This window comes from Desulfovibrio sp. ZJ200, assembly GCF_011039095.1.
In the GTDB taxonomy this organism is placed as follows: Bacteria; Desulfobacterota; Desulfovibrionia; order Desulfovibrionales; family Desulfovibrionaceae; genus Desulfovibrio.
Window position 1 is genome coordinate 1 of record NZ_JAAKEH010000004.1, and the last position, 57168, is coordinate 57168.

Genomic DNA, 57168 nt, shown 5'->3' on the forward strand with positions numbered 1-57168 from the left:
GGAAGGTCATGGGCAAGGTGAGCCTGCGGGAAAAAGCATATCCTGTTGACAACACTTTTTCCCGGTATTCTGCCTCAGGATCTGTAATCCGAATTCAGCGTGACGTATTCATGCCCCAGATCCGAGGCCTGCAAAGCATACGCGCCCGGCCCGTCGCCCAGGCTGATGTCCACCGTCACATCCCTGGCCTTGAGCAGTTCGGCCAGCTTTTCCTCCTGATCGTCATTCACGGGCCGGCCCTTGCAAAAGCGCTCCACCCCGCAGAGCCGCAAGCCCACCTGGGCCGGGTCGAAGCGCGCGCCGCTGTAGCCCACGGCCGTGACGATACGCCCCCAGTTGGCGTCCCCGCCGTAGATGGCCGTCTTGACCAGCTGGGAATGCCCCACGCTGCGCGCCACGCGCGCGGCGTCCGCGTCGTCCGCCGCGCCGGTCACGCTGATATGGATCACCTTCTTCGCCCCTTCGCCATCCATGACCAGCATATGCGCAACCGTGCCCAGAATGGCGGTGAGCGCCTCTTCCAGGAGGGTCAGATCAGCCGTGTTGCGGGCGGCAACGCCGGACGCGCCATTGGCCAGGCCCAGAATGGTGTCGTTGGTCGAGGTGTCGCCGTCCACACTGACCCGATTGAAGGTTTTTTCCACGGCCCGGCCGAACATGGCCTGCCAGGGGTCACGCGCAACGCTCGCATCCGTGAGGGCCACGCAGAGCATGGTAGCCATGTTCGGGCAGATCATGCCCGCGCCCTTGGCCATGACCGTCAGCCGCACCGTGCCCCCGGAAAGCGCCAGCTCGCGCGCGGCAAACTTGGGAAAAGCGTCCGTGGTCATGAAGGCGCGGGTAAAACCCTCGGCGTCGCGGCTGCCCAGGCTTTGCGCCAGAGCAGGGACGGCCGCGCGCCAGAGATCCATTTTGAGCGGCGCGCCCACCACGCCCGTGGAGAGGGGCAATATCTCATGCGGGGCAAGCCCGATGGCCTCGGCCGCCATTGCCTGCGTGGCGCGGCAGTCGGCAAGGCCCTGTTCGCCGGTGCAGGCGTTGGCCTGGCCGGAATTGGCCAGCACCGCGCGGGCCGTGCCGTATCGGGCCAGAATTTCCTGGCAGACCAGCACGGGCGCGGCCTTGAAGACATTTTGGGTAAACATGCCGGCCAGCACGCAAGGCCGGTCGGATACAATCAGCCCCAAATCGTCGCGGCCCGGCTTCTTGAAACTGGCTGCCGCGGCTCCGGCCCTGAACCCTTTGGGAAGATCGTTGATCATTTTGCAACCTCACTCAGGCGATACTCTGATGCTCTACGCGCCTGTATCCTGCCCGGCCACGCGCAATGGTCCTAGAGCAGATTACCTTTGACTTTTTATGAAAGTCAAAGGTGGCATTCAGGCGAAAAACGCGGTTTTCGCCTGAATGTACGCCGCGTTGCGGCGACTGCCGCTTTCGCGTCAGCAGAGCATTTTCAAAGAGAAAATGCTCTAATGGATCAGGGCGTATGCAAATCGCGGGAATTTCGCACTATCTGCAAAATTCCCGCGAGTAGAGCGTTTTGCTCATGAAAGCAGCTAAACCCCGTTTGACGCGGCCTGCGGCAAAAAGGCCCGCAGTTACGACTTGGCTTTCTGGATTTCTTCCGCCAAAGCCGCGGGCACGCGTTCGTAATGGTCAAACTGCATGGTGAACGTGGCCCGGCCCTGGGTGCGCGAGCGCAGATCCGTGGCATAGCCGAACATGGCGGCCAGGGGCACCTGGGCACGCACGCTCTGCGCGCCGCCGGCGCGGGCTTCCATGCTCTGCACGCGGCCGCGGCGACCGTTGAGATCGCCCATCACGTCGCCCAGGTATTCCTCGGGCGTGACCACTTCCACATCCATAATCGGCTCCAGCAGCACGGGAGCGGCCTTGAGCATGGCGTCCTTGATGGCCATGGAACCGGCCACATAAAAAGCCTGTTCGGAGGAGTCCACTTCGTGATAGGAGCCGAAGACCAGATTGACCTTGAGATCCACGCAGGGGAAACCGGCCAGCACGCCGGACTTCATGGCGTCCTTGATGCCCTTGTCAATGGCCGGAATATATTCCTTGGGGATCACGCCGCCGGTGATCGAGTTGATGAATTCATAGCCCTTGCCGGGATTGGGCTCCACCTCAATGACGCAGTGGCCGTACTGGCCGCGCCCGCCGGACTGCTTGGCGTGCTTCATGTCCGATTTGGACGGCTTGGAAATGGTCTCGCGGTAGGCCACCTGAGGCTTGCCCACATTGGCGTTGACGTTGAACTCACGGGTCAGGCGATCCACGATGATTTCCAGATGCAGCTCGCCCATGCCGGCGATCAGGGTCTGATTGGTTTCTTCGTCGCCCTTGACCCGGAAAGAGGGATCTTCTTTGGCCAGCTTGTTCAGCGCCGCGGAGAGCGCGTCGCGATCCGCCTTGGTCTTGGGCTCGATGGCCACTTCAATGACCGGCTCCGGAATATTCAGGGATTCCAGGATCACCGGGCGCTTTTCATCGCAGAGCGTGTCGCCGGTGGAGGCGTTTTTCAGGCCCACCAGAGCCACGATGTCGCCCGCGCCCGCCCATTTGATATCCTCGCGCTTGTTGGCGTGCATCTTGAGAATGCGGCCGATGCGCTCCTTTCTGCCGGTATTGGCGTTGAACACGCCGCTGCCCGACTCCAGATAGCCGGAATAGATCCGGAAAAAGGACAAATGGCCGATGAAGGGATCGGAAAAGAGCTTGAAGACCAGACCGGCCAGAGGCTCCTTGTCGTCGCAATGGCATTCGACGAGCGCATCCTCCTTGTCGGGCACATGGCCGGTCATGGGCGGAATGTCCACAGGCGAGGGCAGATAGGCCACCACGGCGTCCAGCAGGGGCTGCACGCCCATGTTGCGGAAGGCCGAGCCGCAGAGCACCGGGACGATGTTGCGGGCAATGGTGGCCTTGCGGACGCAGGAGATGATTTCCTCTTCCGTGAGGCTTTCGCCGCCCAGGTATTTTTCGAGCAGGGCTTCATCCTCCTCGGCCACGGCTTCCAGCATCTCATGATGCTTTTCCTCAAAAAGCTGCCGCATGTCGGCGGGCACATCTTCCACCACAAATTCCGCGCCCTTGGTGGACTTGTCAAAACGGATGGCCTTGCCGAGCACCAGATCCACCACGCCCTCGAACTTGTCTTCCGCGCCGATGGGCAGTTGCAGGGGCACGGCCTTGGTGCCCAGGCGATCGTGGATCATTGTCACGCAACGGAAGAAGTCGGCTCCGATGCGATCCATTTTGTTCACAAAGCAGATGCGCGGCACATGATAGCGGTCGGCCTGCCGCCAGACCGTTTCGGATTGCGGCTCCACGCCGGCCACGGCGTCAAAGACGCAGACCGCGCCGTCCAGCACGCGCAGGGAGCGCTCCACCTCAATGGTGAAGTCCACATGGCCGGGGGTATCAATGATGTTGATGCGGCAATCTTTCCAGAAGCAGGTCGTGGCGGCGGAGGTGATGGTGATGCCGCGCTCCTGCTCCTGCTCCATCCAGTCCATGGTGGACTCGCCGTCATGGGTTTCGCCGATTTTGTGCGAAACGCCGGTATAAAAAAGAATGCGCTCGGTCGTCGTTGTTTTGCCGGCGTCAATATGGGCCATGATGCCGATATTGCGCTGTTTGTCTACGGGAATGGTGCGGGACACGGTATTCCTCCATACTGCGGAAGCGGTGGTATACAACCGACGCCGCTTCCTTGCGGACGCGGCGTCGGAAGATGTTGGCGGATGCGGCCGGCGGCCTCTTACCAGCGATAGTGGGCAAAGGCCTTGTTGGCGTCGGCCATGCGGTGCGTGTCTTCGCGCTTCTTCACCGCGCCGCCGCGACCGTTGTAGGCATCCAGCAGTTCGGCGGAAAGTTTGGACGTCATGCCCTTTTCGCCGCGCGAACGGGCATAATTGATCAGCCAGCGGATGGACAGGGAGACCTGGCGTTCCGGGCGCACTTCCATAGGCACCTGATAGGTGGCGCCGCCCACGCGGCGGGCCTTGACTTCCATATGCGGCTTGACGTTGTCCAGGGCCTTTTCAAAAGCGCGCATGGGATCTTCGCCGGTTTTTTCAGCCAGGGTTTCCAGAGAGCTGTAAAAAATTTTTTCGGCCGCGCCCTTTTTGCCGTCGTACATCAGCCGGTTCACGAATTTGGTGACCAGGCGGCTGGAATAAAGCGGATCGGGCAGCACTTCCCTCTTGGGAACAGGACCTTTACGGGGCATGGGGTTTCTCCTTTACAAAACGCATTGCGGCGTCACCAACCCCGCCCCGCGCCCGGATATGCCGCAACAGCCGCCACACGCGGCCCCTTGGCAGTCTATTCCGGTGCGGGACATGGCGCACGCCGGACAAAGGAAAACAATTCGCCGCAACTGCGGCCTGCGGTGTCGATGCCGCTCAAGCGGCAATCTTTCCCGCGTTGCAACGGCACGAAACTCGCGCGCGGCCATCGCTTTGCCGCGTTTCGCGAAGCTTCCGCCGCGCGTGGACGGCGGACGCGATTTCCGCCGCCGAATCTGCGTCTACTTGGGCCGCTTGGCGCCGTATTTGGAACGGCTCTTGCGACGATCAGCCACGCCGGAGGTATCCAGCGTGCCGCGCACAATGTGATAACGCACGCCGGGAAGGTCTTTGACGCGGCCGCCGCGGATGATCACCACGGAGTGCTCTTGCAGGTTATGGCCTTCGCCGGGAATGTAGGCCGTCACCTCGATGCCGTTGGTCAGGCGCACGCGGGCCACCTTGCGCAAGGCCGAGTTGGGCTTTTTGGGCGTGGTGGTATACACGCGGGTGCAAACGCCGCGGCGCTGCGGGCAGGCCTGCAGGGCCGGGGTTTTTTTGCGCTTTACCGACGCCTTCCGCTCAATGCGGATAAGCTGGTTGATCGTGGGCATTATATTCCTCCATAATGCGCAACAGTTGAACCGACAAAACTCCAAGAGGGTTGGACATAGCCCACCGGGGCATACTCTGTCAAGGGCGCGGGCGCTTTTCCCGCGCTCTTGCGCGCGATTCCGGCATGAGAGCATTTTCCCCTATGCCTGATCGTCCGGGGCAGACCGTCACGGATCACCGCCGGATTTTCGGCACTGCCGTCCCGGCGGCGTTGCCGGGTGAGCAGGGGGCTTAATGAGGGCTGACCCTAGAGCATTTTGCTTTTGAAATTATTCAATTTCAAAAGCGGCGCTGCCATCATTTCGCGTCCAGAGCGCGGTCTGGACGCTCATTCGGCGCGGGCGTCCGCTCCCGCGGCCGCCAGAGCAATTTCAAAGTGAAAATGCTCTAGGGGCACGGCGTGAGAAACGAGGCCCGCTCTTCCCGCACTATCCCCAGAATTTCCTCCATACAGGCCAGGGTCGGACGCCCCTTGTTGCTTGTCAGCAGACGCAAAAGCCTGTCCACAGCCTCACGGCGGGTGGCGGCAAAACGGCTGTCACCGAGCAGATTTTTGCGTCCCAGCAGGGCCAGGATTTTTCCCTGACGCGCCACAAGGCCCGCATGCACCTTGTACAAGGGCTCAAGCGTGTCGCTCTCGGCCGCGGCCAGGACCATGATCGAAGTCGTATACAGGCGCTCCAGAAACAGGCCGTACAAATGCGCGCCCAAAAGACGCAGATGGGCTTCGCTTTCCGACGCTGCCTTGAGCATGGCTGTGAGCTGCGCCTCGGTGCGCCGGACAATGATTTCACGCCCGGCCGCTCCTGTCGGAGCCTTGCGCAGCACGGCCCGCTCCGTTGCAGTCAGGCCGGGCAGGCGTATGCCGGGATTCAGTTTGCGCAGCAGCCTGTTCTCCCGCGCGGCCTCCTCGGGTTTGCCGAAAAACAACGCATAGGTCCGATCCGATGCCACCATGCCGCTGAGCACCGCCGTCTGATCCCAATCGCCGGGCTGGGGACAGATGTCTTTGGGCACGGTCAACCCGATCTGATACGCAAAGCCTGCTTCCTTGAGCAGCCCGATTTCATCCAGGCCCTGCCGCAGGGCCTGGAGATCCAGCAGCGGGCGCATGGACGCCACCACCGCGGCCGGGCTCTCGCTGCCGCCCGCGACCGCCAGAGGGGAGCGCGGCATAAAAATCAGGCACAGGCAGACCAGGCAAGTGACGAGAAAGGACATGTTTGCGCGCGGCATACTGCCTCCGCTTTTTCCGGCTCACTGCGGCGGGGAAAATGGCTCCCTTGCGGGGCAAAATGCTCTAATGAGAGCTGACCCTGGCCCGTGGCGCGTTGACTGCTCGTTTATTCTTCGGCAAGGGCCTCCGCAAAGCGGGCCCGCAGTGCCTGCAACTTGGCTTTGGCGTCCAGGAGCTGCGTGGCGCGTTCCCTTTCGCGGGCCACCACTTCGGCCGGGGCGCGGCTTACAAAGCTCTCGTTGCTCAATTTCTTGTTCACGCCTGTCACGTCCTTTTCCAACCTGGCCAGTTCCTTGTCCAGACGCGCCAGCTCGCCGTTCAGATCCACGGCGCCGCGCAGGGGCACAATGACCTGGCAGCCCTGCACCACGGCCGAGGCCGAAGCTTTGGGCGCATGCACGTCGGCCCCCAGCGTCAGAGATTCGAGGCGGGCCAGGGTCAGCATCAGGCCCCGGTTTGCTTCGAGCAGCGCGGCCTGGGCCTGATCCACGGGATGCAGGAGCAAGCCCACCTTCTGGCCGGGGTTGATGCCCAGCTCGGCCTTGATGGTGCGCACGGCCACAATCACGCCCTGGATCAGCTCCATGCGGCAGGCTTCGGCCTCGCGCACGCAGCCGGGCCGCAGGGGCGGGTAGGGCTCCAGCGCGATATCCGTGGCTTTTTCCCCGGCCGCCACGGGCAGGGCCTGCCAGATTTCGGCGGTCACAAAGGGCATGATCGGATGCAGCAAAACCAGAATCTCCCGCAGCACAAGCCAGAGCACATACTGGGCCGTCTCTTTGCGCGCCGCGCCCTCCGCGCTTTCATCGGCCTGCATGCCGGGCCCCATATCCGGCTTGATCAATTCCAGATACCAGTCGCAAAACTCATTCCAGAGGAATTTGTAGCCGAGCTGGGCCGCGTCGTTGAAGCGGTATTCGGCAAGCGCCCGATCCATGTCCAGCTTGATCATTTCCAGGCGGTGCAGAATCCACTGATGATGGAGGCCCTGCACGCTTTCCAGATTCACCGCCCGCGGAGCTTCTTTGGGCAGGTTCATCAGGGCGAAGCGCGCGGCGTTCCAGAGCTTGTTCACAAAATGGCGGTAGCCCTCGATGCGATCTTCGGAGAGGCGGATGTCCCGGCCCATGGCCGCAAAGGCCGTGAGCGTGAAGCGCAGGGCGTCGCAGCCGTATTTGTCGATCATGGACAGGGGATCAATGACGTTGCCCGTGGACTTGGACATCTTGCGGCCCGTGGCGTCGCGCACCAGGGCGTGCAGATAGACGTCCCGGAAAGGCGCCTGCTTCATGAAATGCAGGCCCATCATCATCATCCGGGCCACCCAGAAAAAGAGGATGTCAAAGCCCGTGACCAGCACCGCGGTGGGATACCAGCGGGCCAGCTCCCTGGTCCGTTCCGGCCAGCCCAGGATCGAGAACGGCCAGAGCGCGGAGGAGAACCAGGTATCCAGCACATCCTCGTCCTGGGCCAGATCGGCCGAGCCGCAGGCCGGGCAGGCAGCCGGAGCTTCCTCAGCCACGATCAGCCTGCCGCACGCCTTGCACGTCCAGGCCGGAATGCGGTGCCCCCACCAGATCTGGCGGCTGATGCACCAGTCGCGGATATTGTCCAGCCAATGATAATACGTCTTGAGCCAGGATTCCGGCAGAATCCGGGTCAGCTCGGGCACGGCCGCGCGCGCGGCCGGGGCCAGCCTGGTAGCGGCCACGAACCATTGGGTTGAAACATGCGGCTCCACCACCGTATGGCAGCGGTAACAGTGCCCCACGGCGTGCTCCAGATCATCCACGCCCGCCAGATCTCCGGCGGCCTCCAGGTCAGCCGTGATGCTCTCGCGGCACTCCTGCTTGGAAAGCCCGGCATAGGGCCCGGCGGCCGCGGTCATCACGCCGTTTTCGTCAATGACCTGCACAAATTCCAGATTGTGTTTCCTGCCCAGCATCCAGTCGTTGTGGTCATGGCAGGGCGTCACCTTCAGCGCGCCGGTGCCGAATTCCCGATCCACATACTTGTCCGCGATAATCGGCACTTCGCGGCCCAGCACGGGCACGCGCACGGTTTTTCCCACCAGATGCCGGTAGCGCTCATCCTCGGGATGCACGCACACGGCCGTGTCGCCGGGGATGGTTTCCGGCCTGGTGGTGGCCACCACAAGGGAGCCCGAGCCGTCCGCAAGATGGTAGCGCACACGCCAGAGCTTGCCGCGCGTCTGCTCGTGCTCCACCTCGTCGTCAGCCAAAGCCGTGTGGCAGCGCGAGCACCAGTTGATGATATAGTCGCCCTTGTAGATCAGGCCTTGATCATAGAGCTGCACAAAAACCTTGCGCACCGCGGCCGAGAGGCCTTCATCCATGGTGAAGCGCAGCCGCGTCCAGTCCACGGACGCGCCGAGAGCGCCGATCTGATCCAGGATGCGGTGCCCGTACTCCGCGCGCCAGGCCCAGACCTTTTCCACAAAGGCCTCGCGGCCCACGTCCTGGCGGGTCTTGCCTTCCCTGGCCAGAGCGCGCTCCACCACATTCTGGGTGGCAATGCCCGCGTGATCCGTGCCCGGCGCCCAAAGGACGTTCTTGCCCTTCTGCCGGGCATGGCGGCAGAGCACGTCGATCAGCGTGAGGTTCAGGGCGTGGCCCATGTGCAGGGCCCCGGTGACGTTGGGCGGCGGGATGACAATGGAATAGGGCTCGCCGGGCGCGTCCGGGTCGGGCGTGAAAGTCTTGTTTTCTTCCCAGTGCCTGCGCCACCGGGCTTCCACGTCATGGGGCTCGTAGCCTTTGGGGAGGGTGTCCGCCATCTTGCTTTCTCCGTGAAAGGCGGCGATACTGCGCCGCTATGCACGACGCGCGGCCGATCTGTATTTTATGGGATGCGTCCCACATCTGGGGGCTCATGGCCTGGCGCGCGTTGCGCGCCCTGGGCCTGGCCTGCCGCCTGGTCAAGGGCAAAGAAATAGCTGAAGGCGCGCTTTTAGGCAAGCAGGGCCGGGCAGAGCGATCGTGCTCCCCGGGCTGCGCCTCCACGCCCCTTCTGCTGGTTCCGGGGGGCAACGCCCGCCTCAAGGCTCTGGCGCTTGGCAAAGCGGGGCGCGAGGCCGTGCGCGCATATCTGGCCCGGGGCGGCAGTTATCTGGGCTTTTGCGGGGGCGCGGGCCTTGCGCTCAGCCAGCGCGATGCGCGGGACGGCCTGAATATCTGCCCCTGGTCGCGCGCCGCCTATCCCGAGCGACTGCATCATCTGATTTCCGGCCATGTGCGGGTGCGCGCGCACTGCCAGGGCGACGCCAGGCTGCTGCCCGCCTTTCTTCAGGATGCGAGCCGCGCTCACGGCCTTTCCCTGCCGGTCTGGTGGCCGGGCCGTTTTGCCCCGGAAGAGCGTGACGACGTCAGCGTGCTGGCCGCGTACGCCGCGCCCGACACGGATTTCTGGCTTGCGGATTTGCCCCTGCAAGGCATTCCGGCACAGGTCTTCGAGGCCTGGCAGGCCTTGTACGGAGTCAATCTGTCCGCGGATTTTCTTACGGATCAACCGCTGGTGATCAGTGGGACGTTCGGCAAAGGCCGCTATGTTCTGAGCTATTCCCATCTGGAAACACCCGAAAGCCGCGACGCCAACGCCTGGCTGGCCCATTTGCTGCGCGCCCTGACCGGGCTTGAGCCGGGCGCGGAGCTGATCCCGGCCTGGAATCTGCATGAGCCGGGCGCGGCCTGGACGGACGACAGCCGCGGCGCGCCCCTGCTGGAAGGGTTGCGCATGACCCGCGCCCTGCTGGATCTGGCTGTGGATCACAATCTTTTTTTCGAGCGCACGCCCTGGCTCTGGGGCTGGCGCGCGGGCTTGCCGGGCGCGGCCTGCAACAATCTGCACGCCGCGCTCTGCACGGCCGTCAGCCTTGCGCCCGGCAAGGCCGCGCTGGACTTCTGGGATACGGCCCGCCCGCGTTTTGCCAGGCTCATGCCCCTGTTTCAGGCCGGAGCCGAAGGCTATCTGCTGGCCTGCCGTTTGGCCGAAACCCTGGCCCCCAGCCTGCCCGGCGCGGTGGACAAACGCGGCCTCAGCAACCAGCGCGAAGCCCTGTTCGGCCACGCCATGCACGGCGGCGGCCTGGTTGAGGAATTGCTGACCATTGTGGAGGAGTTGATCTACCTCTCCCAGGACTGCCCGGCGCGCGGTTCACAGGCCTGAGCACAGAGACGCCCGGCAGCGGCCCGCGGCAAACGCTGCCCCGAAAAGCCGCATTTTCCGGCGGGCAAGACGCTGGAGCATTTTCACTTTGAAAATGCTCTGCTGACGCGAAAGCGGCAGCCGCCGCAACGCGGCGTACATTCAGGCGAAAACCGCGTTTTTCGCCTGAATGCCACCTTTGACTTTCATAAAAAGTCAAAGGTAATCTGCTCTAGGTTTTATGCAGCATGATATCCAAAATCACCTTATCCGTCTCGCGCATGCCCGTGGAGCCCAAACGCCCCAGATTGGCGATGCAGGTTTCAATGTCCTCATCCACAATGCCTTCATTGCCGGGCACGGCCGAACCGCTCATGGCCAGCATGGCGGCCTGAATGCCCGCGCCCACGGCTGAAGCCACCTTCAGCGCGCAGGAACTTTTGGCCCCGTCGCAGATCATGCCCGCCATATTGCCCACCATATTGCGCACGGTCATTTCCATTTCCCTGAGCCCGCCGCCCAGGAGCAGGGCAATGCCGCAGGCCGCGGCCGTGGCCGCCACCATTGCGCCGCAGTGAGCCGAGAGCCGCCCCAGGTGGTGCTTGATGTGAATGGAGACCAAATGGCTCATGATCAGGGCCCTGGCCAGCTCCTCGTCGCTCTTTTCCAGACGGATGGCGCAGGCCACCACCGGCATGGTGCAGGTGATGCCCTGATTGCCGCTGCCGGAATTGCTCATCACCGGCATCATCACCCCGGCCATGCGCGCGTCCGCGGCCGCGGCCGTGAGCTTGATCGCAAAGCTGGGCATGTCGTCGGAGAGCATTTGCTGCCGTATCCGGGCGTCCATGCTCTTGCCCACGGCCAGACCGTACTGGGTTTTGAGACCTTCCTCGGCCACCTGGCGGTTCATGCGCGCGGCTTCCAGGATAAAGGATATTTCCTCCAGGGGCGCCGTGGTGGCAAAGGCATGGATGCCCGCCAGCGTCAGGGGCCAGGCTGCCCCGTCCGCGGCCTGGCCGTCGGCCCCGGCGCCCCGGTTCTTTTCAAAGATCAGCTCCTGCCCGCGCCAGACCCGGGTGATGTTGGCATGACTGTCCCGCAGCTCGGCCGTGGCCGTGGCCGCGCCGCTGACGGCCGTCACGGTGCAGAAAAGCAGCAGATCATTATCCGGCAGTTTGAGTTCCACCTTGCCGGCCCTGACCATGCCTTTGGCCTGCGCCACCTGCTCCGGGGTCAGATCCCGCAGGCATTCCAGGCCGAGCCCGCTTTTGCCGCCCAATGCTCCCACAGCGGCCGCAATAGCCAGGCCCGTCTCGCCGGCGCCGGGCACCATGACGCCCATGCCGTTCTTGAGCAGATTGGCGCTGACCTCCACAGTCAGGCGCTCGGGCGGCCGCCCCAGGGTTTCAGCCGCCCTGGCTGCCGCGAGGGCCACGGCAATGGGCTCGGTGCAGCCCAGGGCGGGCACCACTTCCTGATGCAGCAAATCAAGAAAGGCTTGCCGTGAACAACTCATGCATTCTCCATGTCCTGCGGGCTCTGCAGGGGCCCGAGCTCGCCGTGGCGGTTGAAAAGCCCCTCCAGCATCAGGGTCAGGGCCCCGTCGCCTGTGACGTTGCAGGCCGTGCCGAAGCTGTCCTGAAGGGCGAAAATAGCGATTAAGAGAGCCACGCCGGTCTGGTCGAAACCCAGCACGCCGGTCACAATGCCCAGCGAGGCCACCACTGTGCCGCCGGGCACGCCGGGCGCGCCCACCGCGAAAATGCCGAGCAAGACGCAGAACAGCAGCATGGTGCCCAGCGAAGGCAGCGTGCCGTAAAGCATCAGGCTGATGGTCATGCAGAAAAAGGTCTCCGTGAGCACGGAACCGCACAAATGCACAGTGGCGCCCAACGGCACCATGAATTCCACCATCGTCTTGCTGAGCACGGGCGAGCGGCGCGCGCACTCCAGGGCCACGGGCAGGGTGGCCGCGCTGGACATGGTGCCCACTGCCGTCAGATAGGCCGGCGCATAGTAGCGGAAAATCCTGGAAGGATTGCGCCCGGAAACCGCGCCGCCGATGCCGTAGAGCAGCGCGAGCCAGATGAAGTGACCCACGATCACCAGCAGCACCATGCTCACGAAAATGGGCAGATGCCTGGTCAGCGAGCCCTCATAGGCCAGGCCCATGAAGGAAAGGCCCACGAAAAAGGGCAGAATGGGGATCAGCACCCTGGTCACCAGCCAGGTCACCACGCGCTCCAATTCCATGAAAATCCTGCTCAGGGTTTCGGACTTGGTCCAGGCGATGCCCAGGCCGAAGAAAAGCGCGGTGATCAACGCGCTCATGACGCTGAACAGCGGCGGAATATCCAGACGAAAGACCATTTCCGGCAGGCTGCGCAAATTTTCCGTCTGGGTGGCGATGGAAAGATGCGGTATGATCAGATAGCCCGAGAACATGGAAAAAAGCGCGGCGCCCACAGAGGAAAAGTAGGCCAGGCACACGGCCGTCACCAGAATTTTGCTGGCGTTGCGGCCCAGGCGCACGATGGCCGGGGTAATGAAGCCCACAATCACGAGAGGCACCAGAAAGAAGATGATCTGACCGAAAATATGCCGGGCGGAAACCACCACGTCCATGACCGACTCGTTGGCCACAAAACCCAGCAGCGCGCCGATGATCAGCCCGGCCAGCAATTTGAGAATAAGGGATGCGTTACCTGTCTTGGCCATTTGGGCACTCCCCGTTGTTGAATGATGAACGCGCCGCCCCAGAGCATTTTCTCTTTGAAAATGCTCTGCTGACGCGAAAGCGGCAGCCGCCGCAACACGGCGTACATTCAGGCGAAAACCGCGTTTTTCGCCTGAATGCCACCTTTGACTTTCAGAAAAAGTCAAAGGTAATCTGCTCTAGAGCATTTTGCTTTTGAAATTATTCAATTTCAAAAGCGGCGCTGCCATCATTTCGCGTCCAGAACGCGGTCTGGACGCTCATTCGGCGCGGGCGTCCGCTCCCGCGGCCGCCAGAGCGTTTAGCTAATTTTATTAGCAAAACGCTCTAGATCCGCGGGCGCATGGCTCCAGCCCAGAGACACTGCAGAGGCAGTATAGACCAGGCTATCCCCGTAGTGCAACAACTAATGCCGGATGCGGAAATCTTGGGAGGAAGAAAAAGAAAATGCGGCGCGCAACGCTTTTCAGCATGGCCGCGGGAGAGCCGCCGGAAGAAAAGGCCTGCTTTGTCATTCCAGAATATAACGCATGGGATTGACCGGCACGCCGTTCAGGCGCACCTCATAGTGCAGATGCGGCCCGGTGGTGCGACCGCTCATGCCGATATAGCCGATGACTTCGCCGCGTTTGACCCATTGGCCGTTCTGCACGGAAAAACGCTGCATGTGCCCGTACTTGGTAATGATGCCGCCGCCGTGGTTGATTTCCACACTGTTGCCGTAGGCCCCGTCACGCCCGGCCAGAATCACCGTGCCCTGGGCAGGCGCCATGATCGGCGTGCCCATGCGGTTGCTGATGTCCAGGCCCTTGTGGAACTGGCCGCCGCGGCCGAACGGCGAGGAACGACCCCCGAAGCTGGAAGACACAAAACCCACCACCGGCCAGATGGACGGCATGGAGGCCAGAGCGTCGCGGTTTTCGCGCAGGGCGCGCAAAAGATCCTGCTGGCGGACTTCCTCCAGACGCACGGACTCGGAAAGCAAAGCCAGAAAATTCTGCATCTTGCGGGCAGCCAGCTCCTGCCGGTGCAATGGCAGGTAGGAGCGCGAAAAATCGCTCAAACGCTCCATGCCGCCGCCCACGTCGGCAGGGTCCTTTTCCATGTTCATCATGACCCGCAGCTTGGAATCAAAACGCTGCACGCGCTGCAAGTCCTGGCTCACAGCCGCGATCCTGCCTGTGAGATTGGCCAGCTGGCGGCGCTGTTCCTCAAGCACGCGCTGCGCGTTGGCGAGATCGTCGGCCAGAGGGCGCGATTGCAGCCAGGCGCGCGCCAGCCACACATTGCAGGCGATCAGCGCCAGGATCAGCACGCAGGCCGCAAAGCCGAACCAGCCGCGCATCCGCAGATTGCGGCTGCCGCTGCGTCCTTCCTTGAAGATGACGATATGGTATTTGCCGAGCAGCATGAATTTTCTATTATATGATCAGGCGCTTCCCCTGTCAATGCGCCGTTGCGCCGCATACAGGGCTGACGTATACAGGGCAGACGCATAAGATGCATCCGCCCTGCAAGGCCCTCGCCTGCTGCTGACAAGAAGCGCGCGGGCGTGTATAGTGCCTGCGAGCTTCGCGGCCCAGGGTCAGCCCTCATTACTCCACCTGCTGCAAAGCCGCCTTTTTCCGTCCGGCGGCGTTGCAAGGCCAACATTGACCTTGCGGTATGTTCAATACAGCTTCGCCCAATGTTGGCCTTGCGCCTTGCCGGCCGAAAAAATTCGGCTTTTCGCGGACGGTGTTTTAATGAGGGCTGCCCCTGGCAACGAACCGCCCACAAGGAGGAAAAGCCCATGCCGAAAAACGCGCCCGGCCCTGTGCAGACAGCCCACGCCGCTCCCGCTGCCGACGGGCGGCAGGCTTTGCAGGCTCTGCTGCCTGCATTTTACGCCGCCGCAGGTGATTTTGAAGATCTGAACGCCGCGCCGGGCCTTGGGCCGGAAGAAATCGCGGGCCTGGAAAAAAAGCTGGAATTCACTTTTTCCAAGGAGCTCAGGGAATTGATCGGCCATTGCGCCGCCCTTTCCATGGCCGGTCTGTCCGTCAAGGCCGCCGAGTTCGGCCCCATCGTCATGCCCGGCTCCGAAGCCCTGGTCATCGGCGAATTCTATCTTTACAGCCCCGGCGACCGCCTGCTCATGCTGGCCGGCGATCCGGCCGTGTATTATCTGGAACAGCACAACGGCGCGATTACCAAAATGGCTGACGGCATCATTGATTTTTTTGAAAAGACCCTGGTGAAATACCTTCAATCCTAGAGCATTTTGCTTTTGAAATTATTCAATTTCAAAAGCGGCGCTGCCATCATTTCGCGTCCAGAACGCGGTCTGGACGCTCATTCGGCGCGGGCGTCCGCTCCCGCGGCCGCCAGAGCGTTTAGCTAATTTTATTAGCAAAACGCTCTAGAGCAGATTGTTTTGAAACGCTCTGGGGCCGGATCGGCCCAGGCGCGTTTGCCGAAACAGCGCGACGCTGCCCGGCGTCAATCCGCATTTTCCGCGCCAGGGCTGTTTTTGCGCAGTTGCCAGCGGGTCAGGCCGTTCAGGATGCTGCGCCGGGCGTCTTTGCTCACGCCGTAGAGCTGTTCCAGATTGCGGGCCATGCTGCTGCGCGCGGTGCGCCCGGCCGAAGGGCAGGCATTGGCCCATGTTGGCAGTTCCCACTGCCGGGCGGCCTTGATGATATACTTCTTTTCCACCAGCAGCAGCGGCCGGATCACTTGCAGGCCCCCGTTGAAAAAGGGCTCGCTCATGCTCATGCCCTCCACCCGGCCGTTGCGGCAGAGATTCAGAAAAAACGTCTCCACCAGATCCTCGGCATTGTGGCCCAAGGCCAGATGGCTCAGGCCGTACCGCGCGCAAAGCTCGAAAAGCCGCTTGCGGCGCAGCCAGGCGCAGCGAAAGCAGGCCGAACGGCGCAGGTTTTGCTCCGAATGGGCCTGTGGCCCGTAATCCGTCACTTCCAGATGCGCGGCAATGCCCTCCTGCGCCAGCCAGGGCAGGAGCGCGGCATGGTTTTGCGGCGCAAAGCCGGGGTTCAGATGCAGGGCCATGAGCTCAAAACGGAACGGCACAATGCCCTGGCGTATTTTGAGCGTCTTGAGCAGGACGAAACTGTCCACACCGCCGGAGACCGCCACGCCCACCCGGCAGCCGGGCCAGAGCATGCCGGTTTTCTGCATGGCTTTGCCCGCGCTTTTGACGCAGACTTCCTGGGCAAAAGAACGCTTTTCCCTGCTCACGGTCTTTGCTCCGCAGGGCAAGCGCGCTGCCTGGCCCGCGTGCGCTGGCAGGCATACCCCGCCCGCGCCGCGCGCGGCATACACAATGCGGCGCAGGGCGCATGCATGCCGTCCGGGTCATGGGCGGGGTTCACAAAGCTGAATGCGGGCATGGTTCCTCCGGCCCTTGACGGACAACGCAAGCGCACCGTGCTGTTGACAGACTCGGCGCATACCCATATCATATCTTGTTTCGGCAGGTAAAGCCTTACTCCATGACATATTCGCGCCCGGCCCCTTTACATCCGGCCGGGCGGCATTATTTCTCAATCGTTCCCGTGCTGGCCTTACGGCCGCGCAAAGAGGAGGCAGCATGGCCCGCATTACTGTGGAAGATTGTCAGGAACGCGTGGACAACCGTTTTTTGCTGGTTCAAATGGCCATCAAGCGCGTCCACCAATACCGCGAGGGCTATGAACCCCTGGTGGAGACCCGCAACAAGGAAGTGGTCACCGCTCTGCGCGAAATCGCAGCCGGCAAAATCTTGCCGGACGACATGAGCCTGTACAATCCCCTGCCCGAGGGGCAGGAAGCGCCCGATACCGAAGGGTAGAGCGGTTTGCTGTTGAAAACGGCAACCGCTCTGGCGGCCGCGGGAGCGGACGCCCGCGCCGAATGAGCCTGAAAACCACGCTTTTCAGGCGCTTGTCCCGCTTGCGGGGAAATGATGGCAGCGCCGCTTTTGAAATTGAATAATTTCAAAAGCAAAATGCTCTAGAACAGCTTCCGTCCCATACAGCGCCGCTGCCCGGGCGGTTGCGGAAGCTGACCGCCTGAGCCCGGCAGACATGCCAAGGGCCTTGTGTTCGTGAAAATGCGCTCTGCGTTCGCGCGGGCAGTGCGCTGCATCGTTGTTGTCGCTATCTGTACGCCCTTGCGGGCTACAGCCACCGCGCCCGTACTTCGCTGCGCCCGAACGGGCGCAACCCTGCTCGCCTCGCTCCAGCCCTTACGGCGGAGCCGTTAGAGCGTTTTGCTCATGAAATCAGCAAAACGCTCAAGGGATCGTTGCGGCCTTCAGCGCAACGCGGGTTTTTCTGCACAACGCGGACAGCACATACGGATGGGGGGCTTGCGGCGCGCGCGCCGAGGCTGACCGATTGTCACACGCAACAGACCCGGGAAAATTATGATGCAGCGCGATTATTACGAGGTATTGAATGTCAGCCGCAACGCCGATGAGGCCGAGATCAAACGGGCTTACCGGCAGATGGCCATGAAATACCATCCTGACCACAATCCCGGCGACGCCGAATCGGAACAGAAATTCAAGGAAGCCGCCGAGGCTTACGACGTGTTGCGCGATCCTGAAAAGCGCGCCCGCTACGATCGGTACGGGCACGCCGGCGTGCAGGGGGCTGGCGCCGGGGGCTTTAACAGCGCGGACGACATCTTTGCCCATTTCAGTGATATTTTCGGGGATCTCTTCGGCTTTTCCTCGGCTTCGCGCGGGCCCAGGCCCATGGCGGGCGCTGATTTGCGCTACAATCTGACCATCAGCTTTGCCCAGGCGGCCAAGGGAGATGAAATCACGCTCTCCCTGCCCAAGCATGTGGTCTGCTCGGAGTGCAAGGGCAGCGGCGCAGCTCCGGGCAGCAAGGCCGAAAGTTGCCGCCATTGCAACGGCACGGGCCAGGTGCGCCGCTCCCAGGGCTTTTTTCAGATTGCCATGCCCTGCCCTGTCTGTCAGGGCAGCGGCCAGATGATCACCAAGCCCTGCCCCAAATGCAAGGGCGAGGGCATTGTGGCAGAGACCCGTGAGCTGGTGGTGCGCGTTCCCGCCGGAGTGGACACCGGCACCCGCCTCAGAGTGCGCGGCGAAGGCGAGCCCGGCGCGCACGGCGGCCCTGCCGGGGATCTCTATGTGGTGTTGACCGTGGAGCAGGACAAACGCTGGCAGCGCCAGGGTCAGAATCTGCTCTACAGCCATGAGATCAGTTTCGTGCAGGCCGCTCTGGGCCACAGGATTGAGGCGCCGGGCCTTGAAGGCCCGCTGCCCCTGGAAATCCCCAAGGGCATCCAGAGCGGCACGCTGCTGCGCCTTTCCGGCGAGGGCCTGCCCTACCCCGGTCGCAAGCAGCGGGGCGATTTGCTCGTGGAAATCAAAGTGCTTACTCCTACCCGCCTTTCGGATCGGCAAGTGGAACTCTTGCGCGAATTTGAGCAGGCCGAAAATCAGACGCCCCTGGGAAAAGTCAAAAAAGCGGCCAAGAAAATCAGCAAAGCCATGGGGCTGGAGTAGAGCGTTTTGCTCATGAAATGAGCCAAACGCTCTGGCGACAGCTTGCAGCGCGCCCGGCCGTCAGTCGATGTCGGCATCCCGGAGCCGCCGGCTTTCCGCGTTCTCTTCCGCGGGCGCGTCTTCCGTTGCGGCGGCTGCGGCGTGCGCTGGCGCGGGCGCCACGGGCGTGAGCGAGTGCATGTTGATCTGCACGGGCCCTTCCACGCTCTGGGGCACTTGCAGGCCGATGCGCGCCTTATGGTTGATCACGATGGGCCCGGTCAGATTGAGCGCGGCTTTTTCCGGCTCGCCCGCCGGGATGGAGACGGTCACCAGAATCGCCGCGTCTTCCATGTTCTCAATGCGCAGCAACTTTTGCTCGGCATCGCCGATCATGACCGGGTAGCTCTGCAAAAAGCTATAGGGATCGGCCACCAGCAGACCAACCTGCGGCTTGTTCACGCTCTGCAGAATCAGCAACGGAGCCTCAGGCCGGATCTGGAGCAGGATGAAGTCCTGCTCCTCCTCAAAACCGGCCAGGCCGCGCGGGAAACGGACGACTTTTTCAGTGTCGATGCGGCGTCGACCGAGGCGGGTGTCGATCTCTATTTCTTTGTTTCGTGCCATAGTTCAGCAGCCACCATAAGATCTTCGTTACTGGTTTCCAGAGCGCGGCGGTTTTCCTCAATGACGCGCTTGTAGACCTCTTCGCGGTACACAGTGGTATCCCCGGGCACTTCCAGGCCGATCTTGACCTGTTTGCCCTGCATACCGAGAATGGTTATGCGTATGTTTTCGCCCAGATACAGGCTTTCCCCAGGGCGTCTGGTCAATATCAGCATAGGCTGCCACCGTTAGATGTAATTGGCAAGGCTTAACTGCATAATCATGGATGAAGACTTGAGCACTGTGCTGTAGGTCAGCTGCTGTCGGGTAAGCTTTGTCAGAAGCTCAGTCAGGTCAATGTCTTCCGTATAACTCAATCGCTCCTGCTGGTCCAGCTTCTGAAAGCTGAGCACGTCCCTGGCCATTTCCACGCGGTTTTCCAGGCCGCCGATGCGATCCGCCTCGGTCAGAATGACCTCATGGGCTTTTTTCAGATCCGCCAGCACCTGACCGCAGCCCGTGGCATTGTTGTTTTCGCAATAGGCCACAAGGTTGCCCACCACTTCAAAGAGGTTGGAACTTAAATCGCCGTCCTTGTTCAGGGCCGGTCTGCCCTGGTAATAGCCGCCGAAAATATCCTTGCCCACGCTGTTGGCGGGAATGTAGGTATCTTTCATGATCTCGAAATCCAACTCCGCGCGGGAGGGATGGATCAGGATCTGCGCGCCCGCGGGCACGGTGGAGACGCCGCCCGCAGCGCCGTTGGCGTCCAGATCCATGTAGCCGCCGGGCAGGGGCAGGCGCAGCGTGCCGCCGCCCGTGGTCTGCCCCTGGGCCGTGACCCAGGTGGACCCGCCATCCGAGCTGTAGGAATAGGTAAAGTCCCTGCCCGCGCTGTTCAGATCCGTGGCCGTGTCCATGCGCACCAGCATATTTTTTTTGAAGACCCCGCTGGCCTGCGACGCAAGGCCCGGCTGGCCGCCCATGATCGTCATTTCCGGCGGCGGGTCCTTGTCGTCGCCCTGATAGACGGCCGTGGGCCGGATATACAGCAGAGTGCCGTTTTCCGCGCCCGGCCCCAGTTCCGTAGCCGCGGCCTTGACCGTCAAGCCGGTGACGGTGGGCGGAGCCGTGCCGTTGTTCACGGATTTGGGCGGCAGGGTCACGCGCACGCCATCCGCCACCAGGGTGCTGTCCCCGGCAGCCAGCGCGGCGTCGTTCCAGGTTTTGCCGCCGTCCTTGGACCAGCGGTAGGTGAGGGCGTCCGCGCCCACTTCGCCGTCGCTGGTAAACTGGATCATCATGGAACTTTCCGACGCGCCTTCAATGACGTATTGCGGCGGCTTCCATTCCACGCCGCTGGCGTCCGTCACCGATTGCCAGTCCTTATCCCAGGTGGTCAGGGCCAGGCCCTCCTCAAAGGCGTTGACGTCATATTTATGCCCGGCAAAAATGCTCTTGCCTTCAAATTCGGTATTGGCCAGGTTGATCAACGAGCCGAAGATCTCCTTGACCCGAAAGCCGATCTGCTTGCGGTTTTCGGCGGTCATCTCGGTGTTGCTGGCCTGCTGGGCCAGTTGCTCCAGCTCCTGAAACAACTCGCTGACCCGGCTGCCGAGGATGCTGTCGGCCAGTTGCAGCCAGCCTGTGGCCGTGTCCGCGTTGCTCTGGTACTGCGTGGTGGCGTTGATTTCGTCGCGGCTCATGAGCACGCGGTAGGTTCCGGCCGGATCGTCCGAGGGCCGGTTTATTTTTTTCTGCGTGGAACCCTGCTCATTGCTTTCCATGTAGGCCGCAAGGTTCTTCTGCATCTGACCGACCATGCTGCCGTACATGGTGCGTTGGGTAATGCGTACAGACATGGCGCGCCTCGCTTATTGCTTGAGCCCCAGCAGGGTTTGCAGCATCTGATCGGCGGTGGTGATCAGCTTGGCCGCCGCCGTGTAGGAATGCTGAAATTTAATCAGATTGGACATCTCCTCGTCCATATTCACGCCGGACACTGAGGCGGTGCGCTCCGCCAGATCATCGGCAAGCGCGGTGTGGTACTCGGCGTTGGTTTTGGACAGACGGCGATCCGAGCCCACGATGGTGACCAGCCTGGCGTAATACTCCGAGATGGTCTGATTCCCGGTTGTCTTCCAGCCTGTGGAAATTGTTACGTTTTTGTCTGCCAGCTTGCCGATTTCCTGGGCGGTTACCGGGTCGCCCACGTTGACCTGGTGCTGGCCGTTGACCTGGCCGGAGGCGATCAGATTGGTGTCCGTGTGCAATTGGCTGTTGACGGCCATATTGCCGGAATTGTCGCCGCTGAAAAAGGTATTGACGCCCAGGGCCGCCATCAGGCCCGTACTGTCCGCGCCCATGACGAAGGTCATGCCCTCCGGGGGATTGGCCGCCGGATTGACTTCGATGATCAACTGCCCGGTCTGAATGCTCGCGTTGAGCGGCGGCGGCGCGAGAGGGTTGCCGTCTCCGTCCACCATGGAGTTGATGGCGTCGCGCACGTCCTCCAGGCTGTGCCGGGAAGGATCGAAATTCTGAATGCCGGGCGTGCCCGGAGCAAAGTCAAGCATGCCCGAGGAGACATACTCGCCGGTAGTCTTGTTATAAAAATGAAAGTTGACGTTGCCTGCCTGCAACCTGTCCGAAAACGGCAGAATGGCCTGCGCCGAGCCCAGGGGCTGGGTAATCTCCTGGATCGGCTGCTGGCCCTGAAGATATGTGAGCTTGCTGAGCCCCGCGCCCTGGCTGTGGATGCGGTTGACCTCCCAGATCAGGGAGGAGGCCGTGGCGTCCAGCTCATCCAGGTAGCGCCCGCAGTTGTCGTCACGCAGGTTGAAACAGGCCGCCAGCTTGCCGCCGGTGACGCGGTCCGTGTTGTCGGTGCCGTCAAAGCGGATCTGCGGGGTGATGTTTTCCGGGCCGCGCGAGGGCTCGATCCAGTACAGACCCTGTTTGGGCACGATGTCGAACTTGTCGCCGGTGCTGAAATCAGCGCCCGAACTGAAGGAAATCTTCAGATTCTTGACCAGCACCGGGTCCACATTGCCGTCGCCGTCATTGTCGGTGATGTCGTAGCGCAGCTCCTGGCCGTCCTCGTCGCGCAGCCAGGTCCGGCCGCCGTCAAGGGAGACCCGGTACTGCGGCGGGGGCGTGTCGCCCACACTGCCGCCGTTGACGATCTCCAGGGTGTACTCGTGACTGTCCGAGCCCTGAAATTCCACGGCGCCCGTATAGCCCGAGCCGATGGAAAGCCGGTTTTCGGCCTGCGGCCCCATGACCCTCAGCTCATAGGCGCTCAGGCCGTCCACCAGAGGCTGGCCGGTGGCAAGCTGCACGCGAAAGTCGCCCTTGCCTCTGTCCACGGTTTCCACATCCACCAGCGAGGAAAGCTCGCGCACCATCTGATCCCGCTTGTCCAGCAAGCTGTTGGGGTTGCTCACCCCGTCCACGGTGCTGGTGGTGATCTGCCGGTTGATGTCCGCAATGCTCCTGGCCAGATCATTGACGCGGTTCGTCGCGCTCTGGATGGAAACATCCATCTCCTGCTGAATGCTCTGGACGCCCTTTCTGGTGTTGTTGATCATGTCCACCAGATTGTCGGCATAGGCAAGCAGGCTCTCGCGGGAGGCGACATCTTCCGGACGCTGGGCCAGATCCTGCCAGGCCGTGAAGAATTTATTCAGCGAGGAGCTGACGCCCGCGCGGTTGGCCTCGTTGAAAATGTTTTCCAGCGAGGCCATGACCGTGTCGTGCTCGTTCCAGCGGGAGGAATTGGTGGCCTGCCGGATGTAGGCGCGTTCCAGAAAGGCGTCAAAAAAACGCAGAACCTGCTGGGCGTTGACGCCCAAGCCCTCTTCGCCCGGCCTGCCGATGATCCCGCCGGCGTCGCGCTGATCAACGTAGCGGCGGGAATAGCCTTCGGTGTCCGCATTGGCAAGATTGTTGCCGGTCACCGAGATCCAGGCCTGATTGGCCGTCAGCGCGGATTGGCCGATATTGAACAAGCCGTTGAGCATGGCCTAGAGCCTCCCGGAAATGAGCGCGGCCTGGGGGTGAGCCTGATAGCGCATGCCGCCTTTGCGGCCGTAGGTCTCGGCCTTGGGTGGCATGGCGCGGCTGGTCAGCGCCTGCAGGTTGCGGCTGCTTTGATCCAGCAGGGCCAGGGAAAGCTGGGCATTGCGCGAGGCCTGGCGCGAAACGCGCTGCTCGCTCTCGTCAATGGCCGCAAAACAGGAGCGCAGGGCCGAAGCCTGCTCTTCGGGCAAAAGAGCGGCATAGTCCAGCACCCTGCTGCCGTTGAGCTGCCTGATCACCAGGCATTTTTCCACGGCCAGCTGGCGGATCAACTCCTGCACGGAAAATTCCAGAGCCACCACGCCGTCCGTATCCCGCGCGAGCAGCGTCGTATATTCTTCTTCCAGCAGATCATGCAGCAACGCGAGCGCCTTGCTTTGGCGTGATAAACTTTCATGAATGATCTGGTACATATGACCTCGCTGCGTCCTTGGCGGTCATGGCATGGGCCGTGTTTTCGGCCGGGCCTCAGGTAGAAACTGCCACTTTGCCAGAATAAAGCAAAATCCATGCCGCTTTTCCGAAAGGGAGCGCGCTCACGCCACGCGCCGCAGCGCCGCTTTTGAAATTGCATAATTTCAACAGCAAACCGCTCTAGCCGCGCAAATCCCCGGCTGTCAGCGGCGGGATGACATAACTGCCCGCGGCCTGACCGCTTCCGTTGCCCGCGGCGGGCGCGGCAAGCGGCTGCATGGCCCGGGCATCCTGTACGGGAGCGCCCGGAATCGGGGCCTGCCCTGAAGCCTGTGAAGTCCCGCCCGGGCTTTGGGCCGCAGCCGGGCTTGCGATCGGCGCGGCCTGCGCCTGGGCCGCATGATAGGCGGCCAGGCCCGCGCCGGCGCGCTTGCCTGTGCCGGCCGCGTCCGTGCTCAAGGTGCGGATCAAGGCCTGACTGCGTCTATTCCGCCCCTTGGGAGGAATATTGGTTGTGTAGCGTACCTTGCGGATCTGCGGGGTCGGGGCCTCTTGAGCGGCCTGCGCGGCGGCCTGCGCCGGCGCCTGGGCTGAGCCCGGCCCGGACGCGCTCACTGTGCCCACGGGCTGGGTGGAAAGCGCGGCAGCCGGTTGCGGCGCGGACCTGGCGCCCGGCTGCATGGCTGCCTGCACGGCGGCCGCAGTGCCGATGCCCGCCTGCGCTCCCGGCCCGACCATTGCCGCGTGCTCCCCTGTGCCGGGCACGAGGCTTGCCGTTTCCTGCGTGGCCTGGAATGCAGGGGGCGCCTGCCGCGGCGCGCTTTGCAGCGGCGGCCGCACGCCAGCGGGGCCAAGCTTTGTGCCCGCCTCGCGCCGGGCCATGCGGGCGAGCTCCAGACCTGACGGCTCATGCCGACGCCGCGCGCCCTGACCGGCAGGAACAACCTCAATATGCGCCTGGGCCGGAGCCGCCAGCGCCTGTTGCGCGCGCAAAGCCGCCAAAGCCTGCTCCACCTCCGGCGGATTGAGCGAAAGAGGAGACGACGTGTCGCCCGTATCCATGTTTGCCGCCGTTGCGTCGGCATGCGGCGCGCCTGCGGCCCGGTCCGCTTCCAGCCCTCCGATCTGCGGCGCGACGCCTTCGTATACCGCGGCTGCCGGGTCCGGATCAGCCGACGCCGTGGAAACATCCGGGGCTTTTTGCGCTATCCCGGCCGGGTCTTCGGTCGCTGCGGGCAGAAGCGGCGCCGCGCCGGGCGTGAAAACCGGCGCATGACCGGTCCCGGCCGCGCTCCGGCTGGCCGAGACCAGATTGCGCGAAAGCTGGGCGTACATCATGTCAGCCAGGCCAATGCCTCCGGCGCTTGTCATTTTTTTGGACAATTCCTGATCATACATGTCCTGCCAGAATTTCTCCTCGCGCCCTTGGAGCAATCCCCCCTTGGGCAGGGTATTGCGCATTTCCTGCCACATTTTCTGGATAAAAACCGACTCGAAGCCCTCGCAAGCCTCGCGCAGCTTCCTGGCCTTTTGTTCGGGGCTGAGCTTCCTTCCATTGAGATCGCCGAGCCCGGCCAGGCGGCCTTGAAGCTCCCGGCGGGCATTCTCGTTCTGCGCGGCTTCCGGCGAAATCCGGGCGGATGTGAGGGGCGTGCTCATCTTAAATCACCTCCAGGGCCGCATGCAGCGATCCCGACGCCTGCAGGCTGCGCAATATGGAAATCAGGTCACGCGGCGTGGCGCCGATGGCGTTCAGGCCGTCTACCAGTTCCTGCAGGGTTGCGCCCTCCACCATGACAAGGCGGCGATCTTCCTGGCGCACGTTGATGTCGGTCTGGGGCGTGACCACGGTCTGCCCCTGGGAAAAGGGACCGGGCTGGGAAACCTGCTCGCCTTCCTGCACGGTGATTTGCAGATTGCCGTGCGCCACGGCCGCGCGCGTGATGCGCACATCCCGGCCCAGCACCACGGTGCCGGTTTTTTCATCCACCACCACCTTGGCCGGGGTATCCGGGTTCACTTCCAGATTTTCCACTGAGGCCATCAGGGGCACCAGATTATTCTTATACTGCGGCGGAATATCCATGCTCACGGTGCCGCTGTCCACAGCCCGGGCATAGGGGCCGCCCATGACCGCGTTGAGGCGCTCGGCAATCTGTTGGGCAGTGGAAAAATCCCCGTTGCGCATGTTCAGGGTCAGCTTGTCCTGTTGATTGAATTCAAAGGGTATGGCCCGCTCCACAATGCCGCCGCCGGGAATCAGGCCCACGGTGTTGATGTTTTTTGCAACTCTGGCCGCCGCGCCGGTGACCGAAAAGCCGCCTACGGTCAGCGGTCCCTGAGCCAGGCTGTAGGTTTTGCCGTCAACGCCCTTGAGCGCGGTCTGCAAAAGCACGCCGCCCAGCAGCGAGGTGGCGTCGCCCACCGAGGAGACGGTCACGTCGAGCCTGCTGCCGGGCTTGGCTGAAACCGGCATACGCGCCGTGACCATGACCGAGGCCACGTTTTTGATCTTCAACGCTCTGGAATCCACGCCCACGCCCATGCGATCCATCATGTTCTTCATGGAGCTCAGGGTGAAAACCGAATCTTTTTTATCGCCGGTTCCGGCCAGGCCCACCACCAATCCGTAGCCGATGAGCTGGTTGTCGCGCACTCCGGAAAAGGTGGCGATATCCTTGATGCGCACGGCCTGGGCGGGCAGCGCCCAACAGAGCAGCAAAGCCGTCGCGGCAATCCCGAGGAGATGATGGCGGGTGATTGTCAATTTCATGGCGCAAGCTCCTTGCCGGAATCCCGGCACAAAGGCTTATGCAGAAAGCGTGCCCGCCGGGGCCTGAAGCGCCTTCCTTGGCATCGCCGCGCGCGAAAGCGTTTTTCCTGAAGAGCGAGGCGCAAGAGGGAAAGGACAGCCACTGCGCAAGCCCAAGCGAAAAGAAACCGTTCCGGAGGCCGGGGAGCGTTTTTCTTGAGAGCGTTTTGCTCATGAAATCAGCTGAACTCTCTACGCTTATTGCTGTAATGATTTTTTACGCTTCATCTTTTGACAGTAGGTGCAATTTTCAAAATTATTCAGGCTTTTCAATATTCCGCATTCACTCTTTTTACCGCCATCGCATTTATGATAAAGAGATTTGAGATGCTCTTTCAGATGCAAGAGATCGTTTATCTGCCTGTCAACATCCATAATATGCTTTTTGATAAGCGTATTTATCCAATCACAACTGACGGTAGGATTATCACTGAAGGTAAGCAAGTCGCGAATTTCAGAAAGATTCATCCCATGTTGCCTGCAATGGAGAATAAATTGCAGGCGTGCAATAGCATCGTCTCCATAGAGACGATAATTCCCCTCCGTCCGCTCCGGGGCTTTCAACAGCCCCTCTTTTTCATAATAGCGAATGGTGACGACCTGGCATCCGGTCATCCTGGCAAGCTCTCCAATCTTGACTTTCATACGCTCTCCTCGGCGCGGCCTGGCATCGGAAAACATAACCTCCAAATTCCTGGTGCGGAAAGGGCAGCCGGAAAATTTTTGAAATTTTCATTCCTCCCCTTGACTCTATAGGGACTATAGATCCTATCGTCTGCTTGTAGCAAGAACAAACAAAGGGCATCTCGTCAAAACGCCCTTGCGGAGGAACAGTATGAGCGGTGATACGCTGGTGTTATGTCCTTGTGGGGATTACCACCCGCTCGGATTTATCTGTGAAAAGGCGCAACAACGCAAAGAAAAGCATGCAGAAGAATGCACCCATGAAAAACACGCCGCAGACATGCAGGCCCCCAGCCATCAGGGGCATGAGCACGCGGCCTGCTGCGCTCATGCTCAGCATGAACACGAGAATGCTTGCCGCAGCCACGAACATGCTCATGGCGAGTGCTGCGGGCATGCGCACGCGGCCCCGCAGGATATTGATGCAGCGGCGCTGGGCGAGGCGTCAGCGACACGCGCCATTTACCGCATCGCCAACATGGATTGTCCGATGGAGGAGGCGCTGATCAGAAAAAAACTCGCTGCTGTTCCCGGCATCACCGGACTTCACTTCAGGCTTATGCAAAGAGTGCTTATTGTTGATCACGAGCTTCCTTCAACCGAGACTATCGAAGCCGCGCTAAAGGCCATCGACATGGAGCCGGAATCCCTTGCGGGAGAAAAGGGCGCAGTGGCTGTTTTTTCGGTCAACGGGATGGACTGTCCTGTGGAGGAAAGGCTGATACGAAGCAAACTTGCCGGAATGCCGGGCGTGTTTGCCCTTGATTTCAACCTGATGCAGCGCACGTTGCAAGTGCGGCATGAGCCTTCGGCTCTTCCGGCCATATCCGCGGCTTTGGCTGCGCTGAATATGGATGCCAGACTGCTTGATACGCAGTCCGGGGCAGGCAACGTCATTGCAGCCCCCAAAATTCCCTGGAAAAAGCTCGCCATCGCCGGGATATTCGCCGCCCTGTCGGAAGGAGCTGAGCTCGTCCATGAATGGGGAGCAAAGCCTTTCGGCCTCGACATGTCCGCATGGACGCTGGGAAGCTACCCCGTACTGGAATATCTGCCTTTGCTTTTTGCCGTCATCGCCATCGCGCTGGGCGGGCTGACAACCTACAAAAAGGGCTGGCTGGCCGTCTCCAACTTCAATCTGAACATCAACGCGCTCATGTCCGTCGCTGTTACGGGAGCCGTTCTTATCGGCCAGTTCCCTGAAGCGGCAATGGTCATGGTGCTGTTCAATCTGTCGGAAGCCATTGAGGCCAAGGCGCTGGACAGGGCGCGGAACGCCATCAAAGACCTTCTCGCGCTTGCGCCTGATACCGCCACGGTAGCGCAGGAGGATGGAACCTGGCGGGAGATGGATATCCGCGAAGTGGCGGTGGGCAGTCGCGTGCGCGTGAAGCCGGGCGAGAAGATCGCGCTTGACGGCCTTGTGGTGAACGGGATGTCGATGGTCAATCAGGCGCCCATTACCGGCGAGAGTATGCCGGTGGAAAAGAAGGCTGGAAATCCCGTTTATGCCGGAACCATCAATGAATCCGGTTCGTTTGAATTTGAAGTGACCGCCGCGGCCACGGACTCCACTCTTGCGCGCATCATCCATGCAGTGGAAGAAGCGCAGGGAAGCCGCGCCCCCATGCAACGCTTTGTGGATGCCTTTGCCAAATACTATACTCCCGTTGTTTTCCTCATCTCGATCCTTGCCGCCGTCATTCCCCCGCTGCTCCTCGGCGGCGCATGGCTGGATTCCATCTACACCGCGCTGGTCGTGCTTGTTATCGGCTGCCCCTGCGCCCTGGTCATTTCCACCCCGGTCAGCATCGTCAGCGGCATGGCCGCGGCCACCCGCTACGGCATTCTGATCAAGGGCGGCATGTTTCTCGAACAGGGCAGACTCCTCACATGTCTGGCACTGGACAAGACCGGCACCATTACCCACGGCAAACCTCGTCAGACAGACTTTGTCCGCATTGGCAAGGAAGATGAAAGCCGCATCATTTCCCTGGCGGCCAGCCTTGCCGCCCGTTCCGATCATCCCGTCTCCAGGGCCGTCGCTCAAGCCGCGGCGGAATCCGGCATCCGCTTGCAGCCGGTGGAGGCTTTCGCGGCGATTCCCGGCCAGGGCGTCAGCGGCGTTATCGACGGACAAAAATGGTTCATGGGCAATCACAGAATGGTTGAAGAGCTGAAACAGTGCTCCAACGAGCTTGAACAACAGATTTTCAAGCTTGAAAAGCAAGGGAAAACGGTTGTGGCCCTTATGAGCGAAGCCGGAGTCCAATGCCTGCTCGCTGTGGCCGATACTGTCAAAAACAGCAGCATTGAAGCCCTGCGGGAACTGAAAAAGCTCGGCGTGAAAACCGTTATGCTGACAGGGGACAATGAGCACACGGCGGAAGTCATCGCCCGGCAGGTGGGCGTGGACGATTTCAAGGCCAGCCTGCTCCCGCAGGACAAGCTCGCCGTCGTTGCGCAGCTTGAGCAGAATGGCGAAAAGGTCGGCATGGTGGGCGACGGCATTAACGATGCCCCCGCGCTGGCCAAAGCCCAGATCGGCTTCGCCATGGCGGGCGGCGGCGCCGATACCGCCATTGAAACCGCCGATGTGGCGCTCATGGATGACGACCTGCGCAAAATTCCCCGCTTCATCCGCCTGTCCAGATCAACGTACGCCATTCTGGTGCAGAACATCACCCTGGCGCTTGGCGTCAAGGCCCTGTTCTTCGCCCTGACCTTTACCGGCAACGCGACCATGTGGATGGCCGTCTTTGCCGACGTGGGCACGGCGCTTCTGGTGGTGGCCAACGGGCTGCGGGCCATGCGCAAGTAGCTTTGCCCCGCATCCTGAACAATCAACCCGCAAGGAGAAAAACATGTCCAAACGAAAAACAGGCCTCATGTATTCCGCAGCGTTCGCAAACTACAAGGCCGGAGAGGGCTATCTCTGCCTCCCCGCGGAGTCTTCTCCCTGGATCAGCACCACTGACTACTATGATACGCCGGAACGGGTGACGGAGGCCTACGCGCTGCTTGAAAAATCCGGGCTTCTCGGCAAGCTCGCGAAGATCGCCCCCCGCCCTGCGACTCTCGAGGAACTTACGGGCTTCCATTCTGCCGCGTATATTGAAAAACTGAAGCGCCTGAGCGAAGGGGACGGCGGTATCGTCGGCGAAATGTGCCAGATAGGGCATGGGGGGCTGGATGTCATTGCCCAGGCTGTGGGCGGCGATCTCGCGGCGCTGGATGAAGTCATGGCGCGCCATGTGGATAACGCTTTCTGCCTTCAGCGCCCTCCGGGAGCCCATGCGGAACGCGAACAGGGCTTCGGTTTCTGCGTGGTCAACAACTTCAATATCCTCATCAACCGCGCGCGGGAAAAGTACGGCCTGAAGCGGATCATGCTCATTGACTTTGACAATCATTATAAAAACGGCATTGAGCAGGCATGGTACGGCACGGATGAAGTTTTGTACGCCGAGACGCATCAAAGCGGGGCCCTGGCCGAAAACAGCGCTGCGGACAAAAACGCCGACCATATCGGCGAAGGCGCGGGGCGGGGCTATAATGTGGTCATTCCCATGCCTTCCGGCGCCGGAGACGCGGCCTATGCAAAGGCCTTTGAAGAGATTATCATGCCCATTGCGGATCAATACCGGCCCGAGCTCGTCGTTCTTATCGCCGGATTCGCGTCCAATATCTTCGATCCCCTGTGCCGCCAGCAGTTGACCGCGACCGGCTACGGCAAACTTGCCGGAATCGTCCGAAACATCGCCGATCGCCATGCGGATGGTCGCCTTGTGGCCGTGCTGGAAGGCGGCAAGGGCAATTACATGTCCTTCTGCATCCTGAAGGTGCTTGAGGCCATGAGCGGCGAAAAGACGGAAGTCCCTGACCTGGTCGAAGGGCTTATCGTGCGGAACTTCCTCTCGCCGGATCAGAACGCGGCCATTGCAGAGGTCAAACGCATTCTTGCTCCGTATTGGCAGCTTTGAAATGCACAGTGGAAATAATTCTGTTTTCTGATATATACTCTTGGAAACATCTTTACAGGAGATGTTTCCAAGAGTCATAAATTCTTGCGAAAAAAGGAGAGCAGGATGCTGTTTCAACAGATTCGTGGCGCTACGAGCTGTATCACGTTCAGCAACAAAAAATTTTTGCTTGACCCCTTTCTGGCGCCCAAGGGAAGCTGCTCTCCCGTGCCTTCCCCGTATAATAACTTCCCCAATCCTTTAGTGGAGCTGCCTCTTCCTGTCAGCGAGATCATTGCGGTGGACGCGGTGATTGTCACCCATATGCACCATTTCGACCATTTTGATGACCATGCCGCCAACGCTTTGCCCAAAACCATGCCGATGTTTGTTCAATCCGAAAAGGAAGCCGGGGATATGCGCAGCCTGGGCTTTACCAACGTGACGGCACTGACGGACACGGGCGTCAGATTCGGCGACGTGACTCTTTACCGGACAGACGCCCTGCATGGGGACGGTGTCACAGCGGCCTATTATTACCAGAAATTCGGCCTTCCCGCTGAAGCCTGCGGCGTCGTCTTCCGCGCGCCGGGAGAAAAAGTTTTTTATGCGGCGGGCGATACGCTTTGGTATGACGGCGTGCGGCGGGCTATCGAAAAATTCCGCCCGGGAATCATTGCTCTCAACGCGGCCAACGCCCAAATGTACGACGGCACACCCATTCTTATGGGAGTTGACGGAGTAAGGGAAGTGGCGCAGGCCGCTCCTGATGCCGTACTCATTGCAACCCATATGGATGCGGTGAATCATGCCCGTGTCAGCCGCGATGATTTGAAAAAATTTGCTGCTGCCAATGGGTTGGAGAAGAGACTCTCCATCCCGGATGACGGCGAAATTGTAGCCCTTTAGAGCGTTTTGCCAATGAAATCAGCCAGAGCATTTTTTGATTAAAAATATCCATTTTCAATCAAAAAATGCTCTGGCTAAACGCGCTAAGCGCTCCGGGGCCTGATCCTGAAAAAGCGCAGGCGCAGGGCATTGGTGACCACAGAAACCGAGGACAGGGCCATGGCCGTGCCCGCCAGCATGGGCGAAAGCATGGGCCCGCCGAAGAGGTGCAAAAGCCCGGCGGCCACGGGCAGGCCCAGCATATTGTAGCCAAAGGCCCAAGCCAGATTCTCGCGGATATTGCGCATGGTGGCCCGCGAAAGCGCCAGGGCCGTGAGCACGGCTTCCATGCCGCCGCGCATCAGCACAATGTCCCCGGCCTCGGCGCTGACGTCCACGCCCGTGCCCACGGCCATGCCCACATTGGCCAGCGCCAGAGCGGGCGCGTCGTTGATGCCGTCGCCCACCATGCCCACCACCAGGCCCTGGGCCTGCAGGCGGCGTATATAGTCGGCCTTTTCCGCGGGCAGCAGCCCGGCGGCCACCTCATCCACGCCGGCGCGGGCGGCCACGGCGCGGGCCGTGCGCTCATTGTCGCCGGTGAGCATGACCACGCGCACGCCCATTTCATGCAGGCTGGCCACCACAGCGGCCGACTCGGGCCGCAACGCGTCAGCCAGAGCCAGAATGCCCGCCAGACGGACGTTTACGCCCGTGCCCACGGCCAGCAAAAGCGGGGTTTGCCCGGCTTCGGCCAGAGCCGCCAACTGCGCCCCCGCCGCCTCGGGCACGCTCAGGCCGCGCTCGCGCAGAAAAGCCCGGTTGCCCACGGCCACCACATACTCTTGCTCCTCAAAGCGCACCTTCCCGGCAATACCCAGACCCGGCGAGACGCGCACGTCATCCACCGGGCAGGGCGGGCAGCCGCGCTCGCGTGCGGCATTGATCAGGGCCAGAGCCAGCGGATGCTCGGAACGCGCTTCCAGCGCCGCGGCCAGCGTCAGCAGATCGTTACCGTCCAGGCCGTCCACGGCCCGGGTTGTGGCCGAACCGTCGGCAGCCAGCAGCGTAATGCCGGTCAGCACGGGCTTGCCCGTGGTCAGGGTGCCGGTCTTGTCCACGGCCAGAGCCGTGATCTGCCCGGCCTGCTCCAGGGCCGCGCCGTTTTTGATCAACACGCCCAATTGCGCCCCCCGGCCCGTGCCCACCATGATCGACATGGGCGTTGCCAGGCCCATGGCGCAGGGGCAGGCCATGACCAGCACGGCCACAAAGACGGACAGGGGAGTGGTGATCGGCTCGGCGCTGAAAACCAGCCAGGCCGCGGCCGCCAGCAACGCGAAGAGCATCACTGCGGGCACGAAATAATAACTCACCCGGTCGGCCAGCCGGGCTATGGGGGCCTTGCTGCCCTGGGCCTCGCGCACCAGCCGGATGATGCGGGCCAGGCGCGTGTTCTGGCCGACCTGCTCGGCGCGCATGGTCAGCGAGCCTTCCCCGTTGACGCTGCCCGCCACCAGCGTATCGCCCGGGCCCACGGCCACGGGGATGGATTCGCCGGTGAGCAGGGAAAGATCAACGGCGCTCCTGCCGCTGAGCACCACGCCGTCCACCGGCACCCGGCTGCCGGGCCTGAGCAGGAGGCGATCTCCGGCGCGCACGGCGTCCACCGGCACTTCCGCCGGCGGCAGGGCGTCATCCGCCGCGTCCAGGCGCAGAGCCGTATCCGGCGTGAGGCTCAGCAGCGCGCCCATGGCATCGCCCGCTTTGCGGCGGGCCGTGGCTTCCAGAAACTGCCCGAACTCGATCATGGTCAGCAGCACGGCGCAGGATTCATAATAAAGATTCATGGCCCGCATGACCGGCTCCTGCCCCAGAACGCCCAGAACCGTATTGCCGAGACTGTAGAGAAAGGCCGCGCCCGTGCCCACAGCCACCAGGCTGTCCATGTTCGGGGCCTTGTGCAGCAGGGCCGACACGCCCTCAAGATAAAAATGGCGGCCCAGCCAGACCACCGGCAGGGTCAGGAGCAGTTGCGCGAGCATGAAGGCCCGGGGCGAGGCATGCGGCTCCAGCCAGGCCGGCAGGGACAGGCCCAGCATATGCCCCATGGAAATGACCAGCAGCGGCGCGGAAAAGCCGAGCATGGGCCAGAGACGGCCCAGGCGCTGCCGCCGATCCTCCAGGCCCTTGGCCCTGGCGGCCGCAAATTGGGCGGAAGCGTCGTCATCGGCCGCGGGAACCGCGGAAAAACCCAGCTTCGCCACACGCTCCATGACTTCCCGGCGCACAAGCTCCTCGTCGCCGGGCCTGGCCCAGACCTGCGCCTTGGCTGTGGCCAGATTGACAGCGACTTTTTCCACGCCCTGCATCTGCCCCACCACGCGCTCTATGCGCGAGGAGCAGGCCGCGCAGTGCATACCGCCAATGTCGAAACGCAAGGGGCGGATTTTGCCCCCTTTATCGCTCTGTTCGCTCATGACAAGCCTCCGGCTTGTTTTTTCAAAGAAATACGCGTAAAATGAATGCCCTGAAAATGAAAACCAAATTACTTGGAGACTACTATGAAAATTTTAAAAGTCAATGGGATGCAGTGCGGCCACTGCAAGGCTGCGGTGGAGGAAGCTGCGGGCAAGGTTTCAGGCGTGAGCAGGCCTGAGGTGGATCTGGCAGCCAAGGAGCTGCGCTATGAGGAATCCGGCCCCGTTGATCAGGATGCGCTCAAGCGGGCCATCCGCGATATCGGCTTTGATCCCGAATAAAACGCGTGACGACGCGGCCCTGTTTCCCCTCCCCGGTTGCGGCTTTGCGCGGCGTGTGTACTTGCGCCCGCCTTTGCGGCGCAGGGCAAGCCGTTCTTGCGCCTGCGCCGCAAAGAGCGTATCGTCTTCTGCACTAAAATCAGGAAACAGGCAGTGAAGGCACACGCAGGCAACTCCTCCGGCCCTGCCCAGGCAGTGCCGGTTTTTTCCCGGCAGTTTGCGCGCCTCACCCGCGCGGGCGGCGTTCTGACTCTGTTTGTCTGCCTCTGGCTTACCGGCAGCGCGAGCGCGCGGGCGTTTGATTCCGCTGTTTTTCCCCTGGACTTCACCACCATCCGGCTGGGAAATGCTTCGCGTGCCGTGCTGGTGGTGGGCGGCATCCAGGGCGACGAGCCCGGGGGCTTTTCCGCGGCTACCCTCCTGGCCACCCGCTATGAAATCGAAAGCGGCGCGGTCTGGGTGGTGCCCAATCTCAATTTTCCGAGCATCATCAGGCGCTCGCGCGGCCTGCACGGCGACATGAACCGCAAATTCGCCCGCCTGGACGAGACTGACCCGGAATTTCCCACCGTGCGCCGCATCCAGGAGCTGATCCGCTGCCCGGAAGTGGCCCTGGTGCTCAATCTGCACGACGGCAGCGGCTACTACCGCAGCAAGTACGAGAATTACCTCTGCAATCCGGCCCGCTGGGGGCAGTCGGTGATCATCGACCAGGAGACGCTGGAACCCGGCGTCTTCATGGGGGCGCTGGCCCGCGAGGCCGCGCAGGTGACAGAAGAGGTCAACCGCGCGCTGCTCAAACCCCGGCATATTCTGCATGTGCACAATACCAACACCGCCGCCGGGGACAAGGAAATGGAAAAAAGCCTTTCCTACTACGCAGTGCGCCACGGAAAGGCGGCCTTCGGCCTGGAGGCCAGCAAGGAATTTCCCGTAGAGCTGCGCGCCTATTACCACCTGAACATGATCGAAGCATTTCTGCGTCAGGCCGGGGTGCGCTTCAAACGCGACTTCGCGCTGACGCCTGAAGGCGTGCGCGCGGCGCTGCGGGACAATCTGGGCGTGTCTTTTGCGGAGAATCGGATTTTTCTGCCCCTGGAGGATGTGCGCCCGGCCATCAACTACCTGCCCCTGCCCAAGGACAGCCCGGCCAAGGCCGTGACAAGCAAGCCGATCATGGCTGTGCTGCCCTGCCCGCAAGGCCGGGACGGGGAACTCTGCATCCATTACGGCAACCGCACCATCACCCTGATCAAGCCGGACTGGCGCGAGGTGGATCAAAGCCTGGACGCTGTGCGCGTCACTGTGGACGGACGCGAGGAAGATGTGCCTTTCGGCCGCGTGCTCGGCGTGGAGGAGAGCGTACGCATCCACCCGCGGGAGGATTTCAGGGTCAATGCCATCGGCTATGACGGCGGCCGCCGCGACGAAAGCGGCACGACGCTGCGTCTGAAAGACTTCATGCCGCGTTTTTCCGTGGATCGCGGCGGCACCCTGTATCGCGTCGAAGTCTATAAAAAACAGCGTTTCAGCGGCATGTTTCTGGTGCGTTTCAATAAAAAAAACGCCCGGATGGCCAAGAGCGGCGCAGTGCTGCCCGACTGGCCCGGCCCGGAATCAAGCCTGGGATTCTGAGTTGCGCCATGCCTGACCCCCTACCCATGACAACGCCCATCAGCGTGGCCGGAGGCGGCAGCTGGGGCACCGCGCTGGCGCATCTGCTGGCCGCGCGGGGGCATCAGGTCACTCTCTGGCTGCGCGACGCGGCTGTGGCCCATGCTGTGAACACCCGGCATGAGAACCCCCGTTATCTCCCCGGCTTTGCCCTGGCCCCGGGCCTCAGGGCCTCTACAGATCCGGCCGTGCTGGAGCGCGATCTGCTGGTGCTGGCAGTGCCGAGCCAGCAGTTGCGCTCCTGGCTCCTGGCGCACAAGGCGCATTTCCGGCCGGGCCTGGTGCTGGTCAACGCGGCCAAGGGCCTGGAAACCGGCAGCCTGGCCCCTTGCAGCACTGTTGCGGCCGAGGCTCTGGCCGGGCTCCACCCCAGATATGCCGTGCTTTCAGGGCCTTCTTTCGCGGCCGAGGTCTTGCAGGGCCTGCCCACGGCCGTGGTGCTGGCCGCGCGCGAGGAAAGCCTGGGGCGCAGCCTGCGGGAAATTTTCTCCGGCGCGACCTTTCGCTGCTATTCCAGCACGGATGTGATCGGCGTGGAAATGGGCGGAGCGCTTAAAAACGTCATGGCCATTGCCGCGGGGGTCAGCGACGGCCTGAACCTCGGCCACAACAGCCGGGCCGCGCTGATCACCCGCGGCCTTGCGGAAATGAGCCGCCTGGGCGTGGCCTGCGGCGCTCGGGAGCGCACCTTCATGGGCCTTTCCGGGCTGGGAGATCTCACCTTGACCTGCACCGGGGATCTTTCGCGCAACCGGCAGGTGGGCTTGCGCCTGGGGCGCGGCGAGCGGCTGGAGGAGATAACCGGCAGCCTGGGCATGGTGGCCGAAGGGGTCAAGACCACGGCCGCCGTGCATGAGCTGGCGGCCCGCCTGAACGTGGACGCGCCGCTCACCGCCGCGGTGCATCAGATTCTTTACCAGGGCCGGCCCGCGCGCGAGGTGGTCAAAAGCCTGATGGCCCGGACCTTGCGCGAAGAATAGAGCGGTTTGCTAATGAAATTAGCTAAACCGCTCTGGCGACAGCGTTAGCTGGCGCCCGCGCCGGCGGTAGCCGTTAGCAAGCTTTGCTTGCTTGCGCCAGCCGTTGGCGAGTCTGCGAGCCTTACGGATGGCGACAGCGGTTTCGTTGAATGTTTTTTGTGGTACCTCATTGCTGTCTCCATCCGTAGCTTCCTTCGTCGCAACGGCTGAAGCCTGGACGCGAAATGATGGCAGCGAAGTGATTGAAAATGAATATTTTCAATCAAAAAATGCTCTAAGAAGCCGGGCGGCGGGAAAGCCCGGCTCGCCGCCACAGGAGGCCAGGGCTGACGCAGAAGATGCGTCAGCCCTGCACAGGAGGCAAAGACGCCGTGCGCGTGTGAAAAAAAATTCATAAGCCCGTCAGGCGGCTGTGCAAGCCGGCTCCAGCATTTTTCGCCTTTTGCAATCCATGCTCCCCGCTTGCGCCACGTCTTGAAGTGGGCTAAAACAGCAGCTATCCAAGGTCAGCCCTTATGCCCTGCCGTCTGTGAAAAGCTGCATTTTCTCGGGCGGCAAGGCGCAAAACGGCAATTGTGCGAAGCCGTAGTGAACTGCCGCGAAATCCATTTTCGCTGTGCAACGCCGTTGCGCGGAATATGACAGCTTTGCAGCAAGTGCGTTTCAGGAGATCTGACCCCAGGCACCTTATTTCACGAGCAGCTTTTCACGCAGGCGTTGCGCCTGCCCTGCCGGATCGGTCTGTCCGGCAGCCGGGCCCCGGCCTTGCGGGCGCGCACGGGTCCGGCCCGAGACGAGAGCCGGAGGAGTTCATCACTACACGGGGCGTCTATGACAACACCATTGTTCACGGCTGACGGCTTGCTTCTGCCGCTTCTGGCGGGTGCGCTCATTCTGCTGTTCGCCACGGTCAAGGCCGTGTTGCAGCGCGGCAATCCCCGCCGCCTGATCCTCTGGGGCGCATTGTATGACGCGGGCCTTGCCTGCATGGCCCTGGCCGCGCAAAATCCAGCGGCACAGACGGGCTTCTGGCTGTTCGTTCTTTTCCAGATCGCGGCCCGGCTGCTGGCCCTGGCCGCGCTGGCCCGATTCGCGCCAACCGGGCGCGCCCTGCGTCCGGACGAATTGCGCGGCGCGGGGCGCAGGCTCCCCTGGTCCGGAGCCCTTTTTGCGCTGGGTCTGCTGGCCGCCGTGGGGGGCACGCCCTTTCTGCTGCCCGAGGCGCGCGCCCTGATGGTCCAGGGCCTGCTGCAAGCGGTCCCCGCAGGCGGCATGCTCTGTCTTCTGCTGGCGGCCGCGTGCGGAACCGTGTTCATCTGGCTGTATGTGGACGCCGTGCGGCACGTCTGCCTGGAAGAATCCCAGCCTTCCGCTGATGCCGCTTCTGCGGCCACATCCGGAGCGTTGAGCGGCCTGATCATGCTTGCCCTGGCTCTGGCCGTGGCCGCCCTGGGTTTGCTGCGCGATCCGCTGACCGCGTGGCTGGGCGCGCATTTCGGCCTTGAGGTCCTGCACGCGCCCGTGCATCCGGCCTACTGGTGTTTTTACGGCGGCGCGTTCATCGCGGGTCTGGCCTTCCTCCTGCGCCTGCGCGCGGCCCCGCTGATCGCCGCCCTTTTCCCGGCCCTGGCCTTTGCCGCCGTATGGATCATCCCCAGCCCGCCCGCGGCCCGGCTCTTCCTCTCGCTGATCGTCCTGGTGGCATTGGTGGTCGGGGTCTATTCCCTGGGCTATATCCGCGGCGAGCGCCGGGGCTGGTACTGGTTTTTCCTGCTTCTGACCTTCGCCTCCCTGGCGGGCATTGTTTCCACTCCTGACACGGCCGCCCTGTATGGCTATTGGGAGCTGATGACCTTCGCCTCCTATTTCCTGGTCGTGCATGAAGGCAGGCGCACGGCGTTTGAGGCGGGCCTCAAATATTATGTGATGTGCGCGGGCGGCGCCCTGTTCATGCTGCCCGGCCTGTTTCTGCTCAGCCTCTTTGCCGCGGCGCCCCAGGCCGCCGCGCAGTTTCCGCTCTGGCTGCAGGCCGCTCTGATCCTCAGTCTGGCCGGTTTCGCCGTCAAAGCGGGCCTTGTGCCTCTGCATTCCTGGCTGCCCGACGCCCACCCGGCCGCGCCCTCCTCGGTGTCCGCGCCCTTGTCCGGCATCATCACCAAAATGGGCATTTTCGGCATTGTCAGCCTTGTTTTGATCAATGCCGGGCAAGCCACGGCCGGGCTGCGCGGCCTGTTCGGCCTGTCATGGTTCGGCACGGCGCTGACCGCTTCAGGCGTGGCCACCCTGGTCTACGGCGAACTCATGGCCCTGCGCCAGAACGACATCAAGCGCATGCTGGCCTACTCCACGCTGGGCCAGATCGGCGAGATTGCGCTGGTTCTGGGCCTGGGCGCCTGGCTGGCCACGGCTGGCGCGCTCTGGCATGTGATCAACCATGCGGTCATGAAGGATCTGCTCTTTCTGGGCGCCGGCGCGCTGATCATGCGCGCGGGCAGCCGCCAGCTTGAAGATCTGCGCGGCCTGGGCCGCTGCATGCCCTGGACTGTGGCCTGCATGGCGGTCGGTCTGGTGTCGCTCATGGGCCTGCCGCCCTTCGGGGCTTTCTACAGCAAATTCCTGATGATCCAGGCCGCGGTGCAGACCGGGCACACCTGGCTCGCGGCCCTGATTCTGATCGGCTCCCTGGTGGGCGCGATATACTACACCCGGATTCTGAAAACCCTGGTTTTTGTGGAGCGCCCGGCCCACCTCCCGGATGTGCAGGAGGCTCCCTTCAGCATGCGTCTGAGCCTGCTTGTTCTGGCGGCTCTGAGCCTGCTCCTGGGGCTGGCGCCGCAACTGCCCATGCAGTTGGTGCTGCCTGTGGCCTCGCTCTGCTATGCGCCCACGGCCGGCGATCCGGGCATCATCACGAGCATGAGCGTCTTCTGGCCCGTGTATGTGCTGCTGCCGGTGTTCGGCGCGCTCTTGCCCGCTCTGTTCGCGGGGCAACGCAAGCTGGCGGGCTGGAGCAGCGTGGCCGTGCTCCTGGTCACGGCTCTGCTGGTGGCGATCTGCGGGCGGGATCTCGACACGCTTTCTTTCTGCTTTGCCCTGATCGTGCCCCTGATCGGCGCGCTGAATATGGCCTACGCCGTGGGCTATATGGAGCACAGCCACAGCCAGTGGCGCTTTTACTGCGCCTTCACCTGCATGTGCGGCGGCCTTGTGGGCATGGCGTCCAGCCAATATCTGCTCAGTTTCTTCCTGTTCTGGGAAATCATGAGCTCCTGGACCCTGTACATGGCCATTGCCCAGGAAGGGGACAAGGCCTCCTTGCGCGAAGCTTTCAAGTACTTTTTCTTCAACCTTCTGGGCGCGGGCTTTCTTTTTGTGGGCATCTGCGTGCTGGGCCCCTTCGCGCCCTTTACGCCTGAAGCGCTGACCCGTTTCTCGTCCGCGCTGTCGCCGGGCGCGGCCTGGCTGGGCATGGCTCTGCTGGCCGTGGGTTTTGTGATGAAAGCCGCGCAACTGCCCTTCCGCATTGACTGGCAGATGCACCCGGCGCTCGCGCCCACGCCGGTTTCCGGCTATATCTCGTCCGTGCTTCTGAAAAGCGCGATCATCGGCCTGATCAAGCTCTTTCTGCTCCTGGGCGGCGGCTATGCCGTGGCGGGCATTCTGGGCGGCTTCGAGCAGGGCCTGATCCGCCTCGCGGTCATGTGGATCGGCGGCATCACCATTATCATGGCCGCTGTGCAGGCCCTGCGGACCAGCGGCATCAAGCTGATCTTCATTTACTCCACGGTCAGCCAGCTCGGCTATATGGTCATGGCCGTGGCCGCGGGGGGCATATTGGGCTACGCGGGCGGCATGCTGCACGTGATCAACCATGTTTTCTTCAAGGATCTGCTCTTCTTGATCTGCGGGGCCGTGATGTTCGCCACGCACCGTGACAGCCTGGACGATCTCGGCGGCATCGGCCGCAAGATGCCCTTCACCCTGGCCATGTTCGCCATTGCCGGCCTCTCGCTGGTCGGCGTGCCTCCCACCAGCGGCTTCTCTTCCAAGTGGCTGATCTATCATGCCCTGATGCAGGCCGGGCAGCCGTTTTTGGCCCTTCTTTCCCTGGTGGGCAGCGTGCTGACCCTGGCCTATGTGGCCAAGTTCCTGCATGCGGCATTTTTGGGCCAGCCTGCCACGGATCTGGACGAGGTGCGCGAAGCCCCGCGGGTGATGCGCGTTCCCATGGCTCTTCTTGGCCTGGGCTGCGTGCTCACCGGCGTTTTTCCGGGTCTGGCGCTTCTGCCCATCAACAGCATCCTGTCCGAATACGGGCTCATGACCCTGGATGCAGGCCTTTCCGGCGTGCTTTCCGGGCCCGGCGCCTGGAACGCCACCGGCCTCTTCGTGATGGCGGCGCTGGCCTTCCTGGCGGGTTGGTGGTTTGTGCGCCGCTTCACGCGCCTGCGCGAAATCGACGTGCATGCCTGCGGCCTGCCCCCTGAAACCGCCACCAGCCGCATGGCCCCGTCCAGCATTTACGGCGGCCTCTCAGGCCTGCCCGGCGGGGCGCGCCCCGCGCCCAAGGAGAACCGTGCATGAGCGACACCCTGCTTGCGATCCTGCATATGTGCCTTTTTCCCGGCGGGCTTTTCGCCCTGGCCGTGAGCTTCTTCTTCAAAGGTCTTGACCGCCGCGTGGAGGCCCGGCTCCAGCGCCGCGTGGGGCCGCCGCTGGTGCAGCCCTGGCTGGACCTGGCCAAACTGCTGACCAAGGAAACCCTGATCCCCAGAACAGCCTGCCGCCCGGCCTTTCTGCTGGCTCCGGTCTTCGGCTTCACGGGCATGGCGGTCTGCGCGGCCTTTATTCCCATCCCCGGCGTGTTCCAGGGCCTCTTCAACATGGGCGACCTGCTGGTGATCTTCTATCTGCTGCCCATCCCGGCCATGGCCCTGATGCTGGGCGGTTCAGCCTCCAGCTCGCCCTTCGGGGCTGTGGGCTTTTCCCGCGAGATGCTGCTCATGCTGGCCTATGAGACCCCGCTGCTGATGATCCTGCTGTCCGTGGCCATGCTCGTGGGCAAGGGCCTTGCGGGCGGCGCGTGGGGAGCCGAATTCTCCCTGCTCAAGATCGTCGCCTGGCAGCAGCAGACCGGCTCCTTGGGCTTTAATCCGGCCATGATCCCGGCCCTGCTGGCCTATCTGATCTTTCTGCCCGGCACCATGGGCGTGGCGCCCTTTGATATCCCGGAAGCGGAAACCGAAATCATCGAAGGCCCGCTGCTGGAGTACGGCGGCCCGCTGCTGGCGCTTTTTCAAATCACGTCCGCGCTGAAGACCTTTGTAGTTTTGGGCCTGGGGGTGGCGCTTTTCTTTCCCGGCACTATATCTGATCTGTGGCCGGTGAATCTGATCTGGTTCGTGCTCAAGTGTCTGGCCCTGATGCTGCTTTCCCTGACCCTGGTCAAGTCGGCCACCGGCCGCTTCCGCATAGATCAGGCCTTTCGTTTTTATGTGACGGTGCCCACGGCTCTGGCTCTGTGCAGTTTGATTCTGGTCTGGGTCATGTAACGATACCGGCCCGGCCTTTCCCGCGCCCGGCTCCCGCGAGGGCAAAGAAGCCGGGGCACGGAGCCGGCGCAGGTCATAAAAAGAAGATTTTTTCTGACAACGACAAAATTTTTCCAAACCGGCGGGCAAGGCTTACGACTTACGCCGGACAGACATACAGCGTCGTAGTAACATTGCCTCTGCCCTGAAGGAGACCGCTGTGGCTCTGGATATGATGCTCAAAAAACTTTCGGTGCGCTCGCCCTGGCTGTTCCGGATCAATGCCGGCTCCTGCAACGGCTGCGATGTGGAGCTGGCTACCACGGCCTGCATCCCGCGATACGACGTGGAACGTCTGGGCTGCAAATACTGCGGCAGCCCCCGGCACGCGGATATCGTGCTGATCACCGGCCCCCTGACCACCAGAGTGCGCGACCGCGTGTTGCGGGTCTGGCATGAAATTCCGGACCCCAAGGTCACGGTGGCTGTGGGCATCTGCCCCATTTCCGGCGGGGTCTTTCGCGAGGGCTATTCCATTGAAGGCCCCATTGCCCGCTACCTGCCGGTGGACGTGAATGTGCCCGGCTGTCCGCCGCGGCCCCAGGCCATTCTGGAAGGCGTGGTGCTGGCGCGCTCCATCTGGCTTAAAAAGCTGGGGCTGGAGGAATGAAGGCCACTTTGCGCCACTGGCTGAAGACTCTGCGATGGCCGCGCATCCGGCGTGAGAGCGCGCTTGCGGCGTTGCAGCGTCGTTCCCCGGCGGATCGGGATGTCTGCACGCGTTGCGGCATCTGTCGTCATCTCTGCGGCCTGCTGGCCGCAAAAAAGCCCCAAAGCGCCACAACGGGCCTGGAGGAGTGATATGGCGGGCTTTCTGAAAGTTTTGTTCCGCAACCTGCTGGAAGGCCCCAGCACCGACCCTTTCCCCCTGGGCGAGACCTTCACCCCGGATCGCCTGCGCGGCCGGGCCAGGGTCGATCCCGAGCTGTGCATGGGCTGCGGCATGTGCCGCGACGTGTGCGCGGCCGGGGCCATCAACATTACCCCCCTTGACGACGGCAGCGGCTACACTATTACTATCTGGCAGAATTCCTGCTGCCTTTGCGCCTCCTGCCGCCATTACTGCCCGACCGGAGCCATGAGCATCAGCACGGACTGGCATTCGGCCCATCCGGAAGCAGATAAATTCAAGCGGCTGGAACAGCATACCATCAAATATGAACCCTGCGCCCACTGCGGCACGCTGATGCGGCCCATACCCCGGCATCTGGCCGAGCGGCTGTATGCCCACAATCCGGAGCTGGACCCGGAGCTGATCCGCAGGATCTGCCCAAAATGCCGCCAGATTGAGGACGCCAAGCGCAATGCCTGCCGCCTGCCCGCCGCGGCCTCCGGCGCTGCCGCGGAGCGCGCCGTCACTTCGGCCGTGCCCACCAAAGACTGAGCCGGAGCGGAACTATGGAAAAAGAAGGACACCCTATGCAAGACCTCATCCACGGCGACGCCCGGATTATCGAGGGCATTTCCCGGCTCTGCAGCGAACCCGACGCCGTGCATCACAGTACGGACAGCTACGGCAACGCTTTTCACTGGTTCAGGCTGGACACCCCGCGCCTTTTGCCGCAGGGGGCCGCGCTGCTGCACGAGGCGGGGGCGCGCCTGACCATGATCACGGCCTACAACCGCCGCCAGTTGAGCGAGCCCATGCAGGAGGTCTGCTATCATTTCGAGCTCAAAGGCATCATTTACAACCTTACGGTGACGCTCAACGGCGAATGGCCCACAGTGCCGTCGATCACGCCGCTCTTCGCCAATGCGGACTGGCACGAGCGGGAAATGATGGAGCTCTACGGCATCAATGTCAGCGGCCACCCCAATCCGCGCCGCCTGTTCCTGGACGAAGAGCTTGACGAGGGCATTCTCAATGAGGCCGTGCCCCTCTCGATCATGATGAACGGCGCCTGCACCACTGACCTTTGGGAACGCATCCTCAAGGACAAGGAGAAGCGGTCATGAGCAGCGGCACCTTTACCATGCCTCTGGGGCCCGTGCATGTGGCCCTGGAGGAACCGGTCTACTTTCACCTCACGGTGGAAGGCGAAACCGTGCGCCGCGTGGAGCTGACCTCGGGCCATGTGCATCGGGGCATGGAGGCCATGGCCACCCAGCGCAGCCTGATCAAGAACACCACCCTTACCGAGCGGGTCTGCTCGCTCTGCTCCAACAGCCATTCCTTTACCTACTGCATGGCCGTGGAGAACGTGCTGGGCATCGACATCCCGGAGCGGGCGCGCTATCTGCGGGTGCTGGCCGAAGAAATCAAGCGGGTGGCCTCGCATTTGTTCAACACTGCCATTCAGGCGCATATCATCGGCTTCAAGTCCTTGTTCATGCATGTCATGGAAGTGCGCGAAATGATGCAGGACATCAAGGAAACCGTGTACGGCAACCGCATGAACCTGGCTTCCAACTGCATCGGCGGGGTCAAGTGCGACGTGGACAACGAGCTGTTGCAGTATATTGTGAAGATGATCGCCAAGGTTGAGCCCGCTGTGGAGGAGATCCGCGAGATTTACGAGACCAACAGCATGGTGCTCGGCCGCACCAAAGGCCTGGGGCTGCTGCCCCGCGAGGACGCCGTGCGCCTCGGCGTGGTAGGCCCGGTGGCCCGCGGCTCGGGCGTGCCGGTGGACGTGCGCAAGGATTCGCCCTACGCGGCGTACCCTGAACTTGAATTCAGGTCCTTCCTTGAGGAAGGCTGCTGCATACATTCCCGCACCAAGGTGCGTCTGAACGAGATATTTGAATCCTTCAAGCTGATCCGCCAATGCTGCGAGCGCGTGCCGCAGGGCGCGGTAGTCGCGCCCATGCGCCAGATCCGCACGGCCGAGGCCTGCGCCCGCACCGAGGCCCCGCGCGGCGAAGTCTTTTACTATATCCGCACCAACGGCACGGATATGCCGGCCCGCCTCAAATGGCGCGTGCCCTCGTATATGAACTGGGAGGCTTTGGGCGTGATGATGCGCGACTGCAAGGTGGCGGACGTGGCCCTGATCACCAACAGCATTGATCCCTGCGTCTCCTGCACCGAGCGCTGAGGAAAGCTGGCGGCCTGACGCAGGCAGCGGTAAAAAATCACGGCTTTCCCCAAGAAAGGAGCCGCATGCACGAAGCAAGTCTGGTTCAGGGCCTGCTGGATCTGGCCCTGAAAGCCGTGGAGGAGCACAACGCGGCCCATCCTGAAAACCGCGTGGCGCGGATTCAGGAAATTGAGTGCGAGCTCGGGCTGATTGCCTGTGTGGAACCCCGGACCCTGACCGGCTGCTTTGAGCTTTTTGCGGAAGGCACCCTGGCCGAAGGCGCCACGCTCAGCCTGCGCACAGCGCCTCTGGCCTGTCGCTGCACGGACTGCGGGCATACCTTTGCTTTGACCCGACGGCATTTTGTCTGCCCGGCCTGCGGCGGCGAAAACATCCATTTCAGCAAAGGGCACGGTCTCACACTCCTGGCCCTGCGCGTGGAATCCGAGGAATCATCATGAGCATGACTGAACATATCCAGGTCGTCCCGGACAAATGCCGCGCCTGCCGCCGTTGCGAGGTGGCCTGCATTGCCGCCCACCACGGCATGACGTTCAAGGAGGCCATGAAGCACCGCGACGTTCTGGTCTCGCGCGTGCAGGTGGTCAAGGCCGAGGGTTTCAAGACGACAGTGCGCTGCCATCAGTGCGATCCCGCGCCCTGTTGCAATATCTGCCCCACCGGCGCGCTGCAACAGGAGGAGGACGGCCGCATCACCATGCGCGTGCAGTTTTGCGTGGCCTGCAAAATGTGCATTGCCGTCTGCCCCTACGGCACCATTTCCCTGGACAGCATCGGCATGCCGGATCTGAGCGCGGACGACGCCGAGACCATGGCCCAGCGCACTCGCCGCGAAGTGGCGGTGCGTTGCGACATGTGCCGCGCCTGGCGTGAAGAGAACGGCAAAAAAATCACTGCCTGCATGGAGGCCTGCCCGGTGCGCGCCCTGTCCATGGTGGAGCCCGACGGCACGGTGGTGGAAGCTCCGCTGCCGGAAAAGAAAGCCGCGGCGGAAGCCAAAGAGCGCACGGAACACAAACCCGCAGCAAAAGCCGGAGCAGCCGGGGAAATTTCGCCCGCGGCTGAAACCGGGGAAAGAGCGACGCCCTAGAGCGTTTTGCTAGAGCATTTTCTCTTTGAAAATGCTCTGCTGACGCGAAAGCGGCAGCCGCCGCAACGCGGCGTACATTCAGGCGAAAACCGCGTTTTTCGCCTGAATGCCACCTTTGACTTTCATAAAAAGTCAAAGGTAATCTGCTCTAGAGCATTTTGCTTTTGCAATTGAATAAGTTCAAAAGCAAAATGTTCTGAAAGGCCCTACTCCGGCAGGCAGCGCTTGCCGGTCAACGACGCAATATCAATGCGGATAATCGCCACCCGCCGGATATTGGCATCCGGCGCGGGGCGGGGGCAGCGGGCGGCATAGCGCTCGGCCAGGCTGTCCAGAGCCAGGCGCTTTTCTTCCGCGTCTTCCACCACACTGGCATGGCCCGTGCCGCAGACGGATTTATAGTAGGTGGTGGATTTTTCACGCTCGATGCGCACATCCGCGACCAGACTGAAGGCCGCCCGGCCATCCTTGCGGATCAGATCCAGCTTCGTGCCTTCCAGGGCGCTGTGCAGATAAATGCGCTCGCCCAGCCGGACGAAATTGAGCGGGATCAGATACGGGCAGCCATTGTTGTTCAAGGCCAGGAACAGTTCCTGGGCCTTGCCGAATACCTCGTCGAAAAATGCCTGTTCCGCGCATTCCCGCTTGCGTAAACGCATAGTTGCCTCCTTAGGGCATATTGCTTTTAGAGCATTTTCTCTTTGAAAATGCTCTGCTGACGCGAAAGCGGCAGCCGCCGCAACGCGGCGTACATTCAGGCGAAAACCGCGTTTGTCGCCTGAATGCCACCTTTGACTTTCATAAAAAGTCAAAGGTAATCTGCTCTAGCTAATTTCATTAGCAAAACGCTCTGGACATGATTTCCCGGAGCAGAATTGTTGGCATGTTTTTCCCGCGCGGGGCCGGGGTCGGCCCTGGGCCGCGCCCGGTCCCGCAGAACGGTCAACCCAAAATGGCTTTTAAATCCTCATCCGGCGTGCTTATGGGCTTGATGCCCCACTTTTCGACCAGCACCTTCAGAATGTTCGGCGACACAAAGGCGGGCAGGCTGGGCCCCAGGCGGATATCCCTGATGCCCAGGGCCAGCAGGGTCAGCAGAATGCTCACGGCCTTCTGCTCATACCAGGAAAGCACGAGGGACAGCGGCAACTCATTGACGTCGCAGTGCAAGGCCTGGGCCAGGGCAAGCGCCGTCTGCACCGCCGCATAGGCGTCGTTGCACTGGCCCATGTCCAGCAGACGCGGCAGATCGCCGAGTTTGCCCAGATCTTTGTCAAAAAAGCGAAACTTGCCGCAGGCCAGCGTCAGCACCAGGGTATCCGGCGGGGTTTTTTCCACAAATTCCGTATAGTAATTGCGGCCCGGCCTGGCTCCGTCACAGCCGCCCACCAAAAAGATATGGCGCAGCTTGCCCTGAGCCACGGCTTCCAAAACGGCGGGCGCGGCATTGAGCATGGTCTGGCGACCGAAACCGGTCAGAATTTCCTTGCCGGGCGCATCCTCGGCAAAGCCGGGCAAGGCCAGGGCTTTTTCAATGACCGGCCCGAAATCACGATCCTTGCAATGCACGCAGCCCGGCCAGCCCACATTGCCGCAGGTGAAAATCTTGTCACCGCAGGCGCGGGGGTTCTGGATGCAGTTGGTGGTGAAGAGCACGGCGCCCGGGAAATCGGGCAGCTCTTTTTGCTGGTTCTGCCAGGCCGTGCCGTAATGCCCGGCCAGATGCGCAAAGGCGTGCAGGCGCGGGTAGCCGTGGGCAGGCAACATTTCACCGTGGGTATACACATTGATGCCCGTGCCTTGCGTCTGTTCCAGCAGGGCGTACAAATCCCCCAGATCATGGCCGGAAACCAGAATAGCCTTGCCCTTGCGCTGCCCAAGGGAAACCGGGGTGGGGACGGGATGGCCGAAAGCCCCGGTATTGCCCGCTTCCAGAAGTTCCATGGCCCGCAGGTTTGCCTTGCCGCATTCCAGCACAAGATCCAGCCAGCCGCTCAGATCCCGCACACTGTCGTCCCATTGGGTTCCGGCAATCAGGCCCTTGTAGACAAAGGCAAAGAGCTCTGCGTCGCGCTGGCCCAGCCGCGCCGCGTGATCCGCATACGCGGCAACGCCTTTGAGGCCGTAAAGCAGCAGTTGCAGGGCTGAAGCAACGTCCGCGTCCGGACTCAGATGATCCGTGCCCACCGCGCGCTCCGACAGGCGGGGCAGATATTCGTCCAGGGAGAGGGCCAGATCTTCGGGCTGCTCCCCGATCCTGGCGGCCAGGGATTGAGCGCGCTCCAGGGCCTCGGCCTGCACGAGACGCAGGGCCTGGGGATCGAAATTCACATTGGTCAGGGTGCTGAACAAAGCCCATACCGTGAAATCGTCTGTTTCCACATCCACAATGCCCCTGGCGCGGGCTTGCAGAGCCACGGCGGCCAGACGGCGCAAAAGCCAGACCAGTTGGTCCTGACGGGCAGCCACATCGGCGTTTTTGCCGCACACCCCGGCCACGGTACAGCCGGTTCCCTTGGCGGTCTGCTCACATTGATTGCAAAACATGGGAATCTCCTTTCCCGCCGTTACGGCGGGGACGTATGTCGCACGAAAGCTCTAACGGCTTTGAAATACTGTGCTTGCAGTCACAGTTTGCTGTAAAAAACAAAAAAAGCGGCTGGACCGGGCTTGAAACGGCCCGCCCTTTCCCCGCTTTGCATGGCTTAGAGCATTTTCACTTTGAAAATGCTCTGCTGACGCGAAAGCGGCAGCCGCCGCAACGCGGCGTACATTCAGGCGAAAACCGCGTTTTTCGCCTGAATGCCACCTTTGACTTTTAGAAAAAGTCAAAGGTAATATGCTCTAGTATAGTACCGGCGCCCGACGCTTGTAAAGCGGCGCAGGCGCGCCATTGCCGGCGGGCGCATCCGACCGGCTTGCCTTTGAAATTCGACCGGGTTCAAAGGCCACATGCTCTGAAAAAGATATGCGGAAACACGGGGATGTGGGGAGGGAGAGGGACAAAAGATGCCGCGGCAAAGGCGGTTTGCCGCCGCGCTTTTGACTGCGGCCCTGCACGAAAAGGCACGAAAAACGGGTTGGAGCGTGAGCGCGCCGGAGCGTTTAGCCAATTTCATTGGCAAAACGCTCTCACCGGGCCTTTTCATGCGGGCCGCAACACTGTAGCATGTGCGCCGCGGCTGAGCGGCGGCCTGCGGAATGCCGTTGCCGGCACAGCGTTTTCACGCTGCGAGCCGAGCTGCTCCGGCTCTGCCGGGCTGACCGTGCGAAGCCGGACTTGCCTGTCACGTGTGACCTGCCGACGCAGCCGCGCCGGACGTTGCGCAGAGAACAGGAAAGCGTCGCCATAAGCACGCAGGAGGTCTGCCGTGAAGGAACTTTTCGCCGCGCGGCGTGAGAAATTGCGCCGGGCCATGCGCGCCAGAGGTCTGGATGCCCTCTTGATCAGCCGGGCCGCCAACCGCTTTTATCTTTCGGGCTTTGAACTGCATGATCCGCAATGCAACGAAAGCGCCGGAAGGCTGGTCATCACGGCCGGCGGCCGGGACTGGCTGGCCACGGACGCCCGCTACCTGGACGCCGCGGCCCGCCTCTGGGACAAGGAGCGCATTTTCATTTATAACGGCAGCGGCGCCAGGGATCTGCACGGCCTTTTGCGGCGCTGCGGCAGCCGCGTGGGCCTGGAGGCCGACGGCGTCAGCCTTGCCTTTGCCCGCGAACTGGCAGCCGCCGGGCCGGGCCTTTTCTGGGAGGCGGCCGACGGCCTGACCGAAAAGCTGCGCCTGATCAAAGACCCTTTGGAAGTGGCTGCCCTGGAAAAATCCTTCGCGCTCAATCACAAGCTCCTGGAATGGGTGCAGGGCGAACTGACGCCGGGCCGCAGCGAAGCGGAGCTGAGTTGGGAGGTGGAACGTTTTTTCCGGGAAAACGGGGCTGCGGAACTGGCTTTTGCCAATATCGTGGCCGTGGGCAAAAACGCGGCCCTGCCCCATGCCGTGCCGGGCCAGGATCGGATTGCGGAGAACTGCCCGGTGCTCATTGACGTGGGCTGCCGGGTTGCCGGCTACTGTTCGGATCAGACCCGCACCTTCTGGGTGGGGGACAGGCCTGCGCCCCACTTCGAGCGCGCGCTCGCCCTGGTGCGCGAGGCCCAGGAAGCGGCGCTTGCTGCCATGCGGCCCGGCCTGCCGTTGCGCCAGGCCTATGCCCTGGCCCGCGCGGTCTTTGAACGGGCCGGGGAGGAAAAAGCCTTTACCCACGGGCTCGGCCACGGGGTGGGCCTGGAGACGCACGAGGCCCCCAGCCTTTCCCCGCGCGCCGAAGGCGTGCTTGAGCCGGGCATGACGGTCACGGTGGAGCCCGGGCTCTACTATCCGCAGTGGGGCGGCGTGCGCTGGGAATATACCGTGCTGGTGGAAGAGGACGGCGTAAGGATATTGTGATGCGGGAATCAGGGGCGATGTCAGGGACGATTTTTCTGGTGGGACCCCGCGCCGCGGGAAAAACCACGGTAGGTCGGGCGCTGGCCGCAACGCTCGGCTGTCCTTTCGCGGATACGGATCTGCATCTGCGCGAGAGCCTGGGCCTTTCCGTGGCCGAAGTGGTGGCGGCCGAGGGTTGGAAGGGCTTCCGGGCCCGCGAAAGCGTCGCCCTGCGAGAATTGGCCGCGCGCTATGCAGCCTTGGCCCCGCAAACCTCGCCGGCCTCGCGCGGCGCAGTGATCGCCACGGGCGGCGGCATGGTCCTGGCTGCGGAAAACCGGCGCTTCATGCGCGAGCAGGGCACGGTCTTCTATCTGGCGGCTCCGGCCCGGGCCCTGGCCGCGCGCCTGAGCGCAGATCCCCAGGCGGCGCAGCGGCCCTCGCTCACAGGCCTTGCGCCCACCGAGGAGGCGGCGCGGATTCTGGCCGAACGCCAGCCCCTGTACGAAGACGCGGCCCACTATACCCTTGACGCCACGGCCCGGCCCGAAGAAATCTGCGCCCAGGCCCTGCGCCTGCTGCGCCTTGCGCGCCGCCATGCGCTGTATCAGGGCCACTGGCGCTGACCCGCTGCCGTCTTTTGAGATCCTGGTCATCAATGACGGCTCCACGGACCAAAGCCCTGCTCTTCTGGAAAAATTCGCCTGCCGGGAGCCGCGCCTGCGCGTGCTGCACCGCCCCCAGGCGGGCACTGCGGCGTCCTCAATACCCTCACGGCCCACGGCGCGGCCGAAGAAGCGGCGCACTGGCTGGCAAAGGCCGGACACCCTCCACTTTCCAAAATTGATATAACCATTTGATTTAATAAAATTTTACAGAACTTTTCCTCCTTCCCGGGCATGATTGAGACAAAAAAATTTGTAAAGTTTGCGAAATTTGTCACCAATACCCTTTGACATAACCGCGCCGCGGCGCTATGATGCAAGGGCTTAATGTATTTACTCCTTCACTCCGCCATTCACGGGAGGATGCGGCATGCTGGATCTCAACATCACCCTGGTCTTTCAGTTGGTGAATTTCTTCATTGCTCTCTTTGTGCTCAACATCCTCCTGATCCGTCCCATCCGCACGATCATCAAAAAGCGCAACGGCATCATGGACGACATGGCCGGCGAGGCCGATTCCTTTGAGGCCCGGGCCGCCGAGCGTCTTGCCAATTACGAGGCCGAGCTGGCCCGCGCCCGCCAGGACGCCGGGCTGGCCCGCGAAGAAGGCCGCGCGCTCGGCACGACCGAGCAGCAGAATATCGTGGGCGAGGCTCAGAAAAACGCCCGCGAGATTCTGGCCGAAACACGCGACGCCTTGCATGGCCAGGCCGAAGCCTCGTTACGCGAATTGCGCAACCAGGTGAGCAGTTTCTCTGCCCGCCTGGCCGATCGCCTGATCAAAAACTGACCCGTTTTCCCGCGGCGCTGCGCCGCTGCCCCGCGTTGAGGGGCATGGGGCTGTTGCGCCGTTGCACGGCACTGTCGCACTTTGGATTCTTTCTCAGAGAGGGGGTGGGCTTTGAGCAGTTGGAAACATTTTGGGCTTATCCTGCCGCTGGCTCTGGTCATTGCCGCCGTTGCCGCGCAGGCCGTTGCCGCGGAAGCGGGGCACGAGGCGCCGCGCTGGGGCGACTTCGGCTGGAGAGTGCTCAACTTCGTGATTTTCGCCGGCATCCTCTGGCACTTCATCGGCGGGCTGGCCAAACGCTTTTTCAAGGGGCGCCGCCAGTTAATCCGGCAGAGCCTGGACGATCTGGAAGAACGCCGCGCCAGGGCCAAAGAACATCTGGCCGCAGTGGAAGCGCGCATTGCCCGCCTTGATGAGGAGCGCCAGGCCATTCTGGAAGAAAGCCGGATTCAGGCCGAAACTCTCAAGCAGAGCATCGTGGCTGAAGCCCGGCGGCAGGCCGGGCAGATTGTGGAACAGGCCAGGCTCGCCGCTGAAAACGAAGGCCGCTCCGTGCTGGCTGAAGTGCGCGCCGTCATTGCCGATGAAATCGTGGACGCGACCGAGAAAGCGCTGCGCGAAAAGCTGAAGCCCGCGGATCACGAAAAACTTATCGCCAAATCCCTCAACAAGGTGGTGCTCCATTGACTGACACTGTGGTTGCACGCAGGTATGCCAACGCCATATTCGCGTTGAGCCGAAAGGACGGGGACGACGCCCTCACCCGGCACGGGGATTGCCTCGCTGCCCTGGGCGGAATGCTTGCCGCCGCGCCTGGGCTGGACATGACCCTGAAAAGCCCGGTGATCAGCGTGGAGGAAAAAAAGGCGGTGCTCGGCAAGCTGCTGGACAGACTGGATGCCGACCGGATGGTGCGCAATTTCTGTTTTTTGCTGGCCGACAAAGAGCGGCTGGGCTTTTTGCGCGACATCACCGCCTGGTACGGCAAGCTGCTGGATGAAGCCAGGGGCGTAATCCGCGGGCAGTTGATCACGGCCGTGGCGCTCACCCCCAAAAAACAGGCCGCGCTCAAAGCCGCGCTGGAAGAAAAAAGCGGCGCGGGCATTGAGCTGACCTTTGCGGTGGATGGCTCCATATTGGGGGGAATGGTGCTCAAAATGGGAGATCGGGTGCTGGACGCAAGTCTGCGCGCGCAATTGGGGATTCTTCGGGAGACATTCAAGAGGGGTGTATAGCACATGCAGATCAAAGCCGAAGAGATAAGCAAGATCATTGAGGATCAAATCCAGAATTACGAACAGCGCGTGGAGATGAGCGAAACCGGCACCGTGCTCTATGTCGGCGACGGCATCGCCCGCGTCTACGGCGTGCAGAACGCCATGTCCATGGAATTGCTGGAATTTCCCGGCGGCGTCATGGGCATGGTGCTCAACCTCGAAGAGGACAACGTGGGCGTGGCGCTGCTCGGTTCGGACGTGGGCATCAAGGAGGGCGATCCGGTCAAGCGCACCGGCAAGATCTTCTCCGTGCCCGTGGGCGACAAGGTCATGGGCCGCGTGCTCAACCCTCTGGGCGAGCCCATCGACGGCCTCGGCCCCATTGAATCCACGGAAATGCGCCCCGTGGAAATCAAGGCTCCGGGCATCATCGCGCGCAAGAGCGTGCATGAGCCTATGCCCACGGGCCTGAAGGCCATCGACGCCATGACGCCCATCGGCCGCGGCCAGCGCGAGCTGATCATCGGCGACCGGCAGACCGGCAAAACCGCGGTCTGCCTTGATGCCATTCTCGCTCAGAAAGAGACGGACATCCACTGCTTCTATGTGGCCATCGGCCAGAAAAAAGCCTCTGTGGCCCTGGTGGCCGACGTGCTGCGCAAATACGGGGCCCTGGAATACACCACGATTATTTCGGCCACGGCTTCCGACCCCGCGCCTTTGCAGTACATCGCGGCGTACACCGGTTGCACCATGGCCGAGTACTACCGCAACAGCGGCAAGCACGCCCTGATCATCTACGACGACCTTTCCAAGCAGGCCGTGGCCTACCGCCAGATGTCCCTGCTGCTCCGCCGCCCGCCCGGGCGCGAAGCTTTCCCCGGCGACGTCTTTTATCTGCACTCGCGCCTGCTGGAACGCGCGGCCAAAGTCAACGACAGCCTTGGCGCGGGTTCACTGACGGCTCTGCCGATCATTGAGACGCAGGCCGGCGACGTCTCCGCGTACATCCCCACCAACGTGATTTCGATCACCGACGGTCAGGTCTATCTGGAACCGAACCTGTTCAATGCGGGCGTGCGCCCGGCCATTAACGTGGGTCTTTCCGTGTCCCGCGTGGGCGGCGCGGCCCAGATCAAGGCCATGAAGCAGGTGGCGGGCACCATGCGCCTGGATCTTGCCCAGTACCGCGAACTGGCGGCTTTCGCCCAGTTCGGCTCGGATCTGGACAAGGCCACCAGGGCCAAGCTGGATCGCGGCGCGCGCCTGGTGGAGCTGCTCAAGCAGCCCCAGTATCAGCCCATGCCCGCCCAAGAGCAGGTGGCCTCCATCTTCGCGGCCACGCGCGGCCATATGGACGACGTGCCCGTGGAGCAGATCCGCCGCTTTGAAAGCGAAATGCTGACCTTTATGCGTGACACCAGGAAGGACGTGCTGGACGCCATCAAAGAAAAGAAAGTCATTGACGAGGCTGTGGAAAGCGCGCTCACCGAAGCCATCGCCGCCTTCAAGCAGGGCTGGCAGGCCTAAGGCCGCAAATTCCGGGAGACAAGCATGCCTTCACTCAAAGACGTAAAAATGAAGATCGTGGGGGTCGGCAAGACCAAGCAGATCACCAAGGCCATGAACATGGTGGCCTCGGCCAAGCTGCGCGGCGCGCAGGCCCGCATAGAGCGCTTCAGACCATACGCGGCCAAATACCGGCAGGTGCTCGCCGAGCTGTCGCGCAAGGTGGAGGGCAACGCCCATCCTTTGCTGGCCGAACATGAGGAAAAGAAAAACTGCGCCATCGTCATGGTCACTTCGGATCGCGGCTTGTGCGGCAGCTTCAACGGCAGCATCATCAGCGCCGCCCTGAAGCTCGCGCAGGAAAAGACACAGGCGGGCATGAAGGTCAGCTTTGCCTGTGTGGGCCGCAAGGGGCGTGACGCCGTGAGCAAGAGCGAGTATGCAATGCTCACCTCCTATGGCGACCGCATGGGCAGCATTGACTTCGCTCTGGCCAGTTCCGTGGGCCAGGAGGTCATCCACGGCTATGAAAGCCTGGCCTTTGACGAGGTCTGGCTGGTCTACGGCGAATTCGTGTCCATGGGCCAGCAGCCGCCGCGCGCGCTCTGCCTGCTGCCGCTGAAAACGCCCGAGGCCGAAGAGATTGCTGAAGAAGCCGGCGCAGCGCGTTGCGAATATGTCTATGAGCCGCAGGAAGACAGACTTCTGGCCGAGCTCCTGCCCCGCTACGTCAAGGTGCAGGTCTACCGCGGCCTTCTGGACACCTCGGCCAGCGAGCATGCGGCGCGCATGGCCGCCATGGACAACGCCACGCGCAATTGCAACGAGATGATCAGCATGCTGACCCTGCTCTACAACAAGACGCGGCAGGCCTCCATCACCAGCGAACTCATCGACATCGTCGGCGGCGCGGAAGCGCTGAACGGTTAAGGAGCCAAACATGAGCAAAAACATCGGTAAAGTCGTTCAGGTTATCGGCGCCGTGGTGGACGTTGAGTTCAGCGACGGCAACCTGCCGAATATCTTCACCGCCCTGGAGATAAAAAACCCGAACAACAGCGACGCTCCGGATCTGATCTGTGAAGTGGCGCAGCATCTGGGCGACAACGTGGTCCGCACCATTGCCATGGACGCCACCGAAGGCCTGGTGCGCGGCATGGAGGTCGTGGACACGGGCCAGCCCATTATGGTCCCCGTGGGCAAGGCCGCCGTGGGCCGCATCCTGAACGTCATCGGCCGCCCGGTGGATGAATTGGGGCCGGTCAATGCCGAAAAATACTATCCCATCCACCGCCCCGCGCCACAGTTCACGGATCAGAACACCAAGGTCGAGCTTCTGGAAACCGGCATCAAGGTGGTGGATCTGCTCGTGCCCTTCCCCAAGGGCGGCAAGATGGGCCTCTTCGGCGGCGCGGGCGTGGGCAAGACCGTCATCCT

General features: G+C 62.2%; 53 protein-coding genes (1 of these 53 only partly in view). 32 read left to right on the top strand and 21 right to left on the bottom strand.

Annotated features, from left to right (window positions below; all coding sequences use genetic code 11):
* Positions 1-74: 74 nt before the first annotated feature.
* The 6 genes from argJ to G7Y52_RS01975 form a co-directional block, all read right to left on the bottom strand.
* On the bottom strand, positions 75-1259 hold the full coding sequence (gene argJ, locus G7Y52_RS01950) for a bifunctional glutamate N-acetyltransferase/amino-acid acetyltransferase ArgJ (protein WP_206215172.1): 1185 nt from the start codon (positions 1257-1259) through the stop codon (positions 75-77).
* Positions 1260-1601: 342 nt separating this feature from the next.
* Positions 1602-3680: an elongation factor G gene (gene fusA / locus G7Y52_RS01955; protein WP_165065243.1), complete on the bottom strand. Its 2079-nt coding sequence runs from the start codon at positions 3678-3680 to the stop codon at positions 1602-1604.
* A gap of 98 nt (positions 3681-3778) precedes the next feature.
* Positions 3779-4249: a 30S ribosomal protein S7 gene (rpsG, locus tag G7Y52_RS01960; RefSeq protein WP_165065246.1), complete on the bottom strand. Its 471-nt coding sequence runs from the start codon at positions 4247-4249 to the stop codon at positions 3779-3781.
* A 300-nt stretch (positions 4250-4549) separates the two neighbouring features.
* Positions 4550-4921 carry a 30S ribosomal protein S12 gene (rpsL, locus tag G7Y52_RS01965; RefSeq protein WP_165065249.1) on the bottom strand — a complete coding sequence of 124 codons (372 nt, stop codon included), beginning with the start codon at positions 4919-4921 and terminating at the stop codon, positions 4550-4552.
* Positions 4922-5309: 388 nt separating this feature from the next.
* Positions 5310-6158, bottom strand: a complete 849-nt coding sequence (locus G7Y52_RS01970) for a hypothetical protein (RefSeq protein ID WP_241159560.1) — start codon at positions 6156-6158, stop codon at positions 5310-5312.
* A 107-nt stretch (positions 6159-6265) separates the two neighbouring features.
* Positions 6266-8956 (bottom strand): valine--tRNA ligase, encoded by a 2691-nt coding sequence (locus G7Y52_RS01975; protein WP_165065252.1) that lies wholly within the window; start codon positions 8954-8956, stop codon positions 6266-6268.
* A gap of 38 nt (positions 8957-8994) precedes the next feature.
* Between G7Y52_RS01975 and G7Y52_RS01980 the strand changes: the two genes are divergently transcribed.
* Positions 8995-10344, top strand: a complete 1350-nt coding sequence (locus G7Y52_RS01980) for a BPL-N domain-containing protein (protein ID WP_165065255.1) — start codon at positions 8995-8997, stop codon at positions 10342-10344.
* A gap of 211 nt (positions 10345-10555) precedes the next feature.
* Here G7Y52_RS01980 and G7Y52_RS01985 read toward each other — a convergent pair whose 3' ends face one another.
* Both G7Y52_RS01985 and G7Y52_RS01990 read right to left on the bottom strand, forming a co-directional pair.
* Positions 10556-11842, bottom strand: coding sequence for an L-serine ammonia-lyase, iron-sulfur-dependent, subunit alpha (locus G7Y52_RS01985; protein ID WP_165065258.1), 1287 nt, complete (start codon positions 11840-11842; stop codon positions 10556-10558).
* Positions 11839-13044, bottom strand: a complete 1206-nt coding sequence (locus G7Y52_RS01990) for a dicarboxylate/amino acid:cation symporter (protein WP_165065261.1) — start codon at positions 13042-13044, stop codon at positions 11839-11841. The genes G7Y52_RS01985 and G7Y52_RS01990 overlap by 4 nt, the downstream gene beginning before the upstream one ends.
* 17 nt (positions 13045-13061) lie before the next feature.
* Here G7Y52_RS01990 and G7Y52_RS01995 point away from each other — a divergent pair, with 17 nt between their 5' ends.
* Entirely contained in the window at positions 13062-13241 is a 180-nt protein-coding gene (locus G7Y52_RS01995) for a hypothetical protein (protein ID WP_206215169.1), read from the top strand.
* Between the two features lie 312 nt (positions 13242-13553).
* Here the strand turns inward: G7Y52_RS01995 and G7Y52_RS02000 are convergent, their stop codons facing one another.
* Positions 13554-14453 (bottom strand): M23 family metallopeptidase, encoded by a 900-nt coding sequence (locus tag G7Y52_RS02000; protein WP_165065266.1) that lies wholly within the window; start codon positions 14451-14453, stop codon positions 13554-13556.
* Between the two features lie 381 nt (positions 14454-14834).
* On the opposite strand from G7Y52_RS02000, the gene G7Y52_RS02005 reads away from it, so the two are divergent.
* Positions 14835-15299, top strand: a complete 465-nt coding sequence (locus G7Y52_RS02005; protein ID WP_165065269.1) for an SMI1/KNR4 family protein — start codon at positions 14835-14837, stop codon at positions 15297-15299.
* A gap of 224 nt (positions 15300-15523) precedes the next feature.
* On the opposite strand, the gene G7Y52_RS02010 is transcribed toward G7Y52_RS02005, so the two are convergent.
* A complete protein-coding gene (locus G7Y52_RS02010) occupies positions 15524-16282 on the bottom strand; it encodes a tRNA 2-thiocytidine biosynthesis TtcA family protein (RefSeq protein WP_165065272.1) in 759 nt (252 codons plus the stop codon).
* 352 nt (positions 16283-16634) lie between these two features.
* Here G7Y52_RS02010 and rpoZ point away from each other — a divergent pair, with 352 nt between their 5' ends.
* Together rpoZ and dnaJ are read left to right on the top strand one after the other, a co-directional pair.
* Entirely contained in the window at positions 16635-16874 is a 240-nt protein-coding gene (gene rpoZ, locus G7Y52_RS02015) for a DNA-directed RNA polymerase subunit omega (RefSeq protein ID WP_165065276.1), read from the top strand.
* Between the two features lie 576 nt (positions 16875-17450).
* On the top strand, positions 17451-18563 hold the full coding sequence (dnaJ, locus tag G7Y52_RS02020; RefSeq protein WP_165065279.1) for a molecular chaperone DnaJ: 1113 nt from the start codon (positions 17451-17453) through the stop codon (positions 18561-18563).
* A gap of 60 nt (positions 18564-18623) precedes the next feature.
* On the opposite strand, the gene fliW is transcribed toward dnaJ, so the two are convergent.
* The 8 genes from fliW to G7Y52_RS02060 form a co-directional block, all read right to left on the bottom strand.
* Positions 18624-19169: a flagellar assembly protein FliW gene (gene fliW / locus G7Y52_RS02025; protein WP_165065282.1), complete on the bottom strand. Its 546-nt coding sequence runs from the start codon at positions 19167-19169 to the stop codon at positions 18624-18626.
* Entirely contained in the window at positions 19148-19384 is a 237-nt protein-coding gene (gene csrA, locus G7Y52_RS02030) for a carbon storage regulator CsrA (RefSeq protein WP_165065285.1), read from the bottom strand. The genes fliW and csrA overlap by 22 nt, the downstream gene beginning before the upstream one ends.
* A 12-nt stretch (positions 19385-19396) precedes the next feature.
* On the bottom strand, positions 19397-21010 hold the full coding sequence (flgL, locus tag G7Y52_RS02035; RefSeq protein ID WP_165065288.1) for a flagellar hook-associated protein FlgL: 1614 nt from the start codon (positions 21008-21010) through the stop codon (positions 19397-19399).
* Positions 21011-21022: 12 nt separating this feature from the next.
* Positions 21023-23170, bottom strand: coding sequence for a flagellar hook-associated protein FlgK (gene flgK / locus G7Y52_RS02040; protein WP_165065291.1), 2148 nt, complete (start codon positions 23168-23170; stop codon positions 21023-21025).
* 3 nt (positions 23171-23173) lie between these two features.
* The gene (locus G7Y52_RS02045) at positions 23174-23641 is read right to left on the bottom strand and encodes a flagellar protein FlgN (RefSeq protein ID WP_165065294.1); all 468 of its coding nucleotides are present in this window, start codon (positions 23639-23641) and stop codon (positions 23174-23176) included.
* 181 nt (positions 23642-23822) lie between these two features.
* Positions 23823-25301 carry a rod-binding protein gene (locus tag G7Y52_RS02050; RefSeq protein WP_165065297.1) on the bottom strand — a complete coding sequence of 493 codons (1479 nt, stop codon included), beginning with the start codon at positions 25299-25301 and terminating at the stop codon, positions 23823-23825.
* Between the two features lies 1 nt (position 25302).
* The gene (locus G7Y52_RS02055) at positions 25303-26415 is read right to left on the bottom strand and encodes a flagellar basal body P-ring protein FlgI (RefSeq protein ID WP_165065300.1); all 1113 of its coding nucleotides are present in this window, start codon (positions 26413-26415) and stop codon (positions 25303-25305) included.
* 237 nt (positions 26416-26652) lie between these two features.
* On the bottom strand, positions 26653-27099 hold the full coding sequence (locus G7Y52_RS02060; protein ID WP_165065303.1) for a Cd(II)/Pb(II)-responsive transcriptional regulator: 447 nt from the start codon (positions 27097-27099) through the stop codon (positions 26653-26655).
* 517 nt (positions 27100-27616) lie between these two features.
* Here G7Y52_RS02060 and G7Y52_RS02065 point away from each other — a divergent pair.
* The 3 genes from G7Y52_RS02065 (at position 27617) to G7Y52_RS02075 (ending at position 32009) form a co-directional block, all read left to right on the top strand.
* On the top strand, positions 27617-29959 hold the full coding sequence (locus G7Y52_RS02065; protein ID WP_241159565.1) for a heavy metal translocating P-type ATPase: 2343 nt from the start codon (positions 27617-27619) through the stop codon (positions 29957-29959).
* Positions 29960-30002: 43 nt separating this feature from the next.
* Complete coding sequence (locus G7Y52_RS02070) at positions 30003-31121, top strand: class II histone deacetylase (RefSeq protein WP_165065308.1); 1119 nt, start codon at positions 30003-30005, stop codon at positions 31119-31121.
* A gap of 105 nt (positions 31122-31226) precedes the next feature.
* Positions 31227-32009 carry an MBL fold metallo-hydrolase gene (locus G7Y52_RS02075; protein WP_165065311.1) on the top strand — a complete coding sequence of 261 codons (783 nt, stop codon included), beginning with the start codon at positions 31227-31229 and terminating at the stop codon, positions 32007-32009.
* An 83-nt stretch (positions 32010-32092) separates the two neighbouring features.
* Here the strand turns inward: G7Y52_RS02075 and G7Y52_RS02080 are convergent, their stop codons facing one another.
* Positions 32093-34468: a heavy metal translocating P-type ATPase gene (locus G7Y52_RS02080; protein WP_165065314.1), complete on the bottom strand. Its 2376-nt coding sequence runs from the start codon at positions 34466-34468 to the stop codon at positions 32093-32095.
* Between the two features lie 84 nt (positions 34469-34552).
* On the opposite strand from G7Y52_RS02080, the gene G7Y52_RS02085 reads away from it, so the two are divergent.
* The 13 genes from G7Y52_RS02085 to G7Y52_RS02145 all read left to right on the top strand — a co-directional run bounded on the left by G7Y52_RS02085 (position 34553) and on the right by G7Y52_RS02145 (position 47300).
* A complete protein-coding gene (locus tag G7Y52_RS02085; protein ID WP_165065317.1) occupies positions 34553-34750 on the top strand; it encodes a heavy-metal-associated domain-containing protein in 198 nt (65 codons plus the stop codon).
* A 153-nt stretch (positions 34751-34903) separates the two neighbouring features.
* Entirely contained in the window at positions 34904-36385 is a 1482-nt protein-coding gene (locus G7Y52_RS02090; RefSeq protein WP_165065320.1) for a M14 family metallopeptidase, read from the top strand.
* Positions 36386-36393: 8 nt separating this feature from the next.
* Complete coding sequence (locus G7Y52_RS02095) at positions 36394-37404, top strand: NAD(P)H-dependent glycerol-3-phosphate dehydrogenase (RefSeq protein WP_165065323.1); 1011 nt, start codon at positions 36394-36396, stop codon at positions 37402-37404.
* An 831-nt stretch (positions 37405-38235) separates the two neighbouring features.
* Positions 38236-41988: a proton-conducting transporter membrane subunit gene (locus G7Y52_RS02100; protein ID WP_165065326.1), complete on the top strand. Its 3753-nt coding sequence runs from the start codon at positions 38236-38238 to the stop codon at positions 41986-41988.
* Positions 41985-42956 carry a complex I subunit 1 family protein gene (locus G7Y52_RS02105; RefSeq protein WP_165065329.1) on the top strand — a complete coding sequence of 324 codons (972 nt, stop codon included), beginning with the start codon at positions 41985-41987 and terminating at the stop codon, positions 42954-42956. Before G7Y52_RS02100 ends, G7Y52_RS02105 begins: the two co-directional genes overlap by 4 nt.
* A gap of 211 nt (positions 42957-43167) precedes the next feature.
* Positions 43168-43605, top strand: a complete 438-nt coding sequence (locus G7Y52_RS02110; protein WP_165065512.1) for an NADH-quinone oxidoreductase subunit B — start codon at positions 43168-43170, stop codon at positions 43603-43605.
* Entirely contained in the window at positions 43602-43796 is a 195-nt protein-coding gene (locus G7Y52_RS02115; RefSeq protein WP_165065332.1) for a hypothetical protein, read from the top strand. The genes G7Y52_RS02110 and G7Y52_RS02115 overlap by 4 nt, the downstream gene beginning before the upstream one ends.
* Before the next feature lies 1 nt (position 43797).
* The gene (locus tag G7Y52_RS02120) at positions 43798-44379 is read left to right on the top strand and encodes a 4Fe-4S binding protein (protein ID WP_165065335.1); all 582 of its coding nucleotides are present in this window, start codon (positions 43798-43800) and stop codon (positions 44377-44379) included.
* A 35-nt stretch (positions 44380-44414) separates the two neighbouring features.
* Positions 44415-44951, top strand: coding sequence for an NADH-quinone oxidoreductase subunit C (locus G7Y52_RS02125; protein ID WP_165065338.1), 537 nt, complete (start codon positions 44415-44417; stop codon positions 44949-44951).
* A complete protein-coding gene (locus G7Y52_RS02130) occupies positions 44948-46033 on the top strand; it encodes a nickel-dependent hydrogenase large subunit (protein ID WP_165065341.1) in 1086 nt (361 codons plus the stop codon). The genes G7Y52_RS02125 and G7Y52_RS02130 overlap by 4 nt, the downstream gene beginning before the upstream one ends.
* A 65-nt stretch (positions 46034-46098) precedes the next feature.
* A complete protein-coding gene (locus G7Y52_RS02135) occupies positions 46099-46476 on the top strand; it encodes a hydrogenase maturation nickel metallochaperone HypA (protein ID WP_165065343.1) in 378 nt (125 codons plus the stop codon).
* Complete coding sequence (locus tag G7Y52_RS02140; RefSeq protein ID WP_241159561.1) at positions 46473-47126, top strand: 4Fe-4S dicluster domain-containing protein; 654 nt, start codon at positions 46473-46475, stop codon at positions 47124-47126. The genes G7Y52_RS02135 and G7Y52_RS02140 overlap by 4 nt, the downstream gene beginning before the upstream one ends.
* Positions 47127-47132: 6 nt before the next feature.
* Entirely contained in the window at positions 47133-47300 is a 168-nt protein-coding gene (locus G7Y52_RS02145; RefSeq protein WP_165065346.1) for a hypothetical protein, read from the top strand.
* A 32-nt stretch (positions 47301-47332) separates the two neighbouring features.
* Here G7Y52_RS02145 and G7Y52_RS02150 read toward each other — a convergent pair whose 3' ends face one another.
* Positions 47333-47785 (bottom strand): pyridoxamine 5'-phosphate oxidase family protein, encoded by a 453-nt coding sequence (locus G7Y52_RS02150; RefSeq protein ID WP_165065349.1) that lies wholly within the window; start codon positions 47783-47785, stop codon positions 47333-47335.
* Positions 47786-47805: 20 nt separating this feature from the next.
* Between G7Y52_RS02150 and G7Y52_RS02155 the strand changes: the two genes are divergently transcribed.
* Positions 47806-47958: a hypothetical protein gene (locus tag G7Y52_RS02155; RefSeq protein ID WP_165065352.1), complete on the top strand. Its 153-nt coding sequence runs from the start codon at positions 47806-47808 to the stop codon at positions 47956-47958.
* Between the two features lie 110 nt (positions 47959-48068).
* Here the strand turns inward: G7Y52_RS02155 and hcp are convergent, their stop codons facing one another.
* Complete coding sequence (gene hcp, locus G7Y52_RS02160; RefSeq protein WP_165065355.1) at positions 48069-49673, bottom strand: hydroxylamine reductase; 1605 nt, start codon at positions 49671-49673, stop codon at positions 48069-48071.
* A 74-nt stretch (positions 49674-49747) separates the two neighbouring features.
* Here hcp and G7Y52_RS02165 point away from each other — a divergent pair, with 74 nt between their 5' ends.
* The 10 genes from G7Y52_RS02165 to atpD form a co-directional block, all read left to right on the top strand.
* The gene (locus G7Y52_RS02165; RefSeq protein WP_206215170.1) at positions 49748-49948 is read left to right on the top strand and encodes a hypothetical protein; all 201 of its coding nucleotides are present in this window, start codon (positions 49748-49750) and stop codon (positions 49946-49948) included.
* 549 nt (positions 49949-50497) lie between these two features.
* On the top strand, positions 50498-51571 hold the full coding sequence (locus G7Y52_RS02170) for an aminopeptidase P family protein (protein WP_165065360.1): 1074 nt from the start codon (positions 50498-50500) through the stop codon (positions 51569-51571).
* Between the two features lie 17 nt (positions 51572-51588).
* A complete protein-coding gene (gene aroL, locus G7Y52_RS02175) occupies positions 51589-52176 on the top strand; it encodes a shikimate kinase AroL (RefSeq protein WP_165065363.1) in 588 nt (195 codons plus the stop codon).
* Positions 52148-52402: a glycosyltransferase gene (locus tag G7Y52_RS02180; protein WP_165065366.1), complete on the top strand. Its 255-nt coding sequence runs from the start codon at positions 52148-52150 to the stop codon at positions 52400-52402. The genes aroL and G7Y52_RS02180 overlap by 29 nt, the downstream gene beginning before the upstream one ends.
* Positions 52403-52585: 183 nt before the next feature.
* The gene (locus tag G7Y52_RS02185; RefSeq protein ID WP_165065369.1) at positions 52586-53005 is read left to right on the top strand and encodes an ATP synthase F0 subunit B; all 420 of its coding nucleotides are present in this window, start codon (positions 52586-52588) and stop codon (positions 53003-53005) included.
* Positions 53006-53116: 111 nt separating this feature from the next.
* Positions 53117-53692: an ATP synthase F0 subunit B gene (locus G7Y52_RS02190; RefSeq protein WP_165065372.1), complete on the top strand. Its 576-nt coding sequence runs from the start codon at positions 53117-53119 to the stop codon at positions 53690-53692.
* A complete protein-coding gene (atpH, locus tag G7Y52_RS02195) occupies positions 53689-54240 on the top strand; it encodes an ATP synthase F1 subunit delta (protein ID WP_165065375.1) in 552 nt (183 codons plus the stop codon). Before G7Y52_RS02190 ends, atpH begins: the two co-directional genes overlap by 4 nt.
* Before the next feature lie 3 nt (positions 54241-54243).
* The gene (gene atpA, locus G7Y52_RS02200) at positions 54244-55752 is read left to right on the top strand and encodes a F0F1 ATP synthase subunit alpha (protein WP_165065378.1); all 1509 of its coding nucleotides are present in this window, start codon (positions 54244-54246) and stop codon (positions 55750-55752) included.
* A 24-nt stretch (positions 55753-55776) separates the two neighbouring features.
* Positions 55777-56661 (top strand): F0F1 ATP synthase subunit gamma, encoded by an 885-nt coding sequence (locus G7Y52_RS02205; RefSeq protein WP_165065380.1) that lies wholly within the window; start codon positions 55777-55779, stop codon positions 56659-56661.
* Between the two features lie 10 nt (positions 56662-56671).
* On the top strand, positions 56672-57168 hold the 5' portion of the coding sequence (gene atpD / locus G7Y52_RS02210; protein ID WP_165065383.1) for a F0F1 ATP synthase subunit beta. Its footprint extends 925 nt past the window's final position; only the first 497 of its 1422 coding nucleotides appear in the window; it begins with the start codon at positions 56672-56674; its stop codon lies beyond the right edge, outside the window.

Coding starts and splice junctions, on each gene's coding strand:
- G7Y52_RS02085 (WP_165065317.1), top strand. CDS start 34,553: ATGAAAATTTTAAAAGTCAATGGGATGCAGTGCGGCCACTGCAAGGCT.
- G7Y52_RS01990 (WP_165065261.1), bottom strand. CDS start 13,044: ATGGCCAAGACAGGTAACGCATCCCTTATTCTCAAATTGCTGGCCGGG.
- dnaJ (WP_165065279.1), top strand. CDS start 17,451: ATGATGCAGCGCGATTATTACGAGGTATTGAATGTCAGCCGCAACGCC.
- G7Y52_RS02100 (WP_165065326.1), top strand. CDS start 38,236: ATGACAACACCATTGTTCACGGCTGACGGCTTGCTTCTGCCGCTTCTG.
- flgL (WP_165065288.1), bottom strand. CDS start 21,010: ATGTCTGTACGCATTACCCAACGCACCATGTACGGCAGCATGGTCGGT.
- G7Y52_RS02150 (WP_165065349.1), bottom strand. CDS start 47,785: ATGCGTTTACGCAAGCGGGAATGCGCGGAACAGGCATTTTTCGACGAG.
- G7Y52_RS01975 (WP_165065252.1), bottom strand. CDS start 8,956: ATGGCGGACACCCTCCCCAAAGGCTACGAGCCCCATGACGTGGAAGCC.
- G7Y52_RS02095 (WP_165065323.1), top strand. CDS start 36,394: ATGCCTGACCCCCTACCCATGACAACGCCCATCAGCGTGGCCGGAGGC.
- G7Y52_RS02060 (WP_165065303.1), bottom strand. CDS start 27,099: ATGAAAGTCAAGATTGGAGAGCTTGCCAGGATGACCGGATGCCAGGTC.
- csrA (WP_165065285.1), bottom strand. CDS start 19,384: ATGCTGATATTGACCAGACGCCCTGGGGAAAGCCTGTATCTGGGCGAA.
- G7Y52_RS02045 (WP_165065294.1), bottom strand. CDS start 23,641: ATGTACCAGATCATTCATGAAAGTTTATCACGCCAAAGCAAGGCGCTC.
- hcp (WP_165065355.1), bottom strand. CDS start 49,673: ATGTTTTGCAATCAATGTGAGCAGACCGCCAAGGGAACCGGCTGTACC.
- G7Y52_RS01980 (WP_165065255.1), top strand. CDS start 8,995: ATGCACGACGCGCGGCCGATCTGTATTTTATGGGATGCGTCCCACATC.
- G7Y52_RS02080 (WP_165065314.1), bottom strand. CDS start 34,468: ATGAGCGAACAGAGCGATAAAGGGGGCAAAATCCGCCCCTTGCGTTTC.
- G7Y52_RS02065 (WP_241159565.1), top strand. CDS start 27,617: ATGGATTGTCCGATGGAGGAGGCGCTGATCAGAAAAAAACTCGCTGCT.
- aroL (WP_165065363.1), top strand. CDS start 51,589: ATGTCAGGGACGATTTTTCTGGTGGGACCCCGCGCCGCGGGAAAAACC.
- G7Y52_RS02205 (WP_165065380.1), top strand. CDS start 55,777: ATGCCTTCACTCAAAGACGTAAAAATGAAGATCGTGGGGGTCGGCAAG.
- G7Y52_RS01985 (WP_165065258.1), bottom strand. CDS start 11,842: ATGAGTTGTTCACGGCAAGCCTTTCTTGATTTGCTGCATCAGGAAGTG.
- G7Y52_RS02110 (WP_165065512.1), top strand. CDS start 43,168: ATGATGCTCAAAAAACTTTCGGTGCGCTCGCCCTGGCTGTTCCGGATC.
- rpsG (WP_165065246.1), bottom strand. CDS start 4,249: ATGCCCCGTAAAGGTCCTGTTCCCAAGAGGGAAGTGCTGCCCGATCCG.
- G7Y52_RS02140 (WP_241159561.1), top strand. CDS start 46,473: ATGAGCATGACTGAACATATCCAGGTCGTCCCGGACAAATGCCGCGCC.
- G7Y52_RS02125 (WP_165065338.1), top strand. CDS start 44,415: ATGCAAGACCTCATCCACGGCGACGCCCGGATTATCGAGGGCATTTCC.
- rpsL (WP_165065249.1), bottom strand. CDS start 4,921: ATGCCCACGATCAACCAGCTTATCCGCATTGAGCGGAAGGCGTCGGTA.
- G7Y52_RS02130 (WP_165065341.1), top strand. CDS start 44,948: ATGAGCAGCGGCACCTTTACCATGCCTCTGGGGCCCGTGCATGTGGCC.
- G7Y52_RS02055 (WP_165065300.1), bottom strand. CDS start 26,415: ATGAAATTGACAATCACCCGCCATCATCTCCTCGGGATTGCCGCGACG.
- flgK (WP_165065291.1), bottom strand. CDS start 23,170: ATGCTCAACGGCTTGTTCAATATCGGCCAATCCGCGCTGACGGCCAAT.
- G7Y52_RS02185 (WP_165065369.1), top strand. CDS start 52,586: ATGCTGGATCTCAACATCACCCTGGTCTTTCAGTTGGTGAATTTCTTC.
- rpoZ (WP_165065276.1), top strand. CDS start 16,635: ATGGCCCGCATTACTGTGGAAGATTGTCAGGAACGCGTGGACAACCGT.
- G7Y52_RS02120 (WP_165065335.1), top strand. CDS start 43,798: ATGGCGGGCTTTCTGAAAGTTTTGTTCCGCAACCTGCTGGAAGGCCCC.
- fliW (WP_165065282.1), bottom strand. CDS start 19,169: ATGGCACGAAACAAAGAAATAGAGATCGACACCCGCCTCGGTCGACGC.
- G7Y52_RS02135 (WP_165065343.1), top strand. CDS start 46,099: ATGCACGAAGCAAGTCTGGTTCAGGGCCTGCTGGATCTGGCCCTGAAA.
- G7Y52_RS02115 (WP_165065332.1), top strand. CDS start 43,602: ATGAAGGCCACTTTGCGCCACTGGCTGAAGACTCTGCGATGGCCGCGC.
- G7Y52_RS02000 (WP_165065266.1), bottom strand. CDS start 14,453: ATGCTGCTCGGCAAATACCATATCGTCATCTTCAAGGAAGGACGCAGC.
- G7Y52_RS02005 (WP_165065269.1), top strand. CDS start 14,835: ATGCCGAAAAACGCGCCCGGCCCTGTGCAGACAGCCCACGCCGCTCCC.
- atpA (WP_165065378.1), top strand. CDS start 54,244: ATGCAGATCAAAGCCGAAGAGATAAGCAAGATCATTGAGGATCAAATC.
- G7Y52_RS02180 (WP_165065366.1), top strand. CDS start 52,148: ATGCGCTGTATCAGGGCCACTGGCGCTGACCCGCTGCCGTCTTTTGAG.
- G7Y52_RS02050 (WP_165065297.1), bottom strand. CDS start 25,301: ATGAGCACGCCCCTCACATCCGCCCGGATTTCGCCGGAAGCCGCGCAG.
- G7Y52_RS02075 (WP_165065311.1), top strand. CDS start 31,227: ATGCTGTTTCAACAGATTCGTGGCGCTACGAGCTGTATCACGTTCAGC.
- G7Y52_RS01970 (WP_241159560.1), bottom strand. CDS start 6,158: ATGCCGCGCGCAAACATGTCCTTTCTCGTCACTTGCCTGGTCTGCCTG.
- G7Y52_RS02105 (WP_165065329.1), top strand. CDS start 41,985: ATGAGCGACACCCTGCTTGCGATCCTGCATATGTGCCTTTTTCCCGGC.
- G7Y52_RS02070 (WP_165065308.1), top strand. CDS start 30,003: ATGTCCAAACGAAAAACAGGCCTCATGTATTCCGCAGCGTTCGCAAAC.